Annotated in this window: 61 protein-coding genes (1 of these 61 running past the window's edge); 27 read left to right on the forward strand and 34 right to left on the reverse strand. The window is 65.8% G+C overall.

The genetic code is table 11. The features are described from left to right. Window positions 1-480 precede the first annotated feature (480 nt). The 8 genes from msrQ to AC13D8_RS10490 form a co-directional block, all read right to left on the reverse strand. Window positions 481-1,083 (reverse strand): protein-methionine-sulfoxide reductase heme-binding subunit MsrQ, encoded by a 603-nt coding sequence (gene msrQ, locus AC13D8_RS10455; protein WP_482968787.1) that lies wholly within the window; start codon window positions 1,081-1,083, stop codon window positions 481-483. Then, window positions 1,083-1,982 (reverse strand): protein-methionine-sulfoxide reductase catalytic subunit MsrP, encoded by a 900-nt coding sequence (msrP, locus tag AC13D8_RS10460; RefSeq protein ID WP_482968788.1) that lies wholly within the window; start codon window positions 1,980-1,982, stop codon window positions 1,083-1,085. Before msrP ends, msrQ begins: the two co-directional genes overlap by 1 nt. Window positions 1,983-2,058: 76 nt before the next feature. After that, window positions 2,059-3,552, reverse strand: coding sequence for an FMN-binding glutamate synthase family protein (locus AC13D8_RS10465; RefSeq protein ID WP_482968789.1), 1,494 nt, complete (start codon window positions 3,550-3,552; stop codon window positions 2,059-2,061). Window positions 3,553-3,734: 182 nt separating this feature from the next. After that, the gene (gene ccoS / locus AC13D8_RS10470; protein WP_104020167.1) at window positions 3,735-3,893 is read right to left on the reverse strand and encodes a cbb3-type cytochrome oxidase assembly protein CcoS; all 159 of its coding nucleotides are present in this window, start codon (window positions 3,891-3,893) and stop codon (window positions 3,735-3,737) included. Window positions 3,894-3,896: 3 nt separating this feature from the next. Continuing rightward, entirely contained in the window at window positions 3,897-6,080 is a 2,184-nt protein-coding gene (locus tag AC13D8_RS10475; RefSeq protein WP_482968790.1) for a heavy metal translocating P-type ATPase, read from the reverse strand. A 3-nt stretch (window positions 6,081-6,083) separates the two neighbouring features. Beyond that, window positions 6,084-6,548 (reverse strand): FixH family protein, encoded by a 465-nt coding sequence (locus tag AC13D8_RS10480; RefSeq protein WP_482968791.1) that lies wholly within the window; start codon window positions 6,546-6,548, stop codon window positions 6,084-6,086. After that, on the reverse strand, window positions 6,545-7,981 hold the full coding sequence (gene ccoG, locus AC13D8_RS10485; protein ID WP_482968792.1) for a cytochrome c oxidase accessory protein CcoG: 1,437 nt from the start codon (window positions 7,979-7,981) through the stop codon (window positions 6,545-6,547). The genes AC13D8_RS10480 and ccoG overlap by 4 nt, the downstream gene beginning before the upstream one ends. Before the next feature lie 95 nt (window positions 7,982-8,076). Further along, window positions 8,077-8,994: a LysR family transcriptional regulator gene (locus AC13D8_RS10490; RefSeq protein WP_482968793.1), complete on the reverse strand. Its 918-nt coding sequence runs from the start codon at window positions 8,992-8,994 to the stop codon at window positions 8,077-8,079. Between the two features lie 103 nt (window positions 8,995-9,097). Here AC13D8_RS10490 and AC13D8_RS10495 point away from each other — a divergent pair, with 103 nt between their 5' ends. Continuing rightward, window positions 9,098-9,265: a hypothetical protein gene (locus AC13D8_RS10495; protein WP_482968794.1), complete on the forward strand. Its 168-nt coding sequence runs from the start codon at window positions 9,098-9,100 to the stop codon at window positions 9,263-9,265. A gap of 160 nt (window positions 9,266-9,425) precedes the next feature. Here the strand turns inward: AC13D8_RS10495 and ccoP are convergent, their stop codons facing one another. From ccoP to ccoN, 4 genes are read right to left on the reverse strand one after another with little or no spacing between them, the layout of a single operon-like run. Continuing rightward, a complete protein-coding gene (gene ccoP / locus AC13D8_RS10500) occupies window positions 9,426-10,295 on the reverse strand; it encodes a cytochrome-c oxidase, cbb3-type subunit III (RefSeq protein WP_482968795.1) in 870 nt (289 codons plus the stop codon). A gap of 3 nt (window positions 10,296-10,298) precedes the next feature. Next, a complete protein-coding gene (locus AC13D8_RS10505; RefSeq protein ID WP_104020161.1) occupies window positions 10,299-10,493 on the reverse strand; it encodes a cbb3-type cytochrome c oxidase subunit 3 in 195 nt (64 codons plus the stop codon). A 12-nt stretch (window positions 10,494-10,505) separates the two neighbouring features. Then, window positions 10,506-11,231 carry a cytochrome-c oxidase, cbb3-type subunit II gene (gene ccoO / locus AC13D8_RS10510; protein ID WP_129431276.1) on the reverse strand — a complete coding sequence of 242 codons (726 nt, stop codon included), beginning with the start codon at window positions 11,229-11,231 and terminating at the stop codon, window positions 10,506-10,508. 14 nt (window positions 11,232-11,245) lie between these two features. Beyond that, window positions 11,246-12,850: a cytochrome-c oxidase, cbb3-type subunit I gene (gene ccoN, locus AC13D8_RS10515; RefSeq protein WP_482968796.1), complete on the reverse strand. Its 1,605-nt coding sequence runs from the start codon at window positions 12,848-12,850 to the stop codon at window positions 11,246-11,248. Between the two features lie 201 nt (window positions 12,851-13,051). On the opposite strand from ccoN, the gene AC13D8_RS10520 reads away from it, so the two are divergent. After that, window positions 13,052-13,891 (forward strand): universal stress protein, encoded by an 840-nt coding sequence (locus AC13D8_RS10520; RefSeq protein ID WP_482968797.1) that lies wholly within the window; start codon window positions 13,052-13,054, stop codon window positions 13,889-13,891. Window positions 13,892-14,187: 296 nt separating this feature from the next. On the opposite strand, the gene fnrL is transcribed toward AC13D8_RS10520, so the two are convergent. Then, on the reverse strand, window positions 14,188-14,949 hold the full coding sequence (gene fnrL / locus AC13D8_RS10525; RefSeq protein WP_482968798.1) for a transcriptional regulator FnrL: 762 nt from the start codon (window positions 14,947-14,949) through the stop codon (window positions 14,188-14,190). A 55-nt stretch (window positions 14,950-15,004) separates the two neighbouring features. Between fnrL and hemN the strand changes: the two genes are divergently transcribed. Both hemN and AC13D8_RS10535 read left to right on the forward strand, forming a co-directional pair. Next, window positions 15,005-16,360: an oxygen-independent coproporphyrinogen III oxidase gene (hemN, locus tag AC13D8_RS10530; protein ID WP_482968799.1), complete on the forward strand. Its 1,356-nt coding sequence runs from the start codon at window positions 15,005-15,007 to the stop codon at window positions 16,358-16,360. A gap of 145 nt (window positions 16,361-16,505) precedes the next feature. Then, window positions 16,506-17,117 (forward strand): glutathione S-transferase, encoded by a 612-nt coding sequence (locus AC13D8_RS10535; protein WP_482968800.1) that lies wholly within the window; start codon window positions 16,506-16,508, stop codon window positions 17,115-17,117. A gap of 32 nt (window positions 17,118-17,149) precedes the next feature. Here the strand turns inward: AC13D8_RS10535 and AC13D8_RS10540 are convergent, their stop codons facing one another. Beyond that, window positions 17,150-17,842, reverse strand: a complete 693-nt coding sequence (locus tag AC13D8_RS10540) for an outer membrane protein (RefSeq protein WP_482968801.1) — start codon at window positions 17,840-17,842, stop codon at window positions 17,150-17,152. Between the two features lie 225 nt (window positions 17,843-18,067). On the opposite strand from AC13D8_RS10540, the gene petA reads away from it, so the two are divergent. Genes petA through AC13D8_RS10555 form a run of 3 tightly spaced genes read left to right on the forward strand, consistent with a single transcriptional unit; the run spans window position 18,068 to window position 20,822 of the window. Then, on the forward strand, window positions 18,068-18,628 hold the full coding sequence (gene petA, locus AC13D8_RS10545; protein WP_129431269.1) for a ubiquinol-cytochrome c reductase iron-sulfur subunit: 561 nt from the start codon (window positions 18,068-18,070) through the stop codon (window positions 18,626-18,628). A gap of 12 nt (window positions 18,629-18,640) precedes the next feature. Then, a complete protein-coding gene (petB, locus tag AC13D8_RS10550; protein ID WP_129431268.1) occupies window positions 18,641-19,963 on the forward strand; it encodes a cytochrome b in 1,323 nt (440 codons plus the stop codon). 10 nt (window positions 19,964-19,973) lie between these two features. Beyond that, the gene (locus AC13D8_RS10555) at window positions 19,974-20,822 is read left to right on the forward strand and encodes a cytochrome c1 (RefSeq protein ID WP_482968802.1); all 849 of its coding nucleotides are present in this window, start codon (window positions 19,974-19,976) and stop codon (window positions 20,820-20,822) included. Window positions 20,823-20,955: 133 nt separating this feature from the next. Here AC13D8_RS10555 and AC13D8_RS10560 read toward each other — a convergent pair whose 3' ends face one another. Both AC13D8_RS10560 and AC13D8_RS10565 read right to left on the reverse strand, forming a co-directional pair. Next, window positions 20,956-22,095 carry an alkane 1-monooxygenase gene (locus tag AC13D8_RS10560; RefSeq protein WP_482968803.1) on the reverse strand — a complete coding sequence of 380 codons (1,140 nt, stop codon included), beginning with the start codon at window positions 22,093-22,095 and terminating at the stop codon, window positions 20,956-20,958. 25 nt (window positions 22,096-22,120) lie between these two features. Further along, window positions 22,121-23,185: an A/G-specific adenine glycosylase gene (locus tag AC13D8_RS10565; protein ID WP_482968804.1), complete on the reverse strand. Its 1,065-nt coding sequence runs from the start codon at window positions 23,183-23,185 to the stop codon at window positions 22,121-22,123. Window positions 23,186-23,266: 81 nt separating this feature from the next. Here AC13D8_RS10565 and AC13D8_RS10570 point away from each other — a divergent pair, with 81 nt between their 5' ends. Together AC13D8_RS10570 and AC13D8_RS10575 are read left to right on the forward strand one after the other, a co-directional pair. Next, window positions 23,267-23,794: a DUF721 domain-containing protein gene (locus tag AC13D8_RS10570; RefSeq protein WP_482968805.1), complete on the forward strand. Its 528-nt coding sequence runs from the start codon at window positions 23,267-23,269 to the stop codon at window positions 23,792-23,794. Continuing rightward, window positions 23,791-24,408: a DsbA family protein gene (locus AC13D8_RS10575; protein WP_482968806.1), complete on the forward strand. Its 618-nt coding sequence runs from the start codon at window positions 23,791-23,793 to the stop codon at window positions 24,406-24,408. The genes AC13D8_RS10570 and AC13D8_RS10575 overlap by 4 nt, the downstream gene beginning before the upstream one ends. A 25-nt stretch (window positions 24,409-24,433) precedes the next feature. On the opposite strand, the gene lpxK is transcribed toward AC13D8_RS10575, so the two are convergent. From lpxK to AC13D8_RS10590, 3 genes are read right to left on the reverse strand one after another with little or no spacing between them, the layout of a single operon-like run. Further along, window positions 24,434-25,444 (reverse strand): tetraacyldisaccharide 4'-kinase, encoded by a 1,011-nt coding sequence (lpxK, locus tag AC13D8_RS10580; RefSeq protein ID WP_482968807.1) that lies wholly within the window; start codon window positions 25,442-25,444, stop codon window positions 24,434-24,436. After that, complete coding sequence (locus AC13D8_RS10585; protein ID WP_482968808.1) at window positions 25,441-26,676, reverse strand: 3-deoxy-D-manno-octulosonic acid transferase; 1,236 nt, start codon at window positions 26,674-26,676, stop codon at window positions 25,441-25,443. Before AC13D8_RS10585 ends, lpxK begins: the two co-directional genes overlap by 4 nt. Window positions 26,677-26,682: 6 nt before the next feature. Then, window positions 26,683-26,925, reverse strand: a complete 243-nt coding sequence (locus AC13D8_RS10590) for a DUF4170 domain-containing protein (protein ID WP_104020144.1) — start codon at window positions 26,923-26,925, stop codon at window positions 26,683-26,685. A gap of 129 nt (window positions 26,926-27,054) precedes the next feature. Here AC13D8_RS10590 and AC13D8_RS10595 point away from each other — a divergent pair, with 129 nt between their 5' ends. Continuing rightward, a complete protein-coding gene (locus AC13D8_RS10595; RefSeq protein ID WP_482968809.1) occupies window positions 27,055-27,795 on the forward strand; it encodes a glutamine amidotransferase in 741 nt (246 codons plus the stop codon). On the opposite strand, the gene AC13D8_RS10600 is transcribed toward AC13D8_RS10595, so the two are convergent. Together AC13D8_RS10600 and AC13D8_RS10605 are read right to left on the reverse strand one after the other, a co-directional pair. Continuing rightward, entirely contained in the window at window positions 27,783-28,391 is a 609-nt protein-coding gene (locus AC13D8_RS10600) for a methyltransferase domain-containing protein (RefSeq protein WP_482968810.1), read from the reverse strand. The genes AC13D8_RS10595 and AC13D8_RS10600 overlap by 13 nt on opposite strands. Then, window positions 28,388-29,044, reverse strand: coding sequence for a class I SAM-dependent methyltransferase (locus AC13D8_RS10605; protein ID WP_482968811.1), 657 nt, complete (start codon window positions 29,042-29,044; stop codon window positions 28,388-28,390). The genes AC13D8_RS10600 and AC13D8_RS10605 overlap by 4 nt, the downstream gene beginning before the upstream one ends. A 109-nt stretch (window positions 29,045-29,153) precedes the next feature. Here AC13D8_RS10605 and AC13D8_RS10610 point away from each other — a divergent pair, with 109 nt between their 5' ends. Together AC13D8_RS10610 and AC13D8_RS10615 are read left to right on the forward strand one after the other, a co-directional pair. Beyond that, a complete protein-coding gene (locus tag AC13D8_RS10610) occupies window positions 29,154-30,188 on the forward strand; it encodes a succinylglutamate desuccinylase/aspartoacylase family protein (RefSeq protein WP_129431257.1) in 1,035 nt (344 codons plus the stop codon). Continuing rightward, window positions 30,188-30,901 (forward strand): hypothetical protein, encoded by a 714-nt coding sequence (locus AC13D8_RS10615; protein ID WP_482968812.1) that lies wholly within the window; start codon window positions 30,188-30,190, stop codon window positions 30,899-30,901. The genes AC13D8_RS10610 and AC13D8_RS10615 overlap by 1 nt, the downstream gene beginning before the upstream one ends. A gap of 13 nt (window positions 30,902-30,914) precedes the next feature. Here AC13D8_RS10615 and AC13D8_RS10620 read toward each other — a convergent pair whose 3' ends face one another. The 6 genes from AC13D8_RS10620 to AC13D8_RS10645 all read right to left on the reverse strand — a co-directional run bounded on the left by AC13D8_RS10620 (window position 30,915) and on the right by AC13D8_RS10645 (window position 36,445). Beyond that, window positions 30,915-31,595 (reverse strand): hypothetical protein, encoded by a 681-nt coding sequence (locus tag AC13D8_RS10620; protein ID WP_482968813.1) that lies wholly within the window; start codon window positions 31,593-31,595, stop codon window positions 30,915-30,917. A 59-nt stretch (window positions 31,596-31,654) separates the two neighbouring features. Further along, window positions 31,655-32,368 (reverse strand): hypothetical protein, encoded by a 714-nt coding sequence (locus tag AC13D8_RS10625; RefSeq protein WP_482968814.1) that lies wholly within the window; start codon window positions 32,366-32,368, stop codon window positions 31,655-31,657. A 34-nt stretch (window positions 32,369-32,402) separates the two neighbouring features. Further along, complete coding sequence (locus AC13D8_RS10630) at window positions 32,403-33,101, reverse strand: hypothetical protein (protein ID WP_482968815.1); 699 nt, start codon at window positions 33,099-33,101, stop codon at window positions 32,403-32,405. A 140-nt stretch (window positions 33,102-33,241) separates the two neighbouring features. Then, window positions 33,242-34,264, reverse strand: a complete 1,023-nt coding sequence (locus AC13D8_RS10635) for an aspartate-semialdehyde dehydrogenase (protein WP_482968816.1) — start codon at window positions 34,262-34,264, stop codon at window positions 33,242-33,244. Window positions 34,265-34,337: 73 nt separating this feature from the next. Continuing rightward, window positions 34,338-35,510, reverse strand: a complete 1,173-nt coding sequence (locus AC13D8_RS10640; protein WP_482968817.1) for an MFS transporter — start codon at window positions 35,508-35,510, stop codon at window positions 34,338-34,340. A gap of 5 nt (window positions 35,511-35,515) precedes the next feature. Next, window positions 35,516-36,445 carry a histone deacetylase family protein gene (locus AC13D8_RS10645; protein WP_482968818.1) on the reverse strand — a complete coding sequence of 310 codons (930 nt, stop codon included), beginning with the start codon at window positions 36,443-36,445 and terminating at the stop codon, window positions 35,516-35,518. 95 nt (window positions 36,446-36,540) lie between these two features. Between AC13D8_RS10645 and AC13D8_RS10650 the strand changes: the two genes are divergently transcribed. The 4 genes from AC13D8_RS10650 (at window position 36,541) to AC13D8_RS10665 (ending at window position 39,857) form a co-directional block, all read left to right on the forward strand. Continuing rightward, window positions 36,541-37,854: a mechanosensitive ion channel family protein gene (locus AC13D8_RS10650; protein ID WP_482968819.1), complete on the forward strand. Its 1,314-nt coding sequence runs from the start codon at window positions 36,541-36,543 to the stop codon at window positions 37,852-37,854. A gap of 182 nt (window positions 37,855-38,036) precedes the next feature. Further along, window positions 38,037-38,399 (forward strand): ribosome silencing factor, encoded by a 363-nt coding sequence (gene rsfS / locus AC13D8_RS10655; protein WP_482968820.1) that lies wholly within the window; start codon window positions 38,037-38,039, stop codon window positions 38,397-38,399. Next, window positions 38,400-38,870 (forward strand): 23S rRNA (pseudouridine(1915)-N(3))-methyltransferase RlmH, encoded by a 471-nt coding sequence (gene rlmH / locus AC13D8_RS10660; RefSeq protein ID WP_482968821.1) that lies wholly within the window; start codon window positions 38,400-38,402, stop codon window positions 38,868-38,870. 114 nt (window positions 38,871-38,984) lie between these two features. Continuing rightward, window positions 38,985-39,857 carry a LysR family transcriptional regulator gene (locus AC13D8_RS10665; RefSeq protein WP_482968822.1) on the forward strand — a complete coding sequence of 291 codons (873 nt, stop codon included), beginning with the start codon at window positions 38,985-38,987 and terminating at the stop codon, window positions 39,855-39,857. A gap of 18 nt (window positions 39,858-39,875) precedes the next feature. On the opposite strand, the gene AC13D8_RS10670 is transcribed toward AC13D8_RS10665, so the two are convergent. Beyond that, window positions 39,876-40,853, reverse strand: coding sequence for a glycosyltransferase family 61 protein (locus tag AC13D8_RS10670; RefSeq protein WP_482968823.1), 978 nt, complete (start codon window positions 40,851-40,853; stop codon window positions 39,876-39,878). Beyond that, window positions 40,843-41,178, reverse strand: a complete 336-nt coding sequence (locus AC13D8_RS10675) for an ArsR/SmtB family transcription factor (RefSeq protein ID WP_104020191.1) — start codon at window positions 41,176-41,178, stop codon at window positions 40,843-40,845. The genes AC13D8_RS10670 and AC13D8_RS10675 overlap by 11 nt, the downstream gene beginning before the upstream one ends. A gap of 178 nt (window positions 41,179-41,356) precedes the next feature. Between AC13D8_RS10675 and AC13D8_RS10680 the strand changes: the two genes are divergently transcribed. From AC13D8_RS10680 to AC13D8_RS10730, 11 genes are all read left to right on the forward strand, one after another. Continuing rightward, entirely contained in the window at window positions 41,357-41,770 is a 414-nt protein-coding gene (locus AC13D8_RS10680) for a universal stress protein (protein WP_482968824.1), read from the forward strand. A gap of 201 nt (window positions 41,771-41,971) precedes the next feature. Continuing rightward, a complete protein-coding gene (locus AC13D8_RS10685; protein WP_482968825.1) occupies window positions 41,972-42,313 on the forward strand; it encodes an AtpZ/AtpI family protein in 342 nt (113 codons plus the stop codon). After that, window positions 42,303-43,085 (forward strand): F0F1 ATP synthase subunit A, encoded by a 783-nt coding sequence (locus AC13D8_RS10690; RefSeq protein WP_482968826.1) that lies wholly within the window; start codon window positions 42,303-42,305, stop codon window positions 43,083-43,085. The genes AC13D8_RS10685 and AC13D8_RS10690 overlap by 11 nt, the downstream gene beginning before the upstream one ends. A 94-nt stretch (window positions 43,086-43,179) precedes the next feature. Next, on the forward strand, window positions 43,180-43,416 hold the full coding sequence (locus tag AC13D8_RS10695) for a F0F1 ATP synthase subunit C (RefSeq protein ID WP_104020126.1): 237 nt from the start codon (window positions 43,180-43,182) through the stop codon (window positions 43,414-43,416). Window positions 43,417-43,507: 91 nt separating this feature from the next. Continuing rightward, on the forward strand, window positions 43,508-44,050 hold the full coding sequence (locus tag AC13D8_RS10700) for a F0F1 ATP synthase subunit B' (protein WP_482968827.1): 543 nt from the start codon (window positions 43,508-43,510) through the stop codon (window positions 44,048-44,050). A gap of 5 nt (window positions 44,051-44,055) precedes the next feature. Further along, window positions 44,056-44,616, forward strand: coding sequence for a F0F1 ATP synthase subunit B (locus AC13D8_RS10705; RefSeq protein WP_482968828.1), 561 nt, complete (start codon window positions 44,056-44,058; stop codon window positions 44,614-44,616). Window positions 44,617-44,756: 140 nt separating this feature from the next. Beyond that, window positions 44,757-46,112, forward strand: coding sequence for a glutathione-disulfide reductase (gor, locus tag AC13D8_RS10710; protein ID WP_482968829.1), 1,356 nt, complete (start codon window positions 44,757-44,759; stop codon window positions 46,110-46,112). 67 nt (window positions 46,113-46,179) lie between these two features. Further along, entirely contained in the window at window positions 46,180-47,325 is a 1,146-nt protein-coding gene (gene hflK, locus AC13D8_RS10715) for an FtsH protease activity modulator HflK (RefSeq protein ID WP_482968830.1), read from the forward strand. Between the two features lie 4 nt (window positions 47,326-47,329). After that, window positions 47,330-48,208 carry a protease modulator HflC gene (hflC, locus tag AC13D8_RS10720; RefSeq protein ID WP_482968831.1) on the forward strand — a complete coding sequence of 293 codons (879 nt, stop codon included), beginning with the start codon at window positions 47,330-47,332 and terminating at the stop codon, window positions 48,206-48,208. Beyond that, window positions 48,205-48,402 (forward strand): DUF2065 domain-containing protein, encoded by a 198-nt coding sequence (locus AC13D8_RS10725; protein ID WP_482968832.1) that lies wholly within the window; start codon window positions 48,205-48,207, stop codon window positions 48,400-48,402. The genes hflC and AC13D8_RS10725 overlap by 4 nt, the downstream gene beginning before the upstream one ends. A 211-nt stretch (window positions 48,403-48,613) precedes the next feature. Continuing rightward, entirely contained in the window at window positions 48,614-50,011 is a 1,398-nt protein-coding gene (locus AC13D8_RS10730) for a DegQ family serine endoprotease (protein WP_482968893.1), read from the forward strand. 273 nt (window positions 50,012-50,284) lie between these two features. Here the strand turns inward: AC13D8_RS10730 and AC13D8_RS10735 are convergent, their stop codons facing one another. The 5 genes from AC13D8_RS10735 to rpiA all read right to left on the reverse strand — a co-directional run. After that, window positions 50,285-50,848 (reverse strand): DUF1643 domain-containing protein, encoded by a 564-nt coding sequence (locus AC13D8_RS10735; RefSeq protein ID WP_482968833.1) that lies wholly within the window; start codon window positions 50,846-50,848, stop codon window positions 50,285-50,287. Beyond that, on the reverse strand, window positions 50,845-51,750 hold the full coding sequence (truB, locus tag AC13D8_RS10740) for a tRNA pseudouridine(55) synthase TruB (protein WP_482968834.1): 906 nt from the start codon (window positions 51,748-51,750) through the stop codon (window positions 50,845-50,847). Before truB ends, AC13D8_RS10735 begins: the two co-directional genes overlap by 4 nt. A 40-nt stretch (window positions 51,751-51,790) precedes the next feature. Then, window positions 51,791-52,546 carry a phosphodiester glycosidase family protein gene (locus AC13D8_RS10745; protein ID WP_482968894.1) on the reverse strand — a complete coding sequence of 252 codons (756 nt, stop codon included), beginning with the start codon at window positions 52,544-52,546 and terminating at the stop codon, window positions 51,791-51,793. A gap of 196 nt (window positions 52,547-52,742) precedes the next feature. After that, the gene (gene rbfA, locus AC13D8_RS10750) at window positions 52,743-53,138 is read right to left on the reverse strand and encodes a 30S ribosome-binding factor RbfA (RefSeq protein WP_129431234.1); all 396 of its coding nucleotides are present in this window, start codon (window positions 53,136-53,138) and stop codon (window positions 52,743-52,745) included. Between the two features lie 48 nt (window positions 53,139-53,186). Further along, window positions 53,187-53,510, reverse strand: the 3' portion of a protein-coding gene (gene rpiA, locus AC13D8_RS10755) for a ribose-5-phosphate isomerase RpiA (protein WP_482968835.1). The gene runs 465 nt beyond the window's last position; only the last 324 of its 789 coding nucleotides appear in the window; its start codon lies beyond the right edge, outside the window; it ends in the stop codon at window positions 53,187-53,189.

Here is a 53,510-nt window from a genome sequence, read left to right on the forward strand (position 1 = left end):
GACACCGGTCATCGGATCACAAGGACCCTACCGGCGTTGATATACAGACGTCCGTCCGTCGAAACAGACCAAACCGCCCACATATCTCTTCAGATATCAATCATGTCAAAGAGCACGAGACAAAACCAACCAGAGTGCGCCATTTTCCTGGCCCAACCCGCCGATCCCACCTCGGTGTTTTTGCCTCGCTTTCTTCGGAAGCGGCTGCTTCGTCAGTCCGGTCGGCCCACCGACATGCGCCTCAGCGCCGCCGGTGAGGGGCTGTTTACGGATAGCGCCCGAGACCCGCAACCCCCTTTTTCGCCTTTCGTCATTTTTTCTTCATCCGCCCCTATTTCGCGCGAAATGAGTGGGTTACGGGTCTCTTGCGTCGCTTTTGAGTGCTCTTGCGCAACTTTGTTTCCGACGCTCTCGCTCCCCCGAGCCCGGCTCGACGGTTATCCACAGGGTTACCCCCAGAAAGGCCCGCGTTCGGCCGACTCAGACGCGCTGCGCCCCCCGCGAGCGCCGGAGCCGTAGCGCCAGCAGGCCGAGAATCGTCCCGAGATAGATCAGCGGCTCGAACTGAAAACCCTTGGAGAGCCAGATGAAATGCACCGCCCCGAGGACAACCACCGCATAGGTCAGCCGATGCAGCCTCCGCCAGCGCGGGCCGAGGCGGCGCAGCGACAGGTCATTCGACGTCAGCGCCAGCGGAATCATCAGCAGGAAAGCGGTAAAGCCCACGGTCACGAACGGACGCTTGACGATATCGGCCCAGATGCGGGCGGCATCCTGTACGTCGAGCAGGAGCCAGACCGCGAGATGCAGGCTCACATAAGCGAACGCCAGAAGCCCGAGCGCCCGGCGAAAGCGTATGAGATTGATGCCGAGGTGCCGCCGCAACGGCGTAATCGCGAGCGTCGCCACCAGCAACTGAAGCGCCACCAGGCCCAGTTCACGCTCCAGCGCCTTGATCGGCTCGGCACCGAGCCCGCCGGTCAGCCCGAGGTAGAAGAACCAAACCGCCGGCGCGAGACCGATGACCCACAGCGCCCAGACCGGAACGCGGCGCGCCGGGCCGTTGATCCGGTCAGCCCACATCAGAAGTGCTTCTTGAGGTCCATGCCCTTGTAAAGGCTGGCCACCTCGTCGCCATAGCCGTTGAACATGAGCGTCGGGGTGCGCGACGAGAACAGCCCGCCGCCGATTCGCCGCTCTGTGGCCTGGCTCCAGCGTGGGTGGTCCACCTCCGGGTTGACGTTGGAGTAGAAGCCGTATTCGCGCGGGTTGGCCTTGTTCCAGCTTGTCGGCGGCTCACTGTCGGTCAGCGTGATGCGCACCACCGACTTGATCGACTTGAAGCCGTATTTCCAAGGCACCACAAGACGCAGCGGCGCGCCGTTCTGCTTTGGGATGTCGCGGCCATATATGCCCGTCGCCATGATGGTGAGCGGATGCATCGCCTCATCGAGCCGCAGCCCCTCGACATAGGGCCAGTCGAGCACCGGGTAGGCCACGCCGGGCATCTCGTCCTCGCGCAGCACCGTCTCGAAGGCCACGTATTTCGCGCCTGACTGCACGCCCGCCATCGCCAGCAGGTCGGCGAGCTCGAACCCGTTCCACGGCACCACCATTGACCATGCCTCGACGCAGCGGAAACGGTAGAGGCGCTCCTCCACCGTCATCTTCGCCATGATGTCCTCGAAGGCATAGTCGCCAGGGCGGTCCACCAACCCGTCGATACGCACGTTCCACGGCTCGATGGTCAGCCGGTGCGCATGGCGCGCCGGGTCGCCCTTGTCGGTGCCGAACTCATAGTAATTGTTGTAGGAGGTGATGTCCTCCCAGTCGTTGGGCTCGAGTGTCTCGGCCCGCGCGGCACCGCTGGCTCCGAGAAGACCGAGCCCCGCCGCCCCGGCGATCACGGCCCGTCGGTCGAGCCAAACGGGCTCCGGTGTCACGTCACACTCGCGCAGGTCATTCTTCCAGCGATAGGCCATTACGTCCTCCTTATCCGTTAAACGGCATATAGGGGCAGACACGCGCCAAACCAGCCGCGGGTTTCACCGGTGGCGATCACGATGGCGCGTCCGGGCTGTAACTCGGGCGGATCTCGTTGAAGCGGATCGAGGTGCCGTTGGCCTGCACCAGCCGCACGTGCCGCCGCCGCATCTGCCGTGGTTCGGCCACGCCGACGGAATGGGCGATGGTCTCGACCTCATTGATGATGGACTTGGCATAGTTTGCAACCTTGGCATACTTGTCCTCGACCACGAGGCCGCGCTGAAGATACGGATCGTGGGTGGTGATGCCTGTGGGGCAGGTGTTACGGTTGCACTTGAGCGCCTGGATGCAGCCGAGGCTGAACATGAAGCCGCGCGCCGAGGTCACGAAATCGGCCCCGGCGCAGAGCGCCCAGGCCACGTCGCCGGGATTGACCAGCTTGCCGCTGGCAATCATGCGGATTCGGTCCTTGAGACCGTAACGGTCGCGCAGATCCACCATGCGCGGCAGCGCGTCGCGCAGCGGCATGCCCACAAGGTCCATCAGCGGCATCGGGGCGGCCCCGGTTCCCCCCTCGCCGCCGTCTATGGTAATGAAATCCGGCGCGCACTCTGCCCCGCGCGCAGCCACCAGCTCGAAGAATGGCTCCCATGCCTGCGACGTGCCGATTACCGTCTTGAAGCCGACGGGCCGGCCGGTGACGCGGCGGATGTGGCAAATCATGTCCAGAAGGTCGCCGAAATCGTCGATCTCTGCGTGCCGGTTGGGCGAAATGCTGTCCTGCCCCTCGGCAATGCCGCGGATGCGCGCGATCTCGCCATTGACCTTGGCACCGGGCAGGATGCCGCCCTTGCCGGGTTTGGCGCCCTGCGCCAGCTTGATCTCGAACATCTTGATGCACGGGTTGTCCGAAACCTCGCGCAACCTGTCATCGGAGAGTTGCCCCCCGGCGTCGCGCACGCCGTATTTCGCGGTGCCGATCTGGTAGACAAGGTCGCACCCGCCGGTCAGGTGATAGGGGCTGACCCCGCCCTCACCGGTATTGAGCCAGATGCCCGCCCGTGCCGCCCCCCGGCTCAGCGCCTCGACGGCGGGGCGCGAGATCGCGCCATAGCTCATGCCGGAAATGTTGAAGATCGACTTCGCCTTGAAGGGAATCGCCGCGCCCGGCCCGATCTCCATCGGTGCGGTGGTGGCAAACTGGTTGTCGAGCGGCGGGAACACCGCCGGCACGAATATGGGCGTGCCGGGCACGTTGAGATTGCGGGTCGAGCCAAAGGCGATGGTATTGCCCTTGTGCTTGGTCGCATGCGCCACCCAATCTCGTTGCGCACGGTTGAAGGGCATTTCCTCACGATCCATCGCAAAGAAATACTGACGAAAGAATTCGCCCAGTTTGGTGAACAGCCCCCGGAACCGCCCGATTACCGGGTAGTTCCGCCGAATCGCGTCGCCGGTCTGCATACGGTCTATGACGTAGAAGAGCAGCACCACCAGCGCCGCCGTCCCCAGAAGGAACACGAAGACGAGCGAGAGGACCTCGAGAATCTGTGTCACATACCCCATAACGGTCTCCCCGGCCCGCCCGACTGGCTCGCCACGGTCCCCGGATGGCGGCCACGCGCCGGGGCTGACGAAATGCCTCACCGTTTAGTCCGGATCGGGCATGCTTGTCCACGTCGCCGCGCCGGTCAGCCTGCCGGACGGATGGTGCGCGGCGAGGCCGTCCGCGGCGCGATCCTCGGTGGTCAGGGCTTGGGGTGTTCGTCCCAGTCATCCGTCAGGATGCGCCGGGCATCGCCCTCGGGGTCGTCATACTGGTTGGACCGCACCGTGTAGATGAAGAACACCAGCCCCAGACCGCCAAGGATCAGTGAAATCGGGATGAGATAGGCCAGCACGTTCATCGCTCACCTCAATCGCAGCGCGTTCAGCGACACGGTAATCGAACTCGCCGACATGGCCAAGGCCGCGATCAGTGGCGTGGCGAGTCCGGCCACCGCCAGCGGCACGGCGACGATGTTGTAAACCGTCGCAATCCTGAAGTTTTCGCGGATGCGCCGCGTCGCCGAGCGCGCCGTCACACAGGCCGCACCGATGGGCGACAGGTCATTGCCCAGCAGCACGATATCCGACGCGACCCGCGCGGCATCGAGCGCCGATGCGGGCGAGATCGAGACATGCGCGGCGGCGAGCGCAGCGGTGTCGTTGAGCCCGTCACCCACCATCAGCACATGCCCGCCCTCGGCGCCCAGCGCCTCGACGCGCGCCGCCTTGTCGGCGGGCAGCGCCTCGGCCGTCCATTCCTTGATCCCGAGCCGATCCGCGAGGGCCGCAACCGCCGGTTCGGTATCGCCCGACATCAGGATCACCCGCTTGCCATCGGCCACCAGCGCCGCGACCGCCTCTTGCGCACCGGGGCGCAGCGCGTCGGTGAATGGAAACGCCACCGGTCCGCCCCCGCCCATATCGAGGAAACTCGCGGTTTGCGTCCGCGGCTTGGCCCCGGTCCAGCTTGCCCGCCCGAGCCGCACCTCGCGGCCCTCGTAGCGGCCCTTGGTGCCGTAGCCCGGCACCTCTGTCACGTCGCTCACCTTCGCCGCCGCGACACCTGCCTCGCGCGCGGCCTCGGCGATCGCGCGGGCCAGCGGGTGCGACGAGCCCTCGGCCAGCGCGCGCGCCACCGACATCGCCTCCGGCGGGACCGCCCCCGGTGCCTCGAGTCGCGGGGTACCGGCGGTCAGCGTGCCGGTCTTGTCGAACACCACCGTGTCCACCTGCGCCAACCGCTCCAGCGCGGTTTCGTGCTTGATGAGCATGCCGCGCCGGAAAAGCCGCCCCGACGCCGCCGTCGTCACCGCCGGAACGGCAAGGCCCAGCGCGCAGGGACATGTGATGATGAGCACGGCTGCGGCAATGTTGAGCGCGGTGCGCAAATCCCACGTATAGAGATACCAGCCGAGGAAACTCAGGCCCGCCAGGATATGCACCCCGGGCGCATAGAGCTTGGCCGCGCGATCAGCGAGCGAGGTGTAGCGCGAGCGCCCCGATTCCGCGATCGCCACCAGGTCGGCCATGCGGTGCAGCGATGTCTCGGCACCAACGGCGGTGGCACGGATGGTGAGCGGGCCGGTGAGGTTCACCTCTCCGGCGCTCACCGCCTGCCCCTCACCCGCGAAAACAGGCCGCGTCTCTCCTGTCAGGAGGGAGCGGTCGATCTCCGACGTGCCGCCGACGATCTCGCCATCCACCGGCATCCGCCCGCCGGGGCGCACGAGGATCAGATCGCCCGCCGCAAGCCCCGAGACGCTGACAACCTCTTCCTCGCCATCGTGCAACCGTGTCGCGCGTGGTACTTCGAGCGCGGTCAGCTCCTCGGCAGCAGAGCGCGCGATGGCACGGGTGCGATGATCGAGATAGCGCCCGGCAAGCAGGAAGAAGGTGAGCGCGATGGCCGCGTCGAAATAGGCGTGCTCGCCGGAAAGCGAGGTCTCCCACAGCGAGGTGATCACCGCCAGAACGATCGCCAGCGTGATCGGCACGTCCATGTTGAGCCGCCCCTGCCGCAGCGCAGCCCATGCATTGCGAAAGAATGGCATGCCCGAAAAGGCGATGGCAGGCAGGGTGATCGCGGCGGATATCCAGTGAAACAGGTCGCGCGTCGCGGCATCGGCCCCGGACCAGACCGAGATCGACAAAAGCATGACGTTCATCGCGGCAAATCCCGCCACCGCCAGCCGCATCAAGAGATCACGACCCGCCTTGTCGGTTGCGGTGGCGTTGAGCGTACCGGCGTCAAGCTCGTGCGCCTCGTAGCCCAGCCGCTCGACAAGCGCGCGCATCTCATCCGCCGTCACGCCGGGGGCGGCGTCGATGCTGGCCCGTTTGAGAGTGAGGTTGACCCGCGCCGAACGCACCTGCGGGTGCGCGTCCAGTGCGCTCTCGATCTTCGAGATGCAGGCCGCGCAATGGATCGTCGGCAGCGACAGGGCGATCCGCGCGTCCGGCAGATCGCGCGCGGCCAGCGCCTCGGCCGCCGGGGCGGCGGCGCAGGCCGGACAGGCCGAAGGTGCAGGGCGCATCGTGGCGGTCATCCCCTAGCCCCGATCCATCAGGATCTCGCGGCGTTGCTGGAACAGTGTGCCGTCGGCGGAATAGGCTCTCAGCCGAAGGATCCACTTGCCTGCTCCCAGCATAACCGGTGCTTCGAAGGCCTGCCCGGTATAAGTAAGCCGGGCCGAGATATCCTCGTGATCCTCGGTTGCCCGGCCCACCGTCGCCTCGACGCTCGCGGGTCTTACAGGCCGCCCGCTCTCGTCGGTGAACCGCAGCGACAAAAGCCCGTCCTGCGCCTCGGCGGCCAGTATCCAGCCCAGCGCCTCCTGCGCGGCCTTGCGCTCGTTGAAGGTCTGGCTGGCGATATAGCCGTTTCTTACCTCCAGCCCGGGAAAGGTGCGCACCGCCGAATAGGCCAGCACGAGATTGACCCCGATGATGACGCTGAAGGCCGCCACGAAGCCTATCAGCACGTGCCGCCCGGTGATCTGTCGTTCCGCCATCATTGCCCCCGTCCGTTGAAGACCGTGTCCTTGTAATCGCGCGTGCCGCTGCCGGTATCCTCGACCCAGATGCGGATATCGGTACTCTCGGCCTGTGCCGGGGCCGAATTCGGCGGTGCGGTGACGTAGACACGCTGAAGCTTCATCTCGTCGGGTGCCACCTCGACCGAAGTGTAGGGCGTTCCTTCCAGCGTGATGAACAGCGTCGGATCACCCTTCACGCTGAATTTAAAGCGCGTCGGCTCGTGCTTCATGTTGCGCAGGCGCACCTCGTAGATGTTGCGGATTTCACCATCCGACAGGGTGACATAGGTCGGGTTGCGCACCGGCGCCACCGTCAGGTCGATGTCGGAGCGGATGAACAGCGCAAAGACAAGACCGAGCCCCACCAGCGACCAAAGCGCCGTATATAGAATGGTGCGCGGGCGGAAAACGTGCTTCCAGATCGGCTTGGGCGGCTGGCCCGCGCGCTCGCGCTCCTCGTCGGTAAAAGCCATGTAGTCGATAAGCCCGCGCGGCTTGCCGATCTTGGCCATCACGTCATCGCAGGCGTCGATGCACAGGGCGCAGGTGATGCATTCAAGCTGCTGGCCGTCGCGGATGTCGATGCCCACCGGGCAGACATTGACACAGGCCATGCAGTCGATGCAGTCGCCCATCGGCTCGCCCGCCTTGACCTTTTCGGAATGCTTGCGCGGCTCACCCCGCCATTCACGGTAGCCCACGGTCAGCGTGTCCTCGTCCATCATCGCGGCCTGAATGCGCGGCCAGGGGCAGGCATAGATGCAGATCTGTTCGCGCGCGAAACCGCCGAAGAAAAAGGTCGTGCCGGTCAGAACGGCGATGGTGGTATAGGCGATGGGGTGTGCGTCAAGCGTGAACAAATCGACCAGGAGCGTCGGCGCATCCGTGAAATAAAACACCCACGCGCCCCCCGTCGCCACCGCGATCAAGGCCCAGGTGATCCATTTGGTCACTCGCAGCCGCGCCTTGCGGACATCCCATTTCTTCTGCCTGTGCAGGCGCAGCCGCGCATTGCGATCACCCTCGATCCAGCGTTCCACCAGGATAAACAGATCGGTCCACACGGTCTGCGGGCAGGCATAGCCGCACCACACCCGGCCAAGCGCCGAGGTGAACAGGAACAGCCCCAGGCCAGCCATCACCAGCAGGCCGGCAACGAAGTAGAATTCATGCGGCCAGATCTCGATCCAGAAGAAGAAGAACCGCCGCTCAGCCAGATCGAGCAGAACTGCCTGATCCGGAAGACTCGGTCCCCGGTCCCAGCGAATCCACGGGGTGAGGTAATAGATGCCGAGGGTGACGGCCATGATCACCCATTTCAGGTTGCGGAACTTGCCGTACACCTTCCTGGGAAAGACCGGCTCACGCGCGGCATAGAGGGATTGGGGGGCATTGGGCTGGGACTCGGCCACGGAGACACTCCGATATCTTGCATCTGTTGATCGTCTTTTGACAGGATGCGGGGCCCGTAACTTTGACCTGCATCAATCCTGACTCCTGAATCGATCTATTTCGCTTGCGTCTTGCTCACGGACAACTCTTTGAGCGGCACCGTCTTTCGCGCCTGCCGCCGTAGCCACGTAACGAAAGCCTTTGCAGGCGGGCGCAGCACGCCGGGGCGCGTAACAACATGATAGCCCGCCTCCTCTTGATCCTCGAACAAAAGCCGCAGTCGACCGGATGTGATATCCTGACGCACCCATTCGCGCACCGTCACCGCCACGCCCTGCCCGTTGCGCAACCCGTCGAGCAACAGGTTGCCCGGCACCTGCACCAGCCCGGCGGCACGTTCCTTGACCACGCCCCGCCGACGCAGCCAGTCGCTCGCCTCGTTGGTGCCGAATTCCTGCAACCAAGGCAGATCGGCGAGGTCAGCGGGGCAGTCGATCCGCTTGTCTTCGACCAGGTGCGGCGCAGCCACGGCGACGATGGGCGAGCGAAACAGCAACTCCGCCTCCAGCCCCGGCCAGTGCCCCGTGCCATACCGCACGGCGATGTCGATGCCACCCGGCTCCATCTCCACGAGCCGCGGCGTCGGGTCGATCATCAGGTCGATTTGCGGATGCGCCTGCCGGAACTCGCTGAGGCAGGGCATGAGCCAGTACGCGGCAAAACTCGGCGTCGTCGATATCTGCAGCGGGCGCTCGGCATCAGCACCGGTCAGTGCCTCGACCGCACGGGCAATAGCCCCGAACCCGAGGCTCAGCGCATCAGCAAGGTCACGTCCCTCCGCCGTCAACCGTGACTGCCGCCCCGACCGGTCGACAAGCGCCACGCCCAGGTGCGCCTCAAGCTGCCTGACCTGTTGGCTGACGGCGGCGTGGCTCACGTTTAGCCGCGCGCCAGCGGCGGCGGTGCTGCCGGTCTCTGCCAGGGCCGCAAAGGCGCGCAGCGCGGTCAGAGAAGGAAGGGTGTGCCAATCCATGATGTAAGCCTACCTTACGGGTCGAAAATTTTCCAGAGTCGCGTGAGGAGCCACGTTTCCCCATATTAAATGGCAGAACAGCAGCAGATGAAAGGACACGATCATGCTTGGAATTCTGGCAAATACTTTCAATATCGCCACTCGCACCGACACCGCGAACGGTGCGCGTCACCGCCATCAAAACCGGCCCCACCGGCCCTTGGCGGAACGCTCGGACCTGCGCGACAGTGCAGAGCTGGAGGCCCACCTCATCGCCCGTCGCAGGGTCTGACCCGCACATGACAAGGGCCCCGAAACGGGGCCCGAGGTTGACATGGCGTCTCTTCAGCCGACGTTATCGGTGCCGGCCCTCCCTGGAAACGCGCGAACAGGACGGAAGGACCGGCACCTTACCCCGGGCCCAGGAACGGGCCCGGGGTATCTCTTTGCGCTTACTGACCGCCGCCCAGTTGGTGGACATAGACGGCAACGGCGCGCGTCTCGGCCTCGCTGAGGTCGGCCCCACCCATCGGCGGCATGATGCCAAAGCGCGAATTGGTCACGGTCTCGCGGATGGTGTCGTAATCCCCACCATAGAGCCAGATGGCGTCGGCGAGGTTCGGGGCACCCTGGTAGATGTCGCCCCCACCCGCGTCGCCGTGGCAGGCCGCGCAGTTGTCGAGGAATATCTCCTCGCCTGCCGCAGCGGCCGTGGCGTCCTGCGGCGCGCCCGAGAGCGACATCACGTAATTCACCACCTGGTCGATCGATTCGCTGTCGAGGATGTCACCGAAGGCGGGCATCTGCGACCAGCGCGCATCCGGGTCCTCGTCGTTGCGGATACCGTGAGCGATGGTGTAGTGAATATCGTCCAGCGTGCCACCCCAGAGCCAGGCATTGTCCAGCAGGTTGGGATAGCCGCCCGCCTTCACGCCCGCCGCGCCCGAGCCGTGGCATTGCGCGCACCAGGTGCGAAAAACCGCGGCCCCGGCAGAAACGGCGTAGTTGTTGAGCTCGTCGTCCGTCGGGATTTCTTCGAGTTCGACCGAGGCCAGCCGGGTATTGATCTCGGCATTGGCCTCTTTTGCGGCCTCGATCTCGGCGGCCACGTTGGCGCGGGTGGACCAGCCCTTGTAGCCCGCCGTCGCCTCGTTGATGAGCGGCCATGCGGGATAGGCGATCACGTACCAGATCCCCCAGATGATGGTGGCGTAGAACACCCAGACCCACCAGCGCGGAAGGGGATTGTTGTATTCCTTGATCCCGTCCCACTCGTGGCCGGTGGTATCCGGTTCCTGTTTATCGGTCGGTTTCTTGGCCATGTCTTACGCCTCCTTGGCGTCGGCATCGCGATCGGATGCCGGTTTGTCTTCGTGCCGGAAGGGGATGTTCGCCGGGTTCTCGTATTTCTTCGTGGCGCCGGGGCGGAACACCCAGATCACCACCCCGATGAAGAAGGCAAAGAGCACCAGCAACATCCAGCTATCGGCGAATTGGCGCAGCAGGGAATAGGTTTCCATCTTCTGTCCTCCTCAGCGGCTTGCAACGGGGGTGAAGGTCGAGAAATCGACCAGCGTGCCCAGCATCTGCAGGTAGGCGATCAGCGCGTCGCTCTCCGAGATGCCGGGGCGGCTGTCGAAATTGCGCACCTGCGCCTTGGGGTAGCGCGCGAGCAGCCCCTCGGTATCGGCGTCCGGATCGGCCTGCGCCCGGAAGTCTGCCACCGCGTTCTCGATCATCTCGTCGGTATAGGGCACGCCCACGAGGCTGTGTGTCTCGAGCAGGTCGGCGACGTGTTCGCCGTCGATCAGCCGATCCTCGAGGAAGCCGTATTTCGGCATCACCGATTCGGGCACCACCGCTTGTGGATCGCGCAGGTGATCGACGTGCCATGCGTCCGAGTAGCGCCCGCCGACGCGCGCGAGGTCAGGCCCCGTGCGCTTGGAACCCCACTGGAACGGGTGGTCGTATTTCGACTCCGCCGCGAGGCTGTAATGGCCGTAGCGTTCGACCTCGTCGCGCATCGGGCGCACCATCTGGCTGTGGCAGACGTAACAGCCCTCTCGGACGTAGATGTCGCGCCCGGCCAGTTCCAGCGGCGAGTAGGGGCGCATGCCCTCCACGTCCTCGATGGTGTTCTCGAGCCAGAACAGCGGGGCGATCTGCACGATCCCCCCGATGGTGACCACGAGGAAGGCAAAGATCGCCAGAAGCGTGACGTTCTTTTCCAGGATTGCGTGTTTGTCCAGAATTGCCATCTCTCCGGCCCTCCTTATTCAGCCGGGACTGTGCTGTTCGTGGCCTCAACGGCCGGCGAACGCTTCACAGTCATCCAGAGGTTGTAGCACATGATCACGGCACCGGTGACGTAGAGCACCCCACCCAGACCGCGCACGATATACATCGGCAGTTTCGCGGCCACGGTGTCGGCGAAAGAGTTCACAAGGAAGCCGTTCGCATCCACCTCGCGCCACATCAGGCCCTCCATGATCCCCGTCACCCACATGGCGGCGGCGTAGAGAATGATGCCGATCGTGGCGAGCCAGAAGTGCCAGCTCACGAGGCTCAGACTGTAAAGCCGCTCACGGTTCCACAGTTTCGGCACCAGGAAGTAGAGTGCGCCGAAGGTGATCATGCCATTCCAGCCCAGCGCGCCCGAGTGCACGTGCCCGATCGTCCAGTCGGTATAGTGCGACAGCGAGTTGACCGCGCGGATGGACATCATCGGCCCCTCGAAGGTGGACATGCCGTAAAAGCCGATGGAGATCACCATCATCCGGATGATCGGATCGGTGCGCAGCTTGTCCCACGCGCCCGAGAGCGTCATCAGGCCGTTGATCATCCCGCCCCAGGACGGCATCCACAGCACGATCGAGAACACCATGCCCAGCGTCGAGGCCCAGTCGGGCAGCGCCGTGTAGTGCAGGTGGTGCGGACCAGCCCAGATATAGATGAAGATAAGTGCCCAGAAGTGGATGATCGACAGCTTGTAGCTGAACACCGGGCGTTCTGCCTGTTTCGGGACAAAGTAGTACATCATCCCCAGGAACCCGGCGGTGAGGAAGAAGCCCACGGCGTTGTGGCCATACCACCACTGCACCATCGCGTCCTGCACACCCGCAAACACCTGAACCGATTTGGAGCCCCAGATCGAGACCGGGATCGACAGATTGTTGACCACGTGCAGCATCGCCACCGTGATGATGAACGACAGGTAGAACCAGTTGGCCACGTAGATATGCGGCTCTTTCCTCTTGACGATCGTGCCGAGGAACACGGCGAGATAGGCAAGCCAGACGATGGTCAGCCACCAGTCAACGTACCATTCCGGCTCGGCGTATTCCTTGGATTGGGTGGCACCCAGCAGGTAGCCGGTGGCGGCCAGAACGATGACGATCTGATAGCCCCAGAATACGAACCACGCGAGGTTGCCGCCCCACAACCGCGCCGCCGAGGTGCGCTGCACCACGTAGAAAGACGTGGCAATGAGCGCGTTGCCGCCAAAGGCGAAGATCACGGCCGAAGTGTGCAGCGGACGCAGCCGCCCGAAATTGGCATAGCCCTGCGCCCACTCGAAATTGAGCTCTGGAAAGGCGAGCTGAAAGGCGATGAACGTGCCCGCGAGAAAGCCGACGACGCCCCAAAGGGCGGTCGCAACGACCCCGGCGCGCACCACGCCGTCCATGTATTCGCCGGACAGATCGACCCGCGCCTCCGGCTCGTCGGTGTGCTTGAGCACCCACAGAAACAGCCCGCCGGAGATCAGCGCCACGGTAAGCGCGTTGATCAGGTAGGCCAGATCACGCGCGTAATTGGCAGCGATCAACGCGAAGAGCGTTATCAGGCCAAGCGCAATCAGCTTGATGTAATTCGTCATGTTGCGTCCCTTCGTCTTCGACCGCGCGAGTCGCCATGACCGGCGCACGCACGTTTGACTGTGCACTTAATGGGAGCACCCGAGTCAACAAACCTTGATCTGTGTCAAAACGGCACGCACCGGCGCTTGATCCGCGTCAATGCGTCCCGCCCCTCATGCCCCTAATGTGGTCATATCGAAGCGGACTCAGGGAAATGCACGATGACCTATAACAGCCTATTCACGGTACTGACCGACCCGGCGCTGGTCGATGAGACCCTCACCCATGCCATCGCCGTGGCCGAAGCCAATGACGCGCATCTCGATGCGCTCTGCCTGGGCGTCGACCGAAGCCAGACAGGCTATTACTACGCCGGCGCAAGCGCGGTTGTGCTCCAGGAGACAATCAGCCGTGCCCAGGAAGACGCCGAAGAGATCGACCGGCTGGTGCGCGCGCGTCTCGACAAGAGCACGATTCGCTGGGCCGCCGAGATGGGCGTGGCACAGCTTGCCGATATCGGACGCCATGTCGCGGCGCGGGCGCGATTTTCGGATCTGGTCACTTTGCCGCAGCCCTATGGCGAGGGGCGCGGTGCCGAACTCGAGGCGGTAACCGAATCGGCACTCTTCGAGGGGCGCACGCCGGTTCTCGTCGCGCCCGCCAAGGGCGCCCCGACACCGAACCCACGGCGCATACTTTTGGGCTGGAACGAGAGCCCCGAGGCACTCGCCGCCACGCGGGCCGCGATGCCGCTCCTGCGCATGGCAGAGACGGTGCATGTGGTGGTGATCGACCCGCCCATGCACGGGCCGAACCGCTCCGATCCCGGCGGGCTTCTGGCGCAGTATCTCTCGCGCCACGGGGCCAAGACCGAGATCGACGTGCTGTCGCGCTCGTTGCCGCGGGTCTCGGATGTGCTCTTGCGCCACATGACGGACATGGACGCCGACATGGTGGTGATGGGGGCCTATGGCCATTCGCGCTTTCGCGAGGCAATCTTCGGCGGGGCCACGCGCTACATGCTGGAACAGGCCACGGTGCCGGTGTTCATGGCGCACTGACCCAGCGGGCTTCGGTCGGGAAAGGCGGGGCCGGTCCCGTCGCGCCTTTCCGACCATCCCCCGCCTGTGAAACCACCCCTGCCCGCCTCCTGAGCCTTCCCGCCGGGATCGCCATCGGTGTCATCGGGGCGCTGGCCGGTCTGAGCAGGCGGCTGCTTCGACCGATCTGTTAACCTCGACGGCATCGACAGAAATACCGACGCGATACAGCCGATTTACCGACGCGATGCAGACAGGCATTTTGGGTTGTTAACCAATCTCTTGGCCCTGATTCGGCCCCGGCTGAACCAATGACCTCAGACCAGCAGCCCGCCATCGCTGTCGTCGCCCGCCTCTTCCAGCAGGCGGCCCATGTCAGGGATGGTCACCCGGCGCTTGCCCTCAAGCGAGATCACCCCGTCCTTCTTGAGCGCCGAGACCTGGCGGCTGACGGTTTCCAGCGTGAGGCCGAGGTAATCGGCCATCGCCTCGCGGGTGAGCGGCAGGTCAAAGACCAGCGGGCCGCGCATCCCCTGCATCGAGAGCGCGGCGTCGCGCCGCGCGATGATCGCGATGAGCGAGGCGATCTTTTCCCGTGCGGTCTTGCGGCCCAGCACCAGCATCCATTCGCGCGCCGCGTCCAGCTCGTCGAGCGTCATTTCGAGCAGACGCTGCGCGATGTGGGGCGTGCGAATCATCATTTGTTCGAACGGTTTACGACGAAAACAGCACATCACCATATCCGTGGTCGCCACCACGTCATAGGTGGCGCACTCGCGCCCCGGGCGACCCACGAAATCGCTGGGCAGAAGCAGGCCCACCATCTGCGTGCGCCCGTCCTCCATCGTCTGCGTGAGCGTGGCGATCCCCGAAACGACGGAGGCGACGAAATCCATCTGGTCCCCGGACCAGATAACCGTCTGCCCGGCTTCGAAGTTGCGATAATACTTGATCTGCTCGAGCAACTCGAGCTCGTCAGACTCGCACCGTGCACAGACGGCGCGGTGTCGGATCGGGCAGTCGCCGCAATCCACTGGCGCGCAATGCGCGATTTTTTCGCTGATCGCCAACTTTGCCATCCAAGGGTTGATCTGGGTCAAGGAGTTTACGTTTTCGGACTGTAAACGTCGGCACATGGATACGCAAACCGAACTCGCCCGCCTGGGTCTTTTTGATGCCAAGGTGCCTCGCTACACCAGCTACCCCACCGCGCCGCATTTCAGCCGGTCGGTGGGGTCTGGTGACTTCACCGACTGGATAGCCGCCATCCCGGCTGGCTCCGAGGTATCGCTCTACGTGCACGTGCCCTTCTGCCGCAGGCTGTGCTGGTTCTGCGCTTGTCGCACGCAAGGCACCCAGAGCGATGCGCCGGTGATCGCCTATCTCGAGACGCTCAAGACCGAGATCGCCATGCTGGGCCGCCTGCTGCCCGATGGTGTGCGGCTCTCGCGGCTGCACTGGGGCGGTGGCACGCCCACGCTTTTGCAGCCGTCGATGATGACCGAGCTGGCGGGGGCGATTCGCGAGATCGCGCCGTTCACCGAGGCCACAGAGTTCTCGGTCGAGATCGACCCCAACGAGATCGACGGGCCGCGCCTCGACGCGCTCGCCGCGGCAGGCATGAACCGAGCCTCCATCGGAGTGCAGGATTTCGACGAGGACATCCAGAAAAGCATCGGTCGCCTGCAAAGCTACGACATCACTCGTTGGGCTACCGAGGAAATCCGTGCAAGGGGCGTGGCGAGCCTCAATGCCGACATTCTCTACGGTCTGCCGCACCAGACCAAGGCGCGAATCACCGAGAGCGTGCAGAAGCTCCTGTCGCTCAACCCTGACCGTGTGGCGCTCTACGGCTATGCGCATGTGCCGTGGATGGCCAAGCGCCAGCAGATGATCCCTTCGGACGCTCTGCCCACCCCGCAGGAACGCCTTGCCCTCTTCGACACCGCCAGGCGGCTGTTTCTCTGGGACGGGTATGACGAGATCGGCATCGACCATTTCGCCACCAAGGACGACGGGCTGAGCATTGCACAAAAGACCGGACGCCTGCGCCGCAATTTCCAAGGCTATACCGATGACACGGCGGATGTGCTGATCGGTCTCGGCGCATCCTCGATCTCGCGCTTTCCGCAAGGATACGCACAGAACGCACCCGCCACCGGGGCCCATACCGGCGCGATTCGCGAGGGGCGGTTTTCCACCACGCGCGGTCATGTCTTCTCGCCCGAGGATCGGATGCGCGGCCGGATGATCGAGATGCTGATGTGCGATTTCCACGTCGATGCGGAGGAGATCACGCGCGATTTCGCCATCACCCCAGCCGCGCTGCACAACCTGTTGTCAGAGATTGATCGGGCCTTTGCCGGTCATCTGAAGCTGGACGAGACCGGCCTGTTCATCCCGCCGGAGGCACGCCCGCTCACCCGGATGATCGCACGGCAGCTCGACGCCTACGAGGTCAATGCCGAAGGTCACAGCTCGGCGATCTAGAGAATACCGCTCAAAAGCCGGTTCCGGTGTTGAGCAGCATTCCTTGTAGACTGTTGCGACGGCAGGCCCGTTAGCGGCCAGCCGCGCTTTACACCCCGGCCCTGCGCGCCTAGCGTCTGCGCGACACCTGCAAGAGGGCCGAACCATGCAACTCATCGCCTCCCCACTCTCTCCTTTCGTGCGCAAGGTGCGCGTGCTGTTGCATGAGACCGGGCTCGCCCAGCAGGTCGAGGTGGTGAACCTCGCGACAACCCCGATCGAGACCGATCCGCGCGCCGCCTCGGCCAACCCCTTGGGCAAGATCCCCGCGCTGATGCGCGAGGACGGCGCCACGCTCTATGACAGCCGGGTCATCACCCGATATCTCGATAACCTCGCGGGGGCCGGGCTCTACCCCGAGGCGCGGCTGTGGGAAGTCCTGACGCTCGAAGCCACCGCCGAGGGCATCATGGAAGCTGCCGTTCTGATGGCCTACGAGGGCCGCTTTCGCCCCGAAGACATGCAATACGCCCCCTGGGTCGAGGCGCAATGGGCCAAGATCGCCCGCGCGCTCGATGCGCTCGAAGCGCTCGAAGCGCGGTGGATGAGCCACCTCTCTGGTCGGCTGGACATGGGCCATATCGCCACGGGCTGCGCGCTGGGATATCTCGATTTCCGCCATGACGGGCGCGGCTGGCGGCAGGGGCACCCGGCGCTGGCCGACTGGTTCACCGCGTTTGCGCAGCGTGAAAGCATGACAGCGACGGCCCCCGCCTGACCGGTGCCGTCGCAAGGCCCGCTGGCGATACCTCAGAAGCTGTAGCTGATTCCCACGTTCACCGCATGGGTCACGAGCTCTGTCTTGAGCTTGCCCGCGCTCTGCCCGGCAACAGTCGGGTCCGGGTCGATGGTGGCGTCGTTGTCGGACCACGTGATCTGGTACTCGCCAAAGAGCGCCCACTTGTCGGTAATCGCGTATTTCAGCCCGGCGATGCCACGCAGGGCGGGGCCCGTGGCCTCGAAATCAAAGGTGCGCCCCGTGGCGCCGGTCACCTTGATGTCCACGTGCGGGATGGCCACGCCGACCCCGGCCCCGACATAAGGCGTGAATCGCGGCGTCTTGGCGAAGGCACCGGGAAAGCGCTTCATCACGTTGGCGGTGATGATGTTGTGCCCGTCGGTGAATTCGAGCTTGTCGACGCCCAGTGCGGCACGGTCAGAGGCCGAGGCGATGGCCTTGGCATGGGTGCCCTCGATGCCGAAGCCGAAATCGCTCTGCATCCACCACGTGGCGCGACCGCCGTAATAGAGCGGGTTGTCGAACGGCTTCACCCGCCAGTCGATGTCGCGGCTCACCGGCGTGGCCGCCCCCGGCAGGCGCACCGAGTCGCTATCGCTGTGGGCGCTCTGCGTGCCAAGATAGAGGCTCAACTCAAGTTCGGCGGCGGCAGGTGTAGCCATCAGCATGAGCGCTGCGGCGGCGACTTTGATAGAATCGAGCATGTCCGGGACCTTGCACTACGAGGGAATACGCGTCTAATGCGTCCTTATACCCGGAAATGCCCACCGACAAGCGCGACACAAGCGCGCTTCGATCACATCTTGGGGCGCAGCAGGCTGGACGCCTTGCCAAAGCCTCGCTAAATAGCCGCAGAGTGAAGGTCGGGGAGAGTCCCCGGACAAAACCTCATGAGGCCGTGACCGCCACTGACAGAATGGAGTAACCTCGTGTCCCACGCAGAAGATCACGAAGGCACCCGGAGGGATTTCCTCTACTACGCCACAGCAGGGGCGGGTGCCGTCACCACAGGAGCGGCGATCTGGCCGCTGGTCAACCAGATGAACCCGTCGGCGGATGTGCAGGCCCTGTCCTCGATCCGCGTCGATGTGGGCGGGGTCGATCCGGGCACGCAGATCAGCGTCAAGTTCCTCGGCAAGCCGGTCTTTATCCGCCGCCGCAGCGAGAAAGAGATCGAGGCGGCGCGCGCGGTCGAATTGTCGCAACTGCCCGACCAGAACGCGCAGAACCGCAACGACATGTCGCTCGACGCCTCCGACCAGAACCGCACCCTCGACGAGGCGGGCGAATGGCTGGTGATGATCGGCGTCTGCACGCATCTGGGCTGCGTGCCGATCGGCGATGGTGCCGGTGACTTCGGCGGCTGGTTCTGCCCCTGCCACGGCTCTCACTACGACACCGCGGGACGTATCCGCAAAGGCCCCGCGCCCGAGAACCTCTGGATTCCCGTGGCCGAATTCGTCGACGATACGACGATCCAACTGGGATAAGGAAACGCGCACATGTCCGGAATTCCACACGATCATTACGAGCCCAAGACGAACGGCGAGAAGTGGCTGCACAATCGTCTGCCCATCGTCGGGCTGCTCTATGACACCATCATGATTCCCACCCCCAAGAACCTCAACTGGATGTGGATCTGGGGCATCGTCCTGACCTTCTGCCTCGTGTTGCAGATCGTCACGGGCATCATCCTCGCGATGCATTACACGCCGCATGTCGACATGGCCTTTGCCTCGGTCGAGCATATCATGCGCAACGTGAATGGCGGGCATTTCATCCGCTACCTGCACATGAACGGTGCCTCGCTGTTCTTTGTCGCGGTCTACCTGCACATCTTCCGCGGGCTCTACTACGGCTCTTACAAGGCCCCGCGCGAGGTCACCTGGATCATCGGCATGCTGATCTACCTTGCGATGATGGGCACCGCCTTCATGGGCTACGTTCTGCCCTGGGGTCAGATGTCGTTCTGGGGGGCCACGGTGATCACCGGCCTCTTCGGCGCGATTCCCTTCATCGGCGATGCGATCCAGACCTGGCTTCTGGGCGGACCGGCGGTGGACAATGCCACGCTCAACCGCTTCTTCTCGCTGCACTACCTGCTGCCCTTCGTGATCGCGGCGCTGGTGGCGCTGCATATCTGGGCGTTCCACACCACCGGCAACAACAACCCCACCGGGGTGGACGTACGCCGCGGCTCCAAGGCCGAGGCCCAGAAAGACACCGTGTCGTTCTGGCCCTATTTCGTGATCAAGGATCTTTTCGCCCTCGCGGTGATCATGGTGATCTTCTTCGCGATCGTCGGGTTCATGCCCAATTACCTCGGGCATCCCGACAACTATATCGAGGCCAACCCGCTTCTCACGCCCGCGCATATCGTGCCGGAATGGTATTTCCTGCCCTTCTACGCGATCCTGCGCGCCTTTACCGGCGATGTCTGGGTGGTGATGTTCGCAAGCTGGATCACCGGCGGGATCATCAATGCCAAGTTCTTCGGTGTGCTGGCGATGTTCGGCTCGATCATCGTGATGGCGCTGGCGCCGTGGCTCGATACCTCCTCGGTGCGCTCGGGACGGTACCGGCCGATGTTCAAATGGTGGTTCGCGCTGCTCTGCGTCGATTTCGTGGTGCTGATGTGGGCCGGTGCGATGCCCGCAGAGCCGCCGTATTCCATCATCTCGCTCATCGGTGCGGCCTACTGGTTCGCCTACTTCCTGGTGATACTGCCGCTTCTGGGCGTAATCGAGAAACCCGAGGCACAGCCTGCCACCATCGAAGACGATTTCGATGCACATTATGGCAAGGCCCAAACGCCCGCCGAATGAGAAAGGACGGATGACAATGTTCAGAAAAACAGGCATTGCGGCCCTCGCGGCCCTGTCCCTCTCGACCGGCGGCGCATTCGCCGCCGGAGGTGAGGGGCATATCGAGGATGTGGCCTTCTCCTTCGAGGGGCCCTTCGGCAAGTTCGACCAGTTGCAGTTGCAGCGTGGCCTCAAGGTCTACACGCAGGTCTGCTCGGCCTGCCACGGGCTGCAATACGTGCCGCTGCGTACGCTTGCAGACGAGGGCGGGCCGCACCTGCCCGCCGACCAGATGCGCGCCTATGCCGAGCAATTCGAGGTCTATGACGACGAGCTCGACGATTTCCGGACCGCGAAGCCGACGGATCATTTCCCGATGTCGCAGCTGGAAAGCGCACCGGACCTGTCGCTTATGGCAAAAAAGCGCGCCGGGTTCCACGGCCCCTACGGTACCGGGCTCTCGCAGCTCTTCAACGGCATGGGCGGACCGGAGTACATCTACTCGCTGATGACCGGCTATCACGAGTCGCCGGAATGTGCTCCCGAGGACTTCCCTGGCTCCTACAACTCTGCCTTTACCGCCGGCGGGTACCCCGATGAGTGCAAGGACGAGCACGGCCACCCGACCGTGCCCGGAAGCTGGATTTCCATGGCACAGCCACTCTGGGGCGACGATGTCGAATTCGACGACGGCACCGCGGCGACGCTGGAGCAGGAGGCCGAGGATGTTGCCGCCTTCCTGATGTGGACGGCAGAGCCCAAGATGATGGCGCGCAAGGACGCGGGCCTGACGGGCGTGATCTTCCTCACCGTGCTGTCGGTGCTGCTCTACCTCACCAACAAGCGGATATGGAAACCGATCAAGCACCGCAAAGGGTGACACCGGCTCCGCAGCTCTGACACGGCAAGGCCCCCGCCCGATCGGCGGGGGCCTTCTTTCTGGGACGCCTCCATTTCTTCTTGGGGCAATTACTCCACCCCGACGCTGCTGACCGCCGATCCCGCCGGACAGTTCAGCGCGGCATCGGATTGGCCGCCTTGTTATAGGCGCGCCAGTCGGTGATCTCGGGGTAGTACATCTGCCGCCAGCGCCGCACGCGCGGGTTCATGATCCGTCGCCACAGCCGCGGCACCATCGCCGCCATCGTCATGATCGGGTAGCCGTGGGGGAGCTGAGGCGCCTCATCCGCTCCGTAATTCTGCAACAGCGGGAACCGGCGGTCAGGCTTGTAGTGGTGGTCGGAATGGCGTTGCAAGTTGATGAGCAGCCAGTTCGATGCCTTGTGCGCCGCGTTCCAGCTGTGGCGCGGCTGCACATGCTCGTACTTGCCATCGCCCAGATGCTTTCGTGTGAGCCCGTAATGCTCGATGTAATTCACCAGTTCCAGTTGCCAGACGGCAATGAAGGCCTGCCATAGAAACAGTAGCAACCCCACACCGCCACCAATCAGAACCGCCAGCAACAGCATGAATCCCTGCATGGCCCAGTAGCGCCAGAACGGATTGCGCGCATCGGTCCATCCGCGCCCCTTGCGCGCCAGCTTCTCGGCTTCCGCACGGAACGCCGATTGCCAGCATTGCCGCAGCACCCGCGGAAAGAACCGGTGGAACCCCTCGTTATAGCGCGCCGTCACCGGGTCGCGCGGCGTGCCGACATAGCGGTGATGCACCAGGAGATGCTCGGACCGGAAATGCGAATAGAGCACCATCGCCAGCAGCACGTCGCCGAGGAACCGCTCGCCACGATCCTTCTGGTGCATCAATTCGTGGCTGTAATTGATCCCCACTGTGCCGGTGACCACGCCGACCCCGAAGAACAGCACGATCGTCTCCAGCGCCCCGAGATGCGCATCCCCCGGCCCGGTGACATACCAGATCATCCAGTAGAGCAGCGCGAACTGCACCGGCACCCAGGCGAGCGTGATCGCGCGATACCAGGTCAGCCGGTCCTCGGGCGTCGCCGGATCCGCATTCTCGGTATAGAGCCCGAGAAACGCGTCGAGCAGCGTAAAGAAATACCACGTAACCACTGGCAGCAGGATCACCGTCCAGCCACCGTGGAGCGCCCCAAGGAGCGCGACGGGAACAAGCAGGAACGACATCCAGAATGGCAACGCACGCTGGAGACGGGCGACCTGATCGGCGGGTATCATGGGATTGTCCTCGCGATTGCGCGTGTCACTGTTCCCCAGTGTCGAATGCCGCCCGCGCAAGGTCAAATACCTTTCGCATCACGGTGGGCAGCTCCGAGGGGCGAAACGCCGCAGGCGGCAGGAAATCTCCGCGCTCAGGCGCAGCCTCGTGCCCCACTTCGGCGACATGCACACGCAGCCGCAGATGGAAATGGGTAAAGGTGTGCCGCGCCTCGACACCAATGTCGCGCCAATACGCAGCGACCGGCGGGGCGGGGACGGGATCCATACCCCAGTCGCTGCCCGGCCAACCCAGCATCCCGCCCAGCAGACCACTTTCCGCCCGCCGCTCCAGCAACCACGCGCCATCGCTGCGCCGCGCGACATAGGCATGGCCCAACCGCAGCGGCTTGGCCTTCTTCGGGGCCTTCGCGGGCAGATCGGCGGCCACGCCGGTCGCGCGGCCCGCGCATGCCGCCATCCACGGGCAGACCCCGCAGGCGGGCGCGCGCGGCGTGCAGACCGTCGCGCCCAGATCCATCACCGCCTGCGCATAGTCGCCGGGCCGGTCCGCCGGTGTGAGCCGCGCAGCCGCGGCGCGAATCACCGGCTTGGCGGCGGGCAGCGGCGTGCGGATATCCCACAGCCGCGCCATCACCCGCTCGACATTGCCATCCACCACCACCTCTGCCCGATCAAAGGCAATGGCCGCGATTGCAGCGGCGGTGTAAGGGCCGATGCCGGGCAGCTTCATCAGACCCTCTCGATTGTCGGGAAAGCGCCCGCCGTGATCGGCCACCACCGCGCGCGCGCATTTCAACAGGTTGCGCGCTCGGGCGTAATAGCCCAGCCCCGCCCATTCCCCCATCACCTGCGCGTCGTCTGCCGCTGCCAGATCGGCAACGGTGGGCCACAACGCAGTGAACCGCTCGAAATAGTCGCGCACGACGGCCACCGTGGTCTGTTGCAGCATCACCTCCGACAGCCACACGCGGTAAGGGTCGGGCCAAAGTCCGACCGCCCGGTCGCGCGGCCCCACGCGCCATGGCAGGTCGCGGGCATGGGTGTCATACCACGCCAGCAGGGCATCCGGATCGGCATATTCACGCACGGTTTATCCCCTCGCCTGCAATCGGGTCTGGTATCCCTTGTTACATGACATAGATTAGGGCCACGAGGGAGGGTGCCAAGCATGGCCGCAGCCGCGCGCGGATCACGAGGCTTCAAACGCACCTCGGCGCTGTTGCAGCCGAGCATCCGCCGCGTCTCGGAACAGCGCGGCTTTGCGCAGTCGCGCCTGCTCACCCACTGGCCAGAGATCGCCGGCGACACGATCGCCGCCATCGCCCGCCCCGTCGAGGTGTCCTATGCCCGGCAGGGGATGGGGGCCACGCTCACCATCCTCACCACAGGCGCACAGGCCCCCATGCTCGAGATGCAGAAGGAAGCGCTGCGCGAACGGATCAACGCGGTCTATGGCTACAACGCCATCTCGCGCATACGCCTGACGCAGACATCGCCCACCGGCTTTGCCGAGGGACAGGCGGATTTTACGCATCGCGAGCCGACCCGCGCGCCCGCCGACCCTCCGCCCGAGGTGGCGGCCCGGGCGCACGACATGACCGCCCCGGTGGCCGACAAGGATCTGCGCGCCGCGCTGGAACGGCTCGCGCGCAACGTATTGACCAGACCGACACGAACAAAAGGATCATCCGGATGAAACATCTCTTCGCCGCGGGCGTGCTCGCGCTTGCCACCCTGATCTCGCCCGCACAGGCACAGGAGGAAAGCACCACGACCACCGCGCCCGAGATCACCGAAATGGCCCTCGGCCCCGAGGACGCCAGCGTGACGGTGATGGAATACGCCTCCTTCACCTGCCCGCATTGCGCCAATTTCCACAAGGGGCCGTTCAAACAGCTCAAGGCCGACTATATCGACACCGGCAAGGTGCGTTTCGTCTATCGCGACGTGTATTTCGACCGGTTCGGTCTCTGGGCGTCGATGGTCGCACGCTGCGGCGGCGAGGAGAAATTCTTCGGCATCGCCGACGTGCTCTACGAGCAGCAGCGCGAATGGACGCAAGGCGACCCGGCCACCATCGCCGACAACCTGCGCCGCATCGGCAAGGTGGCGGGGATCGCACCCGACGCGGTCGAGACCTGCCTCAACGACCGCGACAAGGCGCAGGCGCTGGTCGGCTGGTACCAGGAAAACGCCGAGGCGCATGAGGTGAATTCCACCCCGACGCTCATCATCGACGGGCAGAAATACTCCAACATGCCCTATGACGAGCTCAAGGCCATCATCGACGAGAAGCTGGCGGCCGGATAAGCGCTGGCATGGGCGGCGCGGCGCCTCAGCGTGCCGCGCCGCCGATCCCGCACCGGTCCAGCGCCGCGTCGAACGGCCCCCAATCCGCCACATCGAGCCGCACCGGCACCACCATCACCTGCCGCCGCAGATCGGCAGGCAGACGGACCGCGTCCTTTTCCGTGGTCACGGGCTGCGCGCCGCTCTGCGCCGCCTCGCGCAGCAACCGCGCCATCAGCGCCCGCGTCAGCGGCTGATGATCGGACAGCGCCACCTCGCGCACCGTCTCGGCCCCAAGCGCGCGCAGCGTCGCAAAGAACTTGGCCGGATGACCGATCCCCGCAAAGGCCAATACCCGCGCACCGGTCCAGTCCATACCAGTCTGCAACGGCGCCAGCCGCGCGCGGATGTGCGGCGCGGTGACGGCGCCTGTCCATCGGTTGGCAAATACCTCCTGCGCCGCCGCATCCCCGACCGACAGGACCAGGTCGGCCCGCGCCATGCCCGCCGCCACCGGCTCGCGCAACGGCCCGGCGGGCAGGCAGCGCCCATTGCCGAACCCGCGCGCGGCATCCACTACGAGGATCGAGATGTCCTTGGCAAGCGCTGGATCCTGGAACCCATCATCCATCACGATGCAATCCGCCTGCCCCCCCGCACAGATCGCACGGGCGCCGGCCACGCGATCTCGCGCCACCCACGTAGGCGCGAAGTCCGCCGCCAGCAGCGGCTCGTCGCCCACGTCCCCGGCGTTGTGCGTTTTCGGATCGACACGCACCGGCCCGGCCAGCCGCCCGCCATGCCCGCGCGACAGGATCGCCGGGGCGAGGCCCCGGTCACGCAGCCGCATCACCACCGCCTGCACCGTCGGCGTCTTGCCGGTGCCGCCCGCGTTGATGTTGCCCACGCAGATCACCGGCACCGGCGCCTGCCAGCCGCCGCCCCGCGCCAGCCGTCGCGCCGTCGCACGGGCATAAAGAGCGCCCAGCGGTGCCAGAAGCCGCGCGCGCAGGCCGGGCCGGTCGGGCGGCGCGTCCCAGAACGCGGGGGGCTTCATGTTTCCGCCGCCGCGCGCCGGTCGAGCGTGTCGAGCACCATCTCCACCACCCGGTCCGTCACCTCGGCCCCGCGAGAGGCCACCTCCCACGCCGCATGCGCCATGGTCGCCGCACGATCCGGTGGCAGCAGTGCCTGCACCGCTACGGCAAGCGTGTCGGTGCCCCGAACGATCCGTGCGGCCCCGGCCTCGGCATAGCGCGAATAGCGGTGCAGATAGCGCGCCACATTCGGCCCGTAGAGAATAGCCGAGCCATGCGCGGCGGGTTCGTCGGGATCGCGCCCGTGATGACCGGAGACAAGCGACGAGCCCATGAAACAGATCGGTGCCAGCCGGTACCACAGCCCCATCTCGCCGCTTGTGTCGGCGAGGATCACCTGCGTCGTCTCGTCGGGCAGCGCACCTTCGGACCAGGTGATGTATCGCCACCCCTGCGCCGCGATTCGTTCCGCGATCCCGGCGCTCTGCTCGGGGTCGTCGGGCACCACGATCAGCACACAGCGATGCGCCGCGCGACTCGCCTCGCGATGTGCGCCCAGCACGGTTTCGATCTCGTCTGGCTGCACCATTGCCGCGAGCCACACGGGCCGCGTGCGCATGAGCCGCGCGAGGGTCTCGTGATCGTCCTCGCGATAGGGCAGCGCCAGCGCTTCCTCCTGAAGCACGCCGGTCACGTGTACGCGGGCCGGGTCCGCACCCATCCGCCGCGCCTGACGCGCCGCCGCCTCGTCGCGCGCGTGTATCTCGGTGAATTCGGCCAGCACCGCGCGCGGCAGGTCGCGCAGCCAGGGCCAGCGCGACCGCTCCAGCAGCGCCTCCTCGGCATCCACGAGGCACAGCGGCACGCCCTCGCGCGCAGCGCAGATCAGCAGCGCCGGTCGCAAGTCGCCGCCGCTCCACAGGCACAGGTCGGGCCGCCAATGGTTGAGGAAGACCTCCGCCGCCGGGATGGTATCGGGCGGAAGCGGCTGGCGGATGGCCGGGCCGCGCAGCCCGCGCCCCTCCGGATCCGTCCCCGCCCCGTCGACGGGCACAGTCATCACCATCGAGATGTCCGGCCGGTGCTGCGCCAGTTGCCGCGCCAGCCCCGCAAGCGCGCGCGCGCGCCCGACGTCCACCGCATGGGCCCAGACCACACGACCACCGGGCCGGGGGCTGTCGGGCACGGCACCTGCCTGTCCACCGCGCCGCGCGAGCGCGAGATAGGCCGCAAGGCCCAGCGAACGCCTCATGGCCGCCTAGCCAAGCTCTTCGGTGGACGAGGCTTCGCGCTCTTCGTCGCGCAGCCGGTGAAGATGGGCAATAAAATAGCGCGTGTGCGCGTTGTCCACCGTGCGCTGCGCCTCGGCCTTCCAGGCGTCGTGAGCGCTCGCGTAATCGGGGAAAATTCCCACGATGTGCAGGTCGTTCACATCGCGGAATTCGGTGCGCGACGGATCGACCAGCTCGCCGCCGAAGACAAGGTGAAGACGTTGGGGCATGGTGGGATCCTCGCTGTTGCAGGCACGCGCGCACCCTATCCCTTTCACCCGCGGAATCAAGCCGCGCCCGCGCGCGCTTGACGGGACCGCCCGCCCGGGGCAAGCCTGTCGCAGCAGCCGGAGCCGCCGATGACCAAGCCCTTTCTCGTCCTGCAATTGCGCCCCGAGACCGAAGCCGCCGACGACGAATTCGCCGCCATCCTGCGCAAGGGCGGGTTGGCAAACGATCGCGTGCGCCGCATCCGCCTCGATCAGCAATCGCTGCCCGCCGACCTGCGGCTTGCCGACCATGCCGGGGTGATCGTCGGCGGCGGCCCCGGCTGCGTGAGCGACGCGCCCGACGAGAAATCCCCCGTCGAGGCGCGCATCGAGGATCAGGTGCTGTCGCTCATGCCCGCGATCACCGGGGGCGACCTGCCGTTTCTCGGCTGTTGCTACGGCATCGGCATCCTCGGCAAGCACCTGCGCGCCGACGTGAGCAAACGCGCACATGGCGAGCCGGTTGGCACCGCCGAATGCGCCCTCACAGACGAGGGCGCCGACGACCCGCTACTGGCCGGTCTGCCCGACCGCTTCAGCGCCTTTGTCGGTCACAAGGAGGCGCTGCAGGAGCTGCCCTCGGGCTGCACTCATCTCGTCGCCTCGCCCACCTGCCCATTCCAGATGGTGCGTTACGGGCGCAACGTCTATGCCACGCAGTTTCACCCCGAGGCCGACGCCGCCGGCTTCGAAACGCGCATCCGCATCTACCGACACAAAGGCTATTTCGCCCCCGAGACAGCGGATGACCTCATCGCCATGTGCCGCGCCGCGGATGTCCACGCGCCCGAGCGCATCCTGCGCCGCTTCGTCGCCCGCTACGGGGACTGATCCCCGCGCCGGAACACCGCCATCTGACTCGCACCGCCCAGGTCGGGATGGGCGCCGCATATATCGCGAAACGTCACCGTATAGCCATTGCGCACCGCCACCCCCCGCCCCCAGCGGGCAAAGCGCGCCCGGTCCCATTCGAAATGGTGATCGGGGTGGCGAAAGCGGTGCGGTGGCACACCGAGGACGGGGTTGTACTCGGCATTGGGCGTGGTCACGATCACGTGGCCAGGCCGCATCCCGCCAAACAGCGCACGCTCCAGCCGGTTGATATCGGCTTGCGGCAGGTGCTCGATCACCTCGACGAGGCAGGCACAGTCATAGCCAGCCAGGTTTGGATGGAACCGTGTGAGCGAGGCACACGCCAGCTGTACCCGCGCGCCCCCCGCAGGCAACCCGGCCAGCCGCGTTTGCGCACGCCGGACGCGTTCGGCGTCGATCTCGATCCCGGTGACCCGCCCGATCCCCGCCACGCCCGCCAGCCGCAGCACCAGATCGCCATCGCCACAGCCCAGGTCGAGCACGGTGCGCGCACCGGTCTCCGCTACCGCCGCGACAACCGTCGACAGCCGTTCCTCGTGCAGGATCGTGGTCATGGGTCCGGCACCCGCAAGAGCGCCACGTCCTTGCACGGCACCTCGCACAACCAGCCACGCGCGGCGGCGAGGATGGCAAAGGTTTCGGCGCGATAGAACACGACATGGGTGGGGTCCTTGCGGTAATGCCAGCCGGCGAACCGCGCGTCGTCGGTCTGGAAGCAGGTCATCACCGCCAGCCAACCACCCGGACGCAGCATCGCACCCAGCCGATCGAATTCCTCCGCAGGGCGGTGGAAATGCTCGGCCACCTCGGTGCAGGTGATGAAATCATAGGAATCGGCCAGCGGCGCGGGATCGGGGGCATAGAGGGGATCAAAGAGCGCCATAGCGTGCCCCGCCTCGCGCAGCATAGCGGCCAGCGCCGGGCCTGGGCCGCAGCCGTAATCGAGCCCCCGCGCGCCGGGCGCGAGCCGCGCAAGAAGCGGCGCCGCAAGCCGGTCGAGGAACCGGCGGTAGCCCGGATCGTCCACCACGTTCTCGTGCCGGTCATACTCGGCGCGCTCGGCCGCCGCGCCCGGGTAATGGCCGGGGTTCATCCCGCGCGCACCGCAGGCGTCGCAGCGCCAGTATCCCTTGCCGTCGAACAGCCCGAAATCCGCGAGCCTCTCGGCGCGGCAGACTGGGCATCGGGCAGGCACGAGGGATTGCATAACCCCGCTTAGCGGCGCGGCGGCACGCGATCAAGCGGGGCACGGCATGGACAGCCGCACCGCGATTGCCTAAGCCTCCATAGAACCACGCACGGCAAAGAGGCGGCACATGGCGCGGCGCACCCATTTCGAGATCGGCGGCCAGCGGGTCGCACCGGGCACCCGCGCCCGCGTCGACATCCCCGTGAGCCAGCTTTCCAATCACACGCCGGTGCATCTCTCGGTCGAGGTGATCCACGGGCGGCGCAAGGGGCCGGTTCTGTTCGTGTCGGCGGCAATCCACGGCGACGAGGTGATCGGGGTCGAGATCGTGCGCCGCCTGCTGCGCGCCACGCCGCTGCGGTCGATGGCAGGCACGCTGCTGGCGGTGCCGATCGTCAACACCTTCGGATTTCTCAACCATTCACGCTACCTGCCCGACCGGCGCGACCTCAACCGCGTCTTTCCGGGCCTGTCGGCGGGGTCGATGGCCTCGCAACTGGCGCATATCTTCATGGAAGAGGTGGTACGCCGCTCCGACGTCGGGATCGACCTGCACTCGGCGGCGATCCACCGCTCCAACCTGCCGCAGATCCGCCTCACGCCCGATAACGAGCGGCTGGCCGATCTCGGTGCCGCCTTCGGTGCACCGGTGATGATGGAATCCAGCCTGCGCGACGGCTCGTTGCGCATGGCCGCAGAGGAGGCGGGCGTCGACGTCCTGCTCTACGAGGGCGGCGAGGGGTTGCGCTTCGACGAGGCGGCGGCGCGCGCCGGGGTGGCGGGTACGCTGCGGGTAATGCGCCGGCTGGGCATGATCGCGGCCAAGGGCGTGCCGCGGGCCAAGGCACGACCGGTCCGCGCACGCACCTCGTCGTGGTATCGCGCGCCGCGCGGCGGGCTGTTTCGCGGCTTCGTGGGGCTCGGGGATGCGGTCGCGCCGGGCACCGTGCTGGGGGCGGTCGCAAATGCCTTCGGTGATATCGAGAGCGAGATCGTCAGCGACCAGACCGGCATCCTGATCGGACGCACAAACATGCCGGTGGTCTACGAGGGCGACGCGCTCTTTCACGTCGCCGAAACAGCCCGCGCCGCGGCCGCCGCCGAGGGCATCAGCGCCCATCTCGACGTGGGCGCGCTCTTCGATGAGGACGAGATCATCTGATGACCGACGGACGCCGCACCACCGACCTCAACGATGTGGCCTTTGCCGTGATCCGCGCGCGGATGCGGCTGCATTTCCTCTTCACGCCCAAGGGCGACCGGCAAGCGGTCAAGTATTTCGTGATCGGCCACCCGCGCTGCGGCACCACCTCGCTGCACAAGCTGTTCGAGGCCAACGGGTTGCGCAGCTTTCACGATTCCAGGGATTGGCAGACCGGTCGTTTCGACGCGTTCTCTGATTTCGGGCAGGTACGCCCGGTGGCGGCCTACGACCGGACCTATCCCAACGCCTGCTTCATCCTCAATTTCCGGCCCCTGCGCCCCTATCTCGTAAGCATCGCCGCACATCACCAGAAGGTGTTCAGCGTGCAGAATTTCATCAACGAGGCGCACCGCCGCGCCGACTGGTTCGCCTGGGTGCTCACGCATTTCGAAGGGCGGCGTGATTTCATGGCCGTGAATATCGAGACCGAGGGCGCGCTGCCTGCCGTGGCCGACCACTTCGGCCTTACCCGCCCCGAGCCCGAGGGCGGCAGCCGTCACAACATGGGCCAGCGCCCCCGCTTGGCCCAGAACGCCGCCAATATCGAGGCCGCGCTCGACGCTCTGGGCTTGGCCGACGAGGCCGCGCAGGGCGTGCTCGTCTCACGTTTGCACGGGCCGCGGCAGGCCGCGCTCGCCCACGCGCGCGACAGCGTGCGCGTGGTGGAGTGAACGCCCTGCCCGCTTACGTGACCTTTTCAGCGTTGCGTGGCCGCAGGAAGATCGACACCGTCAGCAGGCTGAACACGAACTCGTAGCTCTCCCACTTCGTCATCATCTGCACCGCCACGATCACCACCGTCGCCGCCAGCGCGAGGATCATGTGTCGCGTATCCGCCACCGGGATCGCAAGCCGGTCCGCAAGACGCGCCAGCGCACCCACCCGCGAATAGACCAGTGGCAACACCAGCAGGTAGAGCAGGATCACCAGCGACAAACCGCCGCCGAACAGCGTTTTGACGAGCTTGACATCACCGACCACGAGGTTGTGGATATTGGTCTCACCCTGCGCGTTGTTCTCGCGAAAGAATTCCGTCGCCTCCCAGTCGAACAGCCGGTAACCCCAGGATATCTCTTCTCCCGCGGCAAAGAAGAAGGCGAGCGCGTAAAGAGCCGTCATCGCCACCGCCAGCGCACCGCGCCCGCGCAAGACCCACGCGTTGCGAAGCAGCACCAGCGACGACAGCAGCAGGCACACCGCCGTGCCCCATTCTACCGGGCCGTCCTCGATGGCAAACCCCGTGCGAAACGCATCGTGCAGACCGGTGACGTAATAACCGACGGTAAAGATCAGCGTGGCATAGCCGAGACCAAAGAGCACGACATCGGCATGGCTCAGGTTCGAGCGCTCAGTCAGACGAAACATGGCCGGGGCCTTCCATCAGGGATACGATGACAGGCGGGTATCCCAAGCCGCGCCGCGCATCAAGCGTCGCGCGGCCCGGTCGTCGCGTCCGCGGGCACCGGGTCCGACTTGCGGGCAAAGACATGACCGTTCTGCGGGTAGAGAAAGATCGACAGCGCCACGAGGCTGAAGATGGTTTCGTAGATTTCCCACTTGCGTTGCAGGTCCACGACCGCGATCACCACCGACGCGGCCAGCACCAGCGCCGCGTGGCGACGACACGCCACCGGAACGGCCCAGCGATCCGCCCATGCCGCGATCCGCGTCGAACGGGCATAGAGCAGCGTCAGCCCCACCAGCCAGCCCAACAACACCACCGTAAGCACGTTGCCGAACAGCACCTTGACGAGTTTGACGTCCCCCACCTTTAGGTTGTGCAGGTTGGTCTCGGCACGGTGGCTGTTGTCCGTAATGATCTCGGGCGCCTGCCAGCCGAAAATCCGCTGCCCCCAGGAAATCTCCTCGCCCGCGGCAAAGAAGAACAAGGCCGCACCAACCGCCATCGTCACCACCGCCCGCCGCTCGCCCGCCCCGGCAAAGCGCAGCGCATGCCGCGCCAGCACGGTGAAGGAGAGAAACAGCAGCACCACCGTGGTCCATTCCGCCGGCCCATCCTCGGCGGCATAGACGGTGTGAAAGACATCCGCCTGAACGAAGTGAAAGACGATCAACGCGAGGATATTGGCGACGACGAGCGCCAGCAAAACTTGGTCGAGAACGGGCAATCTGGTCATGTCATGTCTCTTTTCAAGGGGGTGTCAGCCACGTTCAGCGAAACGTCTCGGGGTTTTGCGGGCGCAGAAAGATCGACGCGGCGATGAGCGCAAAGACCAACTCGTACACCTCCCAGTTGCGGGGCAGGTCGATGACGTAGAACATCACCAGCGATCCGATGAGCGCGAGCGCGGCATGATGGAGCCGCGGCACGGGGATGACCATGCGCCCTGCCAGCCCCCGGATGAGCGGCCAGCGCGAATAAAGCGGCGGCAACACCAGCAGGTAGAGCAGCAGAATCGCCGTCAGCGTGCTGCCGAAGATCACCTTGTTGAGGTTGTACGCGCCGATCTTCATGTTGTGGATGTTGGTCTCGGCCCGCTCGCTGCGCTCGGTAAAGAACTCGCCCGCTTCCCACCCGAAAACCCGCTGGCCCCAGGAGATTTCCTCGCCCGCCGCGAAGAGAAAGAGAAACGCGTAGAGCCCCATCAGCAGCGCCGCGCTGGTCCCCCGCCGCGCCCAGAGGCGGCCCGCCTTGCGCAAGAGCAGCGCGCAGCCGAGGGAAAGAAAGACAAAGGTGCCCCATTCCACCGGCCCATCCTCGGCGGCGAACCAGTACTTGAATGTCTCGTGATCGGTGGCGTGATAGTAGATCGTTATCAGCAGGACCAGAACGACAAGCCCCAAGAGGACACGTTCGACCGCGACGGCAAAGCCCGGCTGAGACCGATCGGAGACAGGGAAGACGGACATGGGAATGCCGGATTTCGTGAAACTGTTACGCGCTGTTCATGTATACGACATAAAAGCGTCACGTTCCAGCGACGCCACTATCCGAACGCGAACGGGCGCGCCCAAATGGACGCGCCCGCCAGGCTTGCCTCGCTCTTAGGTCAGCCCTTCTTCAGCACCCGTTGTCCCAGCGTCTCGGCGATCTGCACGGCGTTGAGCGCGGCGCCCTTGCGCAGGTTGTCGCTGACGCACCACAGGTTGATGCCGTTGTCGATGGTGGGGTCCTGCCGGATGCGGCTGATAAAGGTGGCGTAATCTCCAACGCATTCGATCGGCGTGACGTAGCCACCATCCTCGCGCTTATCGATCACCATGATCCCCGGCGCCTCGCGCAGGATATCGCGCGCCTCGGCCTCGTCGAGATGATCCTCGAACTCGATATTGATCGCCTCGGCGTGACCGACGAACACCGGCACCCGCACGCAGGTTGCGGTGACCTTGATCTTCGGATCGACGATCTTCTTGGTCTCGGCGACCATCTTCCACTCTTCCTTGGTCTGGCCGTCCTCGAGGAACACGTCGATATGGGGAATGACGTTAAAGGCGATCTGCTTGGGATAGACCTTGGCCTCGTAATCATCCGTCGGGTTGTAGACCGCCTTGGTCTGGTCCCACAGCTCGTCGATGCCGTCCTTGCCCGAGCCGGAAACCGACTGGTACGTCGAGACAACGACGCGCTTGATCCGCGCACGATCGTGCAGCGGCTTCAGCGCCACCACCATCTGCGCGGTCGAGCAGTTGGGGTTGGCGATAATGTTCTTCTTGGCATAACCCTCGACCGCCTCGGGGTTCACTTCCGGAACCACCAGCGGCACGTCCGGGTCGTAGCGATAGAGCGACGAGTTGTCGATCACGATGCAGCCAGACTTGGCCGCCTTGGGCGCGTGGACCTTCGTCGCGTCCGAGCCGATGGCGAACAGCGCGATATCCCAGCCGGTGAAATCAAAGGCGTCGAGGTCCTGCGTCTTCAGAGTTCGGTCGCCAAAGCTCACCTCGGTGCCGAGCGACCGGCGCGAGGCGAGCGCGGCGATCTCGTCCACCGGAAACTCGCGTTCGGCGAGGATGTTGAGCATTTCGCGGCCCACGTTGCCCGTGGCGCCGACGACGGCGATTCTGTAACCCATGTTTATCAAGCCTCCTGAGCGGGGTTGCGGGGCGGGTCATACAGGCAATGGCGGGCGGATAAAAGCGGTTTGCTCAGCCCATGCTGTCGCGGCTGAAGAGATAGCTCACCAGCCCCAGCGCCAGCGCCCCGGCAAACAGCCCGAAGATCGCCACGTGACCGGCCAGCGCCCCTTGCGCCGCCATGCTAGCATGGAGCGGCCCGGTGATAAATTGCGCCACACCGACCCCGCCGATGCCAAAGAGATTGAGCAGCGTCACCCCCCGCCCCGCCAGGTGCGCCGGGATGAACGCCCGCCCGTGCGCCACGATCACCGGAAAGGACGCCCCGGCAAAGCCGATCACCGCCAATAACGCCACCGACAGCCCAAGGCTTCGGTCGGGCCACAGGATCAGCGCCACCAGCGCCAGCGCCGCCAGCAGGTTGCCGCCGAAGATCACCCATTTTCGGCTGCCCACCAGCCGGTCGAGCGGGCCATAGGTCAGCGTCCCGGCGATCATCGCCACGCCCATCACCAGCGTCGCCTGCCCCACCGCGCCGGTATCGAGCGCGAACACGTCGCGCAGGTAGGGCCCCGCCCACAGCCCGCGCAGCGCCGCCGAGGGGGCGTAGGCCACGAACATCAGCGGCAGGATCGCCCAGAGCGCGGGCATCCGCAAAAGGTCGAGTACCGAGCCGCGCGCCTCGCCCGTGACCGCCTCGGGGTCGCGCACCAGCGCCGCGATTCCCATCGCCGCCACCGCCGAGATCACCGCCAACCCCCACAGCGCCGCGCGCCAGCCCATCGTTTCGGCGGCCCACGCCATCGGGTACGAGGCCACGAGGTTGCCCACCGAGCCCACGCCCAGCATGAGCGCCGCAAGCGTGGCGAACTTGGCGGGCGGAAACTGCCGCGCAAAGATGTAGTAGGACGCCATCAGCACCGGCGCGCAGCCCACCCCGATCAGCGCCATCGCGATACTCACATGCACCGGCTCCGTGGCCACGGCAAAGAGGGCCGCGCCCCCGCCCCCGCCGACCAGCAACAGCACGGCGGCGGTGCGCCGCGGTCCCACGCGGTCCAGCGCCCAGCCGACAGGCAGCTGCATCACGGCAAAAACGAGGAACCACAGCCCCGAGGCAAACGCCAGGTCGTCGGGTGTCGCGCCCAGATCACGCTCCAGCGGGCCGCTCAGAACGGCGAGAAAGGCGCGAAAGAACTGGCTCAGCACATAGGCGAGGCACAGCAGGATCAGTCCGGCGCGCATCCCCCTCAGCCCAGCCCGCGCGCGATGAGCCGATCGACATGCGCCGCGGCGCTCTCGGCCAGCGCGTCGAGGTCGTAGCCGCCCTCCAGGCAGCTTACCAGCCGCCCGCCGCACAACGTGTCGGCGAGATCGCACAGCCGGTCGGTGATCCAGGCAAAATCCTCGGTCTCCAGCCGCAAATCGGCCAGCGGGTCGTCGGCGTGCGCGTCGAACCCGGCCGAGACGAGGATCAACTCCGGCGCGAACGCCTCGATCCGGGGAAAAACCTTGTCCTCGTAGAGCCGCCGGAACTCCTCCGAGCCGGTGCCCGGTGCGATGGGCAGGTTCATCACCGTGTCATGCGGCCCGGTCTCGTCCGCCGTGCCGGTCCCGGGCCAGAGCGGGAACTGGTGCGACGAGATGAACAGCGCCCGTGCCTCGTCCTCCAGCAGGTCCTGCGTGCCGTTGCCATGATGCACGTCGAAATCCACCACCGCCACCCGTGCCAGCCCGTGATGGTCGAGCGCGTGTTTCGCCGCCACCGCCACGTTGCCAAAGAGGCAGAACCCCATCGGCGTCTCGCGCTCGGCATGGTGGCCGGGCGGGCGCGTGGCGACAAAGGCGTTGCCGGCCTCGCCCGCAAGCACCAGATCGACCGCCCGCACCGCGCCCCCGGCAGCGCGATGTGCGGCGGCGAGGCTGCCGGGCGACATCCAGGTATCGGCGTCGAGCTGCGCGATCCCCTCGGCTGGAGCGGCGGCGCGGATGCTGTCCACATAACTCTTGGGATGCACCCGCAGCAGGTCATCCTCGGCCACCAGCGGCGCGGTCACGCGGACCACCGCCTTGCCTTCCAGCGCCGCCAGCACCCGTACCAGCCGCGCCACCTGCTCGGGATGGCCCTGCGGCGTCTCGTGGTGCAGGCAATCGGGATGGGTGATCAGGGCTGTGGTCATGGCGCTCCTCCGTATCCGGCAGGAAAAGACCCGGATTCCCGGCTCTTGTCCAGTGCTGGCTTGTGGCGATGCGGGCCGCGTGCCACTCTCTGCGGATGGAAGGCGACGCCGTCACCCTCACTCAGGACATCGCGCTCGGGCTCTGGGCGCAGGCAGAACTGTTCCTGCGCGGGCTTCTGCGTCCGTGGAACGCCTACCAGGTCGGTATCGCCGTGGTCCTCTTCGCCGCCGCGCATCTTGCCAACCGCCTGCTCGGCCCGGTTTGTCACGACTGGATGCGGCGGCGCGAGGGCTGGCCAAAATGGCGGATGCGGCTGCTGGTGATGCTGCACCGGCGGCTTCGGCTCATCTTCTTCGTCATGCTCATGTGGCCCACAGTATGGATCCTGCGCGCCACCACCTGGCCCAGCCGATCCTACATGCTCTCTATCTTCGCCGAACTTGCACTGGCCTGGCTCACGATCACCATCCTGACCCGGCTCATCGCCAACGGCTTCCTGCGGGCTCTGGTGCGCTATGCCGGGTGGACATGGGCAACGCTCATCATCCTGAACCTCACCGACGAGGCACAGACGCTGCTCGACGGCTTGGCCTTCGAGCTTGGCGAGACGCGGCTCTCGGTGTGGCTCCTCGTGCAGGCAGTGATCGTCATCGGCGTGCTGTTCGCGCTGGCGCGCTTCATCTCGACGGCGAGCGCCGCGCAGGTGCGCAAGAACCAGGACATCTCGCCCTCGATGCAGGTGCTTGTGGTCAAGTTCCTGCAAGTGCTGCTTTACGGCGCGGCGTTCTTCATCGGGCTGCGCACGGTCGGGGTCGACCTGACCGGGCTCGCGGTGCTGTCGGGCGCGATCGGCGTGGGGCTCGGCTTCGGCCTGCAAAAGGTGGTGTCCAACCTCGTATCGGGCGTCATCATCCTGCTCGACAAGTCGATCAAGCCCGGCGATGTCATCAGCCTCGGCGAGACCTTCGGCTGGATCAATAGCTTGGGCGCGCGCTACGTCTCGATCACCACGCGCGACGGGCGGGAATACCTCATCCCCAACGAGGACCTGATCACCGGACAGGTGGTCAACTGGTCGCATTCCGACGAATTCGTGCGGCTCGACATCCATTTCGGCACCGCCTACGGCGACGATCCGCACAAGGTGCGCAAGATCGCCACGGAGGCCGCCAGCGGCGTGAACCGCGTTCTCGACACCCCGGCGACGGTGTGTCACATCACCGGCTTCGGCGAAAGCAGCGTGGATTACATCCTGCGTTTCTGGATTCGCGATCCCACGCAGGGCCTCACCAACATCCGCGGCAATGTCTATCTGGCCCTGTGGGACGCGTTCCAGGAGCACGGTATCTCCATCCCCTTCCCCCAGCGCGAGGTGCGGATGCTCGAGGACGGGCCACGGGGTGGGTAAATTTCACGCACGTTCCCGCGCGATTGCCCCGCTCGCCTGCGCGCTTCATTGAAAAGTCGCACTTCTCTTGCTACCTTGATCCCATGTCCGGCACCGGGGCGTAGCGGTGCGTAGCCAAGGAGGACGATGTCCTGTCTCTCATGTCTCACGCGGCCCCTGCCGCTGATTCCCCGGCGGCCCATATGACCCCGCCGCATCAGGCCGATAGCGAAACGCAGCTGGCCGCCATTCTCAAGTCCCTCGACGATGACAAGGCCGAAGACGTCGTGCAGATTGATCTGCGCGGCAAGACGGCAATCGGCGATTACATGGTGATTGCCTCGGGCCGCTCCTCGCGCCAGGTCTCGGCGATCTCGGAAAAGCTGGTCGACCGGCTCAAGCGCGAGCACGGCGTGCCGGCCCGCACCGAGGGGCGCGAAACCGGCGACTGGGTGCTGATCGACACCGGCGACGTGATCGTGCACGTGTTTCGCCCCGAGGTACGCGAGTTCTACCAGCTCGAAAAGATGTGGCAGCCCGCCGGGCAGGCAGCGGCCAAGAGCTGAATGCGCGTGCATGTCTGCGCGGTGGGCCGGTTGCGCACCGGCCCGGAACGCGCACTGATCGACGATTACACCACCCGCTTCGACCGGACGGGGCGCGGCCTCGGGCTCGGGCCGCTCACGGTCACCGAGGTCGAGGACCGCAAGGGCGGCGGCATCGAAGCCGAGGCCACCCTGCTGGACCGGGCGATCCCCCGCGGCGCCGTGGTGGTGGCCCTTGACGAGCGGGGGCAGGTCATGGGCTCTCCAGAGTTTGCCGACAGGCTCGCCGGGTGGCGCGACAGCGGGCGCGCCGACGTGGCCTTTCTCATTGGCGGGGCCGACGGGCTCGCCCCCGATCTGCGCGCGCGGACCGATCTTGCGCTCTCATTCGGCCGCATGGTCTGGCCGCATATGCTCGCCCGCGTGATGCTCGCCGAACAGCTCTACCGCGCCGCCTCGATCCTCGCGGGCAGCCCGTATCACCGGGCCTGACGACTTGAGAGTTTCCGGGCTTTCAACCCCCGGCGCATCTGACGGGAACAAGCCGGATTGCGCCGCCGCGCGCCGCACCGCATACTGCGCGCAAAGCGGGCGGGAGATCGGGCAATGGAGAACTGGGACGAGGTGCGCACCGCCTTTCACGTGGCGCGGATCGGCACGGTAAGCGGCGCGGCAGAGGTGCTCGGCGTGCACCATGCAACAGTCATCCGCCATATCGACGCGCTCGAAGAGCGGCTCGGCGTGCGGCTGTTTCAGCGGCATGCGCGCGGCTATACCCCCACCGAGGCGGGCGACGACCTGCTGCGCGTGGCGCAGGCGACCGACGATCAGTTTCACCAGCTGGCGGGCCGGATCAAGGGGCGCGGCAACGAGGTGTCGGGCGAGTTGGTCGTGACCTCGATCGGCGGGCTGAGCCACCTGCTCGCGCCGGTACTGGCAGAGTTCCAGCAGGGCTACCCTGATCTCGTGGTGCGATACCTGACCGGCGACCGCCTCTTTCGGCTGGAATACGGCGAGGCGCATGTCGCGGTTCGCGCGGGCAGCGCACCGGATCAACCCGACAACGTGGTACAGCCGTTCTTCCGACAGGATTTCGCGCTCTTTGCCAGCGAGGGCTACGTGGCGCGGCACGGGATGCCGGAGGGCTGCGACGATTTCGTGCGGCACCGTTTCGTCGGACCCGACGACCCCGAGGCGCGAGCGCCGTTTCATCGCTGGCTCAGGCAAACCGTACCCGCTGCCAATATCGTGTTCCGCTCGGGCGACGTACACGCGCAACGCAACGCGATCGTCGCCGGGGCGGGGATCGGCTTTGTCTCGGTATTGCAGGCGGCAGAGGTACCGGAGCTGGTGCGGGTAACGCCACCGCGGCCCGAATGGGCGGCACCGCTGTGGCTCGTGACGCACATGGATCTGCACCGCACCACCAAGGTGCAGACGTTCCTCGCCTTCCTCAAGGAGCGCGCGCGCGGCTGGTAAGCAGCGCAAGCGCCCCGCTCAGAGAAAGCCCGCCGCCTGCAATTCGCGGCGCAGTTGGTAAAGCTCGGGCGGCAGGGCGGAGGTGTCCTCCGTGGCCGCCCGCAGCCGGGCGAGCGCAGCGGTAGTCCATGGCGTGACCCCGGCAAAGCCGGCGACCTGCCGTACGATGGCATCGAACGACGTTTGCCTTGTACGGCGCTGGATGAGGCCCACGCGCGCCTCCGTGTCCATCACGAACGGCGCGAGGTGAAAGGCCGAACCGTCGGGACCGACGATCACCCGCGCGCCGCGGTAGCACGCGATCTGCTCAACGATGCTGTGGCGCTCGGGATGCACGATGCCGTAGCCCCCCCGTGACATCCATTTCTCGATCCGCCGCTCGTGGGGCACCTGCTGTGCAGGATTCTTGAGACGGCGGCGCGAAACATAGAGCCGCTCGGGACCGTCGGGGGCGACGGCGGCACACAGATGGCGGCGCATGTAGGCGCGGGCCTCCGGCGTGCCGTGGCTCCATTCGCGGTGACCAAAGCCCTGCGAGGGCACGAGCGCCACGTCCACACGGGTGGGCCTCTGGATCAGATGCACCGGCAGCCCCTGCCCGAGGATATCGAGCAACGGGCCGAGGCGACGGGCGAGCACGGCGGCGATATCGCGCCCCGCCATCGGGACGAGCGCGATGCCGTCGGGGCGCGGCGCGCCGGGATGGTCGAGCGCCCAAAGACGCGGCAGCGCCTCGAGCAGGAAGTGCCCGAAATGGTGCCGCCCCACCCCTGCATAGAGCCAGCACCCCGGCAAGACATCCGGCATGTCCGCAGGCGCAAGGGGATCGGCGGTGAAACGGCGCGGGCCGATGCGCGTGCGCGCGGCCGGGACCGCGCGGCCTTCGGCGTCGAGCACGCCGCAGGCATGGCCGCGTCCCGGCGCCATCGGCATGAGGATGGCACCGCTCACCGTTTCGATACGCGCCGGGGGCAGTCGGCGGGGATCAGGGGTCATCGCGCAACTCGTCGCGGAGAAACCGCTCGAACGCGTCGAGATGGACCGCCTCGAACTGGCCGAAGCCCTGCATCCAGATCGAGGCGTCGCGCAGTGCATCCGGTTCCAGCTTGCACCACTTGACGCGCCCGCGCCGCTCCTGGCTGATAAGCCCGGCGCGGGTGAGGATCGCGAGATGCTTGGAAATCGCCGCGAGGCTCATCTCGAAGGGCTCGGCCACGTCGGTCACGGCCATGTCGTCCTCGAGCAACATGGCGAGGATCGCGCGGCGCGTGGGATCGGCGAGCGCGGCAAAGACCATGTCGAGGGCGTGGGCCTTGTCCATGCCGGTCTTAAGCCCGAGGGGGCGGCTCGCGTCAACGCTCATCACCGCCCGTTCGGGGCAAAACATGCCGTTTTTCGCAGCATTTTGGCCGGAAAGGGGGTTTGATCTGAGACAAGGCAATGTCAGGCTGAGGCAGTTACGGTCCGCAGACCAAACAGGAAACGCGAAAGGAAAGTACATGTTCTCAAAAATCATGGTTCCCGTCGATCTGGTTCATAAGGACACGCTTGCCAAGGCGCTCGACGTCGCCGGTGACATGGCCAAACATTACGGCGCGAGCATCGATGTGGTCAGCGTGGGTGGCGAGCTGCCTAGCGAGCTGGGGCACAATCCGCACGAATTCGGCGACCGGCTCCAGGGCTTTGCGGACGATCTGCGCGAGAAGTACGACGTGACCGTGAAGGCCGACCCGCTGATGGCACATGACCCGGCGGTGGAGACTACGGCAGAGCTGATGAAGGCGATCGACAAGGTCGGCGCGGACCTCGTCATCATGGCCAGCCACGAGCCGGGTTTTTTCGAGCATATTTTCAGCTCGCATGGCGGCTATATCGCTCAGCACGCCAAGTGCTCGGTCTTCGTGGTGCGTTGAAACTCAACCGTTCGGTTGAACATGGCGCGGCCGCCCGCCACGGGCGGCTGACGGCCGCGCCGGGAAATGGCGCCATATTCACCTTTCCAAAAATACAAAATATATCAATAGGTTGAACACACTTCGCCTGCGCGGATCGCGCGCTTGACTCCGGCTCTCTCTGACCGTAGCACCTACATCAGATTCCGAGAGGGGGCGCAGGTGTCCGATCCAGACGACAGCGAGCGGCTCAGGCAGCTCGACGCACGGATCGCCAAGCTGCGAGGCGACAAGACAAAGCGCCCTCATCAGGAAGATCACTACAGCCAGGCGCAGCATGGCTGGCGGATGGTGATCGAGCTTGTTGCCGGTTTGTTGATCGGCTTCGGCATGGGGTACGGGCTGGACAGCCTGTTCGGCACGCTGCCGGTATTCCTTGTCGTGTTCACATTGCTGGGCCTCGCGGCGGGCATCAAGACGATGATGCGCAGCGCAGCGGAGCTCGCCAAGGACATGAATGCGCCCAGCGCGGGCGGAGACGAAGGGGCGAAGGATGGCGACTGAAGCGCAAGGGGCCGACAGCGGCGGTCTGGTGTTCCACCCGATGGATCAGTTCATCGTGCGGCCGCTGTTCGGCGACGGGGCCGTGGGCCTGTTCACGCTGACCAACGTGACGCTGTGGATGGCGATCGCCGTCGCGGCGGTGTTTGCGCTGCTGGTGCTGGGCACGTCAAAGCGCGCGATCGTGCCGGGGCGCACCCAATCCATCGCCGAGCTGGCCTATGACTTCGTCCGCAAGATGGTCGAGGACGTGGCAGGCAAGGACGCGCTTCCGTTTTTCCCCTACATCATGACGCTGTTCATGTTCATCGTCTTCTCCAATTTCATTGGGCTGCTGCCGATGGCCTTCACCACCACGAGCCACCTCGCGGTGACCGTCGTGCTGGCGCTTCTGGTCTTCCTGACGGTGACGGTGCTTGGCTTCGTCAAGCATGGCGTGGGGTTCCTGGGCCTGTTCTGGATCACCGCCGCGCCGCTGCCGCTGCGGCCGATCCTCGCGCTGATCGAGGTGATTTCCTACTTCGTGCGCCCGGTCAGCCACTCCATTCGTCTCATGGGCAACATGATGGCCGGCCACGCCGTCATAAAGGTGTTTGCGGCCTTCGCGCCGATGATCGCGCTGTCGGTCGGGGTGGGCATCCTTGTCACGCCGCTGTCGATCCTCGCGATCTCAGCCATCTACGCGCTCGAGGTGCTGGTGGCCTTCATCCAGGCCTACGTGTTCACGATCCTGACCTGCGTGTATCTGCGCGACGCGCTGCATCCGCATCACTAAGCCGGGCCACGTGCCCCTGACATAGACAAGCGGCGGGTTCGCCCGCCTGACGACCAACAGACCAATGCCAATTCCAGCGTAAGGAGAGATCACTATGGAAGGCGATATCGTTCAAATGGGTGCTTACATCGGTGCAGGCCTGGCATGTACCGGCATGGGCGGCGCCGCCGTCGGTGTGGGCCACGTCGTCGGCAACTACCTGTCGGGCGCACTGCGCAACCCGTCGGCAGCCGGCGGCCAGATCGCGACCATGTTCATCGGCATCGCGTTCTCGGAAGCACTCGGGATCTTCTCGTTCCTCGTCGCGCTTCTGCTGATGTTCGCCGTCTGATCGCTCAGGGCCCGATCCTTGCGGCCGGGTGGCGGCCATGCTTGCCTGCCACCCGGAATTCGCGGAAAGTTCCTGAGGGAGGACGTCTGTCATGGCAACCGAAACGCATGATGCCGTAAGCACCTGTATCAAGAACGGTAACGCCGAAGGAATGCCGCAGCTTTGCGGCGACTGGTTCGGCAACCAGATCTTCTGGCTCGCCATCGCGCTGATCGTGCTCTACTTCATCCTGTCGCGTATCGCGCTTCCGCGCATCGCGGCGGTGCTGGCAGAGCGGCAGGGCACCATCACCAACGATCTCGCCGCCGCCGAGGATCTCAAGTCCAAGGCAGCCGAGGCGGAAGAGGCCTACAAGCAGGCGCTCGCCGACGCCAAGGCCGAGGCGCAGAAGATCATCGCCGAGACCAAGGCGTCGATCAAGAAAGACCTCGACCGCGCCAACGAGGAGGCCGATGCCGAGATCAAGGCCAAGACCGCCGAAGGCGAGAAGAAGATCGCCGAAATCCGCGAAGGCGCGCTCGACGCCGTCAAGGAGGTGGCCAAGGACGTCACCACCGAGCTTGTGGCCTCGATGGGCCAGAAGGCCGACGGCCGCAGCGTAAGCGCAGCGGTCAACGCCCGGATGAAAGGATGAGTGCGATGCGCAAGCTGACCCTGACCGTGGCCGCCACGCTCGCCGCCAGCCCGGCCTTCGCGGCGTCCGGCCCGTTCTTCTCGCTGTTCAACACCAATTTCGTGGTGCTGATCGCGTTCCTGATCTTCATAGGGGTGCTGATCTACCTCAAGGTGCCAGGCTTGCTGGGCGCAAAGCTTGACGAGCGCGCGGCATCTATCAGGTCCGATCTCGACGAGGCCCGCCAGCTGCGCGAAGAGGCGCAAAAGGTGCTGGCCAGCTACGAGCGCAAGCAGAAAGAGGCGCAAGAGCAAGCGGACCGCATCGTCGTGCACGCCCGCGAAGAGGCCGAGCAGGCCGCCATCGACGCCAAGGAAGAGATCAAGCGCTCGATCGCGCGTCGGCTTCAGGCCGCCGAGGACCAGATCGCCAGCGCCGAGGCGCGCGCCGTGCGCGACGTGCGCGATCAGGCAATCGCCGTGGCCACCGCCGCCGCGCGCGACGTGATCGCCAAGCAGATGAGCGCCGCCGACGGCGATGCGCTCATCGACGCGGCGATCGGCGAGGTCGAATCCAAGCTGCACTGAAGCCGCAAAGCGAAAGCCATCGCAACGGGGCCGCGTTCCGAAAGGATCGCGGCCCCGTTGTTTTTCGCGTCACGATTGGGGGTTTCACATTGCCGCGTTGCTGAGATATGTCGGCGGAGCAAGGTGGGGAGCCGACTGGCATGTCATTCGACTACGACCTTTTCGTGATTGGCGGCGGTTCGGGCGGGGTGCGCGCGGCGCGCGTCGCGGCCCAGGGCGGCGCGCGCGTGGCGCTCGCCGAGGAAAGCCGCTATGGCGGCACCTGCGTGATCCGCGGCTGCGTGCCCAAGAAGCTGATGGTCTTTGCCTCGGAATACCCCGAAGCCATCGCCGAGGCGCAGGCCTATGGCTGGACGGTGCACGCGGGCGGCTTTGACTGGGCAACGTTCCGTGCCAAGCTCGATGCCGAGCTCGACCGGCTGGAAGGCGTCTATCGCGGCATCCTGAGTAATAATGGCGTGACAACATTCGACATGCGCGCGCGGCTCGCCGATCCACATGTGGTCGAGCTGGCCGATGGCACGCGGGTCAGCGCGCGGCACATCCTGATTGCCGCCGGCGGCCACCCCGTCCGGCCCGATCTGCCCGGCGCCGAGCACGCGCTGGTCAGCGACGACATCTTCCGCCTCGAGCGGCTGCCGAAATCCATCCTTGTCATCGGCGGTGGTTATATCGCCTGCGAATTCGCCTGTATCCTCAACGGCCTCGGCGTAGAGGTGACGCAGTTCTACCGCGGCGCACAGATCCTCCGCGGATTTGACGGCGAGGCACGGGGCCTTGTGTCGGACGAGATGATCCAGTCTGGGGTGAACCTGCACCTCGGCACCAATATCGAGGCGATGCAGCGCTTCGAGGGCGGCTACCGTGTGACCGCCACAAACGGCACCGAGGCCACGTTCGAGGAGGTGATGTTCGCCACCGGGCGCGCCCCCAACACGGGGGACATGGGGTTGAAAGAGGCCGGGGTGAACCTTGGGCGCAAGGGCGAAATCGTGGTCGATGACTACAGCCAGACAAGCGTGCCCTCGATCTACGCCATCGGCGACGTGACCGACCGGGTCAACCTCACGCCTGTGGCGATCCGCGAGGGCATGGCCTTTGTGGAAACCGTCTTCAACGGCAACCCGACGCCGGTGGACCACGACCTGATCCCCACCGCGATCTTTACCCAGCCCGAGATGGGCACCGTGGGCCTGAGCGAGGAGGACGCCCGCGAGCGCGGGCCGGTGGAGATCTACGCCACCTCGTTCAAACCCATGCGCGAGAGCTTTGCCGGGCGCGGCGCCCGGGTGCTGATGAAGCTGGTAGTCTGCGCCGATACGCGCCGCGTGCTAGGCTGTCATATCGTAGCCCCCGGTGCGGGCGAGATGATACAATTGGCCGGGATCGCGGTGAAGATGGGGGCGACCAAGGAAGATTTCGATCGCACCGTAGCGGTGCACCCGACCATGTCGGAAGAGATCGTAACGATGAAAACGCCTGCACGAACCGCTTGATTTTCTGGGGTTCACGCACAGGTAAGAACGAGGTCCGCCAAAGGCGGAAAAGCAAGGGAAGGTTAGCATGGCTGGAAATAATGGCGGCCCGTGGGGCGGTGGCGGCGATCGCGGCGGCGATGACGACCGTCGCCCGCCAAGCGGCGGCAGGCGCCCCCCCGAAGGCGGGCAACTCCCCGAAATCGACGAGCTTGTGCGCAAGGGGCAGGATCAACTCCGTGTCCTGATGGGCGGGCGCGGTGGCGGTGGCCGGGGCGGCGCCGGCGGCGGCGGCGAGGGCCCGCAATTCGGCCGCGGCACCATTGGCCTCGCGGTGCTGGGTGCCGTGGCAGTCTGGCTTTTTGCCAGCGTCTACACGGTCAAGCCCGAGGAGCAGTCGGTCGAGCTTTTCCTCGGCGAATATTACGCGACCGGCAATCCCGGCCTCAACTTCGCGCCGTGGCCGGTGGTGACCTACGATATCGTCAACGTCACCTCGGAGCGGACCGAGAATATCGGCCAGCGCAGCAATGTCGGCAACGAGGGGCTGATGCTGACCACCGATGCCAATATCGTGGACATCAATTTCCAGGTGGTCTGGAACATCTCTGACCCGTCCAAGCTCCTGTTCAACATTCGCGATCCGCAACTGACGGTGCAGGCGGTGTCGGAATCGGTGATGCGCGAGATCATCGCCGCATCGAACCTCGGGCCGATCCTCAACCGCGATCGCGGGATCATCGCGGACAGCGCGATGGAGAACATCCAGGCGACGCTGGACGAGTACGAGAGCGGCATCCGTATCGTGCGTGTCAACCTCGACAAGGCCGACCCGCCGCGCGAGGTGATCGACGCGTTCCGCGAGGTGCAAGCCGCCGAGCAGGAGCGCGACCGTCTGCAACGGCAGGCCGACGCCTATGCCAATCGCGTGCTGGCGGAGTCGCGCGGTGAAGCCGCGCAGATCCTCGCCGAGGCCGAGGGCTACCGGGCCCGCGTGGTTAACGAGGCCCGCGGTGACGCGAGCCGTTTCACCTCGGTCCTGACGGAATATACCAAGGCCCCCGAGGTCACGCGCAAGCGGCTCTATCTCGAGCGGATGGAACAGGTGCTGGGAGATATCGACAAGACGATCCTCGACCAGTCAATCGTCGGAAGCGAGGGGGGCAGCAGTGTCGTGCCCTACCTGCCGCTGAACGAGTTGCGCCGCAACACCACGACAAGCGAAGGAAACTGAGATCATGGGCAAGATCAAATTTCTCATCCCGTTCCTCGTGGTGGTTGGCTTCCTCGGGCTCTCGTCCGTCTTCGTGGTGGACGAGCGCGAGAATGTGCTGGTGCTGCAATTCGGCCAGATCAAGGCTGTTCACGCCGATCCGGGACTCAACTTCAAGATCCCCTTCATCCAGGAGGTGGTGCGCTATGACGACCGCATCCTGTCTCTCGATACCGACACGATCGAGGTAACGCCCTCGGACGACCGCCGGCTCATCGTCGATGCCTTTGCCCGCTACCGCATCCGCGACGTGGTGCAGTTCCGGCAAGCGGTCGGCATCGGTGGCATGGCCTTGGCCGAGGACCGGCTTGTGTCGGTACTCAACGCGCAGATCCGCGAGGTGCTGGGTGCCGATCAGGTGACATCCGATTCGATCCTGTCGCCGGAACGCAGCGAGCTCGCCAAGCGCATCCGTGCGCAGGCGCGCACCAGCGCAGAGGGTCTCGGGCTGGAAATCGTCGACGTGCGGCTCAAGCAAACCAACCTGCCGGATCAGAACCTCGACGCCACGTTCGCCCGGATGCGCGCCGAGCGTGAACGTGAAGCCGCCGACGAGATCGCCCGTGGTAACGAGGCGGCGCAGCGCGTGCGCGCGCAGGCCGACCGGACGGTGACCGAAACGGTGTCGGATGCCGAGCGCGAGGCACAGGTGATCCGCGGCGAGGCCGATGCCGAGCGTAACGCGGTCTATGCCGAGGCATACGGGGCGGACACCGAGTTCTTTGCCTTCTACCGCTCGCTCCAAGCCTATGAAAATGCGCTTCAGGGCAGCAATTCCTCGATGGTGATGACGCCCGACAGCGAGTTCTTCGATTACCTGCGCTCGGGCAACGTGCAGGAATGATCGAAACCGCGCTTCTGGCCCTCGGGCTGGTGCTGATCGTGGAGGGGCTGGTCTATGCGCTGGCCCCTTCGCTCATTGACCGGATGCTGGTTGCGCTGGCGGCGTTTCCCCCCGAGGCACGTCGCCTGATAGGGCTGCTGGCCCTGATAAGCGGGCTCGCGCTGGTATGGGCGGCCAAGGCGCTGGGCGCTTGAATTCACGGCGCGGGTACGGTCACATCTCTGTGATCGAATGTTACAGCCTTGGCGAAAAGGGCGGCGGCACTTACATCTGATCCATCCACCGGGAGCGGCGCGGCCATCGCGCGCGATCCCGACGACATGAACCAGAGGAGATTTTGGCGTGACCAACCCGAACATTGCCGCTACGCGATCCACAACCGGGGCCGTGCGGGCCGTGTGGCTCATGGCGCTGACCGTGGCGCTGCTGCTGGCGCAGGGGGTCGCCGCGCGCGCCCTGCCCGAGAGTTTCGCCGACCTGGCCGATGAAATCAGCCCCGCCGTGGTCAACATCACGACCTCGACCACGGTCGAGCAAGGCACCGGGCCCCTGCCGATGGTGCCCGAGGGTTCGCCGTTCGAGGATTTCTTCGAGCGGTTCCGCGAGCAGATGCCAGAGGGGGACCGCCCGCGACGGTCCTCGGCGCTGGGCTCGGGCTTCGTGATTTCCGAAGATGGCTACGTGGTCACCAACAACCACGTCATCGACAAGGCCGACGAGATCGACATCGAGTTTTTCTCGGGCGAGAAACTTTCGGCCACGGTGGTCGGCACCGATCCCAAGACCGACATCGCGCTCCTGAAGGTAGAGCCTCAAAAGCCGCTCCCGTTCGTCAAGTTCGGCGATAGCGACACCGCCCGCGTGGGCGATTGGGTGCTGGCGATGGGCAACCCGCTCGGACAGGGTTTCTCGCTCTCTGCCGGGATTGTCTCGGCGCGCAACCGGGCGCTGTCGGGCACCTATGACGACTACATCCAGACCGACGCGGCGATCAACCGCGGCAATTCGGGCGGTCCGCTCTTCAACATGGCGGGCGACGTGGTCGGCGTGAACACCGCGATTCTCAGCCCCACCGGCGGCTCCATCGGGATCGGCTTCTCGATGGCGTCGAACGTGGTCAAGCGCGTGGTCGATCAGCTCAAGGAATACGGCGAGACGCGGCGCGGCTGGCTGGGCGTGCGCATCCAGGACGTGACCGAGGACGTGGCCGAGGCGATGGGCCTCGAAAAGGTCGCCGGCGCCCTGGTCACCGATGTGCCCGAAGGCCCCGCCGCCGAAGCCGGGATGCAGGCGGGCGACGTGATCCTCAGCTTCGATGGTCGTGACGTCGAGGACACCCGCGGCCTCGTGCGGCAGGTGGGCAACACCGCCGTGGGCAAGACCGTGCGCGTCGTCGTCTTTCGAGACGGCAAGACCAAGACGCTCAAGGTAACACTCGGTCGCCGCGAAGTGGCCGAGGGCTCGATCCCCGTTGCGCAACCCGGCAAGCCCGAGGCCCCGCAGGAGAAATCCATGATGGGCCTGACGCTCAAGCCGCTCGACGACGAACTGCGCGCGCAACTCGAGCTGGACGCGACTGCCACCGGGCTCGTGGTCACCGAGGTGGACGAAATGTCCGAAGCCTACGAAAAGGGCCTGCGCGCGGGCGATGTCATCACCGAGGCGGGCCAGCAGAAGGTCGCGAGCATCTCCGATCTCGACGCGCGCATTGCCGAGGCGCGCGAAGCGGGGCGCAAGTCGCTTCTGCTCTTGGTGCGCCGCGCGGGCGAGCCGCGCTTCGTCGCACTCAACATCGCGGAATAGCCGGGGATTTCCCCGCGCCGGTGAAGGGCCCCGCCTCGCGGGGCCCTTTGTCGTTTGGCGGTGCGTTTCATCAGGGGCGGTTCTGGCCTTGAGCGGACCCTCACAGCTTGGTGCAAATGCGCGGAATCGAGGCGCGCTTGCGCGCCGCCGCGCAGCGCCCGACCGCCCCCCGGTCGGGCGCTGCGCGGCTCCTCGACCGTTGTATGTAATGGCAGGTACAGGCCAGACATGCCCACGCGCCCCACCCTCAGGACGCCGTGGTCCTGCGCGCCCTCAACCCGGCAGTGGAAACTCCGCAAGGGCTGCGTCCTTGCGCAGGTAGAGCGGGTGCTTGGCCGAGCCGTCCTTGTTGAGGCCAAAGCATTTGAGCGGACGTCCGGTGGCGGCAAGCGCGGCGACGGCGGCGCGCACGGTGCCCGCGTAGCGGGGGTGCAGGCGGCCATAGGCCATGACCACCAGTTCGGCCTCTTGCGCCATGGCCACCAGCGCGGGGATGTTGGCCGGGCTGCACGCCTCGTCCGGGTCGGCGGGCAGGTCTCGCGGCGAGGTAGCGCGCCAATCGAGCACGTTGCCCTTGAGATAGCGGGTATATCCCCAGTCACGGGCAAAGGTCAGCTCGCGGTGACAGGTGGGGTCCGAGGCAGAGGCGCTCGCCACCGAGGGGTTCATGCCCACGAAGAGAACGGCGCGCGGCGCCTCTCCGGGCGCGGTCCAGTCGCGGGAGAGCGATTGGCGATAGCGTCCGCACGGGGAAAAACCGGCCTCGCCGCGCACGCCCTCGGGCAGGCGCAGACGTACCTTGCCGCCCGGGTCGTGCCGGTCCTCTGGGGCGGTCATCGGTTGAACACGCGCGAGGGGTGCAGCTCGCCCGCCTTGTAGCGGCCCACGGCGATGGCGCGCCCGTCCTCGGCGGCCCAGCACTCCTCGCCATACTCGACGCCCGAGGCGATCACCATGCCGGGATTGCCGTTGCGCAGACGCGCCGCACCCTCTGGCGTGGCGGTGACCATGGGCAGGTCGGCGAGCCCCTCCTCGAGCGGACGAAGATGCGCATCGAGATCGGGTCCACGCGCCAGCGCCTCTATGGTCTCCATGCTGACACCGTCCTCGGCATCGAACGGGCCGGACCAGGTGCGGCGCAACGTCACCACGTGGCCGAAACAGCCAAGCGCGCGGCCCAGGTCGCGGGCGACGGACCGCACGTAACCACCCTTGCCGCAGGTCATCTCGATCACGGCATGGTCGGGATCGGGGCGGTCGGCGAGCACGATTTCCTCGACCCAGAGCGGTCGGGCCGCGACCTCGAACTCCTCGCCGTCGCGGGCGCGCTTGTAGGCGCGCTCACCGTCGATCTTGACCGCCGAGAAGCGCGGCGGCACCTGCATGATCTCTCCGAGGAAGGCACCGAGCGCGTCCTTGATCTGCGCGTCCGTGGGGCGCGCGTCGCTCTCGTCGGTCACCTCGCCCTCGGCGTCGTCGGTATTGGTGGCCTGCCCCAGCCGCACGGTAAAGCGATAGGCCTTGAGCGCGTCGGTGATATAAGGGACGGTCTTGGTCGCCTCGCCCAGCGCGATGGCGAGCACGCCGGTCGCCTCCGGGTCGAGCGTGCCGGCATGGCCCGCCTTGCGCGCATCAAGCGCCCATTTCACCTTGTTCACCACGGCGGTGGAGGTCAGCCCCGCGGGCTTGTCCACCACCAGCCATCCGGAAATGTCGCGGCCCTTGGGCTTTCGTGCCATCCTTCGGTCCCGTTCCTGTCCCTCGATCAGGCGCAAGGGCCTAGTCGAGCGGAACCCCCTCGTCAACCACGACACCGAGGATGGGGCCGAGCGGCAGAAGGCCCTGATCCGAGCGGTTCAGCCCCGGCGCGTGGAGCCGCGACACCTTGCCGTCGAGATAGAGCGCTTGGCGCGCGCCGATATGGTCGCGGAAGACGCGGGCGAAGCGGTGGAAATTCACCGGCGCGTCGGAGATGAGAAACCACGCGCGCCGCCCGTCGGCGGAGGTGCCGACGCCGTTGCGAATGAAGCGGCTTTCGCTGTCCTCGATAAAGCGCGGGTGCAGCGCTCCGTCGATCACCAGCATCGGCCCCGATTGGGTGGCAAAGCGGCAGGCGGGGGCCTCGCGGGCGAATTCGCGCGATTCGATCACGTCGGCGCGGTCCTCGCGCAGGCAGAACACACCGTTGGGCAGCATCCCGAAATTACCGGGTCCGGCGCGCGTGACGAGCGGGGCGATCTTGCGCCCCGCCTCGACATGGAGCCCGACGGGGCGGCGGTCGGGATGATACATGCCGCCGTTCATCGCGAAGGCGAGGCGCTGGCCCTGATTCTCCAGCAGCCGCTCGACATTGGCAAAGCTGCCGAGGAGCGTATCGCTGCCGGGATCGTTGAGAAACAGGCGGATATCGTCGCGCGCGGCGTCGGCCTCGCACAGCGTGTAGCCCGCGCCCTCGACCTCGATCGCGCGGCAGGACGCAGCAGCGGCAGGGGCGGCGAGAGCGACGAGGAGGGGCGCGAGGATCGCGCTGCGCAGCGCCCGACCGCGGGGGGGCGCTGCGACGGTGAAGCGGCGCACTTTATTGTGCCAAATATCCCGGCGGTTGTCCGGAGTTAGACCTTGAATAGCGCCCGCCCGGGGGGCGGTCGGGAGCTGCGCGGCGGCGTGCAGGCACGCCTTGATTCCGCGCAAGAGGATGCACCAGATCCGGCGCAAGCTCGGGGACCCCGGCCTACCCCTCAACATCCCGGCGCACCTTCTCATCCTCGAAGAGCCGGCGCGTCTCGTCCATCTGGTCGAAGGTCTCATCGAGTCGAAAGCGCAGGTCGGGGGTAAACTTGAGCCCCGCCTTGCGGCCGATGATGCGGCGCAGCTCGGCCTTGTTGCGTGCGAGGAACTCGATTGCCTCGCCCTGCGCCTCGCCGCCCAGCGGCATCACGAAGGCGGTGGCGATCTTGAGATCGGGTGAGCAGCGCACCTCGCCCACCGTGATCGACAGGCGGTTCAGTTCGGGGTCGTGGATGTCGCCGCGCATCAGCACCTCCGAGAGCGTTCGGCGAACGAGTTCACCGACGCGGAGTTGCCGCTGCGAGGGTCCGGGGCCGTCATGTGTGCGGTTCTTTGCCATTGCGCCGATCTAATCCTTCGCGCGGGCCGTGCCAAGCCGCGGCAGGGCTCAATCGTCGAGATCGGCGAAGAGATTCTCGCTCTCGACGAAATCTATCCGTTCCTTGGCCACGGTGCCGTCGTTGATATCGCGCGTTTCCACCCGGCCATCGCCAAAGCCGAGAATCACCACGTCGCAGATATCGAGGAACAGACCGTTCTCGACCACCCCCGGCATCTGGTTGAGCGCCATCGAAAGCCGGTGCGGGTGGCCGATGCGGGCAAGATGCAGATCGACGATGTAATTGCCCTCGTCGGTGACGAAGGGACGGTCGCCATTCATCCGCAGTGACGCATCGCGCCCGAGCACGTCCATGTTGATGAGCAGTTCCTC

This window comes from Roseovarius sp. B-10, assembly GCF_056859295.1.

Bases quoted from the DNA above. Each gene is read 5' to 3' on its own strand.
- msrQ (WP_482968787.1), bottom strand. From the start codon at position 1,083: ATGTGGGCTGACCGGATCAACGGCCCGGCGCGCCGCGTTCCGGTCTGG.
- msrP (WP_482968788.1), bottom strand. From the start codon at position 1,982: ATGGCCTATCGCTGGAAGAATGACCTGCGCGAGTGTGACGTGACACCG.
- AC13D8_RS10465 (WP_482968789.1), bottom strand. From the start codon at position 3,552: ATGGGGTATGTGACACAGATTCTCGAGGTCCTCTCGCTCGTCTTCGTG.
- ccoS (WP_104020167.1), bottom strand. From the start codon at position 3,893: ATGAACGTGCTGGCCTATCTCATCCCGATTTCACTGATCCTTGGCGGT.
- AC13D8_RS10475 (WP_482968790.1), bottom strand. From the start codon at position 6,080: ATGACCGCCACGATGCGCCCTGCACCTTCGGCCTGTCCGGCCTGCGCC.
- AC13D8_RS10480 (WP_482968791.1), bottom strand. From the start codon at position 6,548: ATGATGGCGGAACGACAGATCACCGGGCGGCACGTGCTGATAGGCTTC.
- AC13D8_RS10490 (WP_482968793.1), bottom strand. From the start codon at position 8,994: ATGGATTGGCACACCCTTCCTTCTCTGACCGCGCTGCGCGCCTTTGCG.
- AC13D8_RS10495 (WP_482968794.1), top strand. From the start codon at position 9,098: ATGCTTGGAATTCTGGCAAATACTTTCAATATCGCCACTCGCACCGAC.
- ccoP (WP_482968795.1), bottom strand. From the start codon at position 10,295: ATGGCCAAGAAACCGACCGATAAACAGGAACCGGATACCACCGGCCAC.
- AC13D8_RS10505 (WP_104020161.1), bottom strand. From the start codon at position 10,493: ATGGAAACCTATTCCCTGCTGCGCCAATTCGCCGATAGCTGGATGTTG.
- ccoO (WP_129431276.1), bottom strand. From the start codon at position 11,231: ATGGCAATTCTGGACAAACACGCAATCCTGGAAAAGAACGTCACGCTT.
- ccoN (WP_482968796.1), bottom strand. From the start codon at position 12,850: ATGACGAATTACATCAAGCTGATTGCGCTTGGCCTGATAACGCTCTTC.
- AC13D8_RS10520 (WP_482968797.1), top strand. From the start codon at position 13,052: ATGACCTATAACAGCCTATTCACGGTACTGACCGACCCGGCGCTGGTC.
- fnrL (WP_482968798.1), bottom strand. From the start codon at position 14,949: ATGGCAAAGTTGGCGATCAGCGAAAAAATCGCGCATTGCGCGCCAGTG.
- hemN (WP_482968799.1), top strand. From the start codon at position 15,005: ATGGATACGCAAACCGAACTCGCCCGCCTGGGTCTTTTTGATGCCAAG.
- AC13D8_RS10535 (WP_482968800.1), top strand. From the start codon at position 16,506: ATGCAACTCATCGCCTCCCCACTCTCTCCTTTCGTGCGCAAGGTGCGC.
- AC13D8_RS10540 (WP_482968801.1), bottom strand. From the start codon at position 17,842: ATGCTCGATTCTATCAAAGTCGCCGCCGCAGCGCTCATGCTGATGGCT.
- petB (WP_129431268.1), top strand. From the start codon at position 18,641: ATGTCCGGAATTCCACACGATCATTACGAGCCCAAGACGAACGGCGAG.
- AC13D8_RS10555 (WP_482968802.1), top strand. From the start codon at position 19,974: ATGACAATGTTCAGAAAAACAGGCATTGCGGCCCTCGCGGCCCTGTCC.
- AC13D8_RS10560 (WP_482968803.1), bottom strand. From the start codon at position 22,095: ATGATACCCGCCGATCAGGTCGCCCGTCTCCAGCGTGCGTTGCCATTC.
- AC13D8_RS10570 (WP_482968805.1), top strand. From the start codon at position 23,267: ATGGCCGCAGCCGCGCGCGGATCACGAGGCTTCAAACGCACCTCGGCG.
- AC13D8_RS10575 (WP_482968806.1), top strand. From the start codon at position 23,791: ATGAAACATCTCTTCGCCGCGGGCGTGCTCGCGCTTGCCACCCTGATC.
- lpxK (WP_482968807.1), bottom strand. From the start codon at position 25,444: ATGAAGCCCCCCGCGTTCTGGGACGCGCCGCCCGACCGGCCCGGCCTG.
- AC13D8_RS10585 (WP_482968808.1), bottom strand. From the start codon at position 26,676: ATGAGGCGTTCGCTGGGCCTTGCGGCCTATCTCGCGCTCGCGCGGCGC.
- AC13D8_RS10590 (WP_104020144.1), bottom strand. From the start codon at position 26,925: ATGCCCCAACGTCTTCACCTTGTCTTCGGCGGCGAGCTGGTCGATCCG.
- AC13D8_RS10595 (WP_482968809.1), top strand. From the start codon at position 27,055: ATGACCAAGCCCTTTCTCGTCCTGCAATTGCGCCCCGAGACCGAAGCC.
- AC13D8_RS10600 (WP_482968810.1), bottom strand. From the start codon at position 28,391: ATGACCACGATCCTGCACGAGGAACGGCTGTCGACGGTTGTCGCGGCG.
- AC13D8_RS10605 (WP_482968811.1), bottom strand. From the start codon at position 29,044: ATGCAATCCCTCGTGCCTGCCCGATGCCCAGTCTGCCGCGCCGAGAGG.
- AC13D8_RS10610 (WP_129431257.1), top strand. From the start codon at position 29,154: ATGGCGCGGCGCACCCATTTCGAGATCGGCGGCCAGCGGGTCGCACCG.
- AC13D8_RS10615 (WP_482968812.1), top strand. From the start codon at position 30,188: ATGACCGACGGACGCCGCACCACCGACCTCAACGATGTGGCCTTTGCC.
- AC13D8_RS10620 (WP_482968813.1), bottom strand. From the start codon at position 31,595: ATGTTTCGTCTGACTGAGCGCTCGAACCTGAGCCATGCCGATGTCGTG.
- AC13D8_RS10625 (WP_482968814.1), bottom strand. From the start codon at position 32,368: ATGACCAGATTGCCCGTTCTCGACCAAGTTTTGCTGGCGCTCGTCGTC.
- AC13D8_RS10630 (WP_482968815.1), bottom strand. From the start codon at position 33,101: ATGTCCGTCTTCCCTGTCTCCGATCGGTCTCAGCCGGGCTTTGCCGTC.
- AC13D8_RS10635 (WP_482968816.1), bottom strand. From the start codon at position 34,264: ATGGGTTACAGAATCGCCGTCGTCGGCGCCACGGGCAACGTGGGCCGC.
- AC13D8_RS10640 (WP_482968817.1), bottom strand. From the start codon at position 35,510: ATGCGCGCCGGACTGATCCTGCTGTGCCTCGCCTATGTGCTGAGCCAG.
- AC13D8_RS10645 (WP_482968818.1), bottom strand. From the start codon at position 36,445: ATGACCACAGCCCTGATCACCCATCCCGATTGCCTGCACCACGAGACG.
- AC13D8_RS10650 (WP_482968819.1), top strand. From the start codon at position 36,541: ATGGAAGGCGACGCCGTCACCCTCACTCAGGACATCGCGCTCGGGCTC.
- rsfS (WP_482968820.1), top strand. From the start codon at position 38,037: ATGACCCCGCCGCATCAGGCCGATAGCGAAACGCAGCTGGCCGCCATT.
- rlmH (WP_482968821.1), top strand. From the start codon at position 38,400: ATGCGCGTGCATGTCTGCGCGGTGGGCCGGTTGCGCACCGGCCCGGAA.
- AC13D8_RS10665 (WP_482968822.1), top strand. From the start codon at position 38,985: ATGGAGAACTGGGACGAGGTGCGCACCGCCTTTCACGTGGCGCGGATC.
- AC13D8_RS10670 (WP_482968823.1), bottom strand. From the start codon at position 40,853: ATGACCCCTGATCCCCGCCGACTGCCCCCGGCGCGTATCGAAACGGTG.
- AC13D8_RS10675 (WP_104020191.1), bottom strand. From the start codon at position 41,178: ATGGACAAGGCCCACGCCCTCGACATGGTCTTTGCCGCGCTCGCCGAT.
- AC13D8_RS10680 (WP_482968824.1), top strand. From the start codon at position 41,357: ATGTTCTCAAAAATCATGGTTCCCGTCGATCTGGTTCATAAGGACACG.
- AC13D8_RS10690 (WP_482968826.1), top strand. From the start codon at position 42,303: ATGGCGACTGAAGCGCAAGGGGCCGACAGCGGCGGTCTGGTGTTCCAC.
- AC13D8_RS10695 (WP_104020126.1), top strand. From the start codon at position 43,180: ATGGAAGGCGATATCGTTCAAATGGGTGCTTACATCGGTGCAGGCCTG.
- AC13D8_RS10700 (WP_482968827.1), top strand. From the start codon at position 43,508: ATGGCAACCGAAACGCATGATGCCGTAAGCACCTGTATCAAGAACGGT.
- AC13D8_RS10705 (WP_482968828.1), top strand. From the start codon at position 44,056: ATGCGCAAGCTGACCCTGACCGTGGCCGCCACGCTCGCCGCCAGCCCG.
- gor (WP_482968829.1), top strand. From the start codon at position 44,757: ATGTCATTCGACTACGACCTTTTCGTGATTGGCGGCGGTTCGGGCGGG.
- hflK (WP_482968830.1), top strand. From the start codon at position 46,180: ATGGCTGGAAATAATGGCGGCCCGTGGGGCGGTGGCGGCGATCGCGGC.
- hflC (WP_482968831.1), top strand. From the start codon at position 47,330: ATGGGCAAGATCAAATTTCTCATCCCGTTCCTCGTGGTGGTTGGCTTC.
- AC13D8_RS10725 (WP_482968832.1), top strand. From the start codon at position 48,205: ATGATCGAAACCGCGCTTCTGGCCCTCGGGCTGGTGCTGATCGTGGAG.
- AC13D8_RS10730 (WP_482968893.1), top strand. From the start codon at position 48,614: ATGGCGCTGACCGTGGCGCTGCTGCTGGCGCAGGGGGTCGCCGCGCGC.
- AC13D8_RS10735 (WP_482968833.1), bottom strand. From the start codon at position 50,848: ATGACCGCCCCAGAGGACCGGCACGACCCGGGCGGCAAGGTACGTCTG.
- truB (WP_482968834.1), bottom strand. From the start codon at position 51,750: ATGGCACGAAAGCCCAAGGGCCGCGACATTTCCGGATGGCTGGTGGTG.
- rbfA (WP_129431234.1), bottom strand. From the start codon at position 53,138: ATGGCAAAGAACCGCACACATGACGGCCCCGGACCCTCGCAGCGGCAA.